The following is a 51,415-nucleotide window of genomic DNA, read 5'->3' as shown; positions in this document are numbered from 1 at the left end:
GCGACGGGCGGTTGGTCAGAACCGCCCGTTCGCACATTCTGGCAGGTTTCGAACACACAAGAGCGCGTATAAGCCGTTCCAACCATTGCGCAGGGAAGGCCGGGATGTCCTCAGCCGAACCTGTGGTTCTGCCGCCTGCATTTTTTCCGCAGGCGGGCCATGGGGGCGGCAGGCTCCCGGCCTTCCCTGCGCCCTCTCGTTTCAAGAGGGCGAATAGCCGCAAAGCTCGGGCCGTGCGGGCCGCGAGAATGCGCCATCATGTCTGCGCGTATGGCCATATCTGTTGTATGACGATGTGAGACGATGCGGTGTCGTCGCCTCGAGCGGCCGTGAAGACGCAACAAATGGGGACCACATCATGCCGACCGAACGTTTCCAGTTTGAAGGCGCCAGCGGCGACAAGCTTTCTGCCGCGCTCGATCTGCCCGGCGGCGCGCCGCGCGCTTACGCGCTGTTCGCGCATTGCTTCTCCTGCGGCAAGGACACCCACGCCGCGCGGCGCATCGCCATGGCGCTGACGGCGCATGGCATCGCCGTGCTGCGGTTCGACTTCACCGGCCTCGGCTCCAGCGAAGGCGACTTCGCCAACACGACGTTCTCCTCCAACGTCGCCGACCTCGTCCGCGCCGCCAATCATCTGCGTGAAACGCGGCAGGCGCCGGCCATCCTGATCGGCCACAGCCTCGGCGGCGCCGCCGTGCTGGCCGCGGCCGGCGACATCCCCGATGCGAAGGCGGTGGTGACGATCGCGGCGCCGTCGGATCCGGCCCATGTGACGGCGCTGTTCAAGGACCGACTCGAGGCGATCCGCCGCGACGGCTCGGCCGAGGTCTCGCTCGCGGGGCGCCCGTTCCGGATCAGCAGCTCCTTCCTCGACGACATCGCCGAGCAGCGCCTGCTCGACAAGATCAAGCATCTGCACAAGGCGCTGCTGGTGATGCACTCGCCCCTCGACGACACCGTCGGCATCGACAACGCAACGAAGATCTTCGTCGCCGCCAGGCATCCCAAGAGCTTCATCTCGCTCGATCACGCCGATCATCTCATCAGCGGGAAGGAGGACGCCGCCTACATCGCCGAGGTGATCGCGAGCTGGGCCGGCCGCTACGTCGCGCCGGAGGCCGCCGAGCCGGCGCCCGCGGATGGCCCGCGCGACGTGGTCGTGCGCGAGACCAGGTCGAGCAAGCTGCAGCAGGCCATCGCGCTCGGCCCGCATCATCTCACCGCTGACGAGCCGCTCTCCGTCGGCGGCCAGGATACCGGCCCGGGCCCCTACGACCTGCTGCTCGCGGCGCTCGGCGCCTGCACCTCGATGACGATGCGGCTCTATGCCGACCGCAAATCCCTGCCGCTCGACCGCATCACGGTCACCCTGCGCCACAGCAAGATCCATGCGGAAGATTGCGCGGAATGCGAGACCAAGGTCGGGCTGATCGATCAGCTCGACCGCGAGATCCACCTCGACGGCGCGCTCGATGAGGAGCAGCGCAGGAAGCTGTTGGAGATCGCCGACAAATGCCCGGTGCACCGGACGCTGACGTCGGAGATCCGCATCGTCACGCGCGCGGCGGAGTGATCAACGCGCCGCCTGCGGCTCGATCTTCAGCGGCCTGACGCGCAACGCTCCGCGCAGGCCGGCCGCCGTGCCGATGAAGATGCCGGCGATGGCGACGAACGAGGGCAGCGCCAGGGTCGACAGTCCCGTGAGCCCCTGCCCGACCGAGCAGCCCAGCGCCATCACGCCGCCGATGCCCATCAGCGCGGCGCCGCCCGCCGAGCGCAGCATATGCTGCGGCGAATGAAAGCCCTCGAGCTTGAAGCGGCGCGTCGCCACGGCGGTAACGAGGCTGCCGGCGAGCACCCCGGCCACGGTGGCGATGCCGAAATTCGCGGTCGAGCCGGTCGACAGCATGATGTATTGCAGGGCATCGGCGATCGGCGCGACGAAGGTCAGGGACGCCACCGGCACGGGGTTGAAATCGTCCGCGCCGAGATAGCCGGTCGCGAACCAGCCGGCTGCGATCAGCAGGCCGACGATGAGGCCCGCGAGCATCTGGCCGGGCGCGCGCCGGAAGGGCGCATGCGCAAAGGCGAAGACGATCAGCGCGCCGCCGAGCGCGAGCGCCGACAGCAGCCGCGCCGCTGCACCATGCAGGCCACCGACCGAGAGCACGGCCGGCAGCGACGTCGCGGTCGCCGTGGTCTGCGAGCCCTGCATCAGCGCGATGCGCAGCGGCGCGATCAGGCCCTTCAAGGTCATCTCGGCGGCGATCGCCAGCACCGTCACGACAACGAAGGAGCGCAGATTGCCGCGGCCGAGCAGCACCAGCGCGCGCGAGCCGCAGCCATTGGCGAGCACCATGCCGTAGCCGAACAGGACACCGCCGGCGAACATCAGCGGCACCGAGAAGGTCGGCTGCAGATAGATCGACTTGCCGAGATCGACGGCGCCGTTGGCCGCGAGCAGCTGTGTGGCGATGATGGCGATGCCCATCGCCAGGGCGTAACTTCGCACCAGGCGGCTGTCGCCGTCGGCCCACCAGCCGCGCAGGCTGCTCATCATGCAGAAGCCGCTGAGCAGCCCCACCACGCCATAGACCAGGCCGATACCGAGACCGGTTACGACGGCGACATCAGCAGCTTCCGGCACGCGCAGGAGTCCTTCTGGTTGCGGAAAAGAGGCGGCGGCACGCGGGCTGCGCAAGCACCGCTTTCGCTTGACGCGCGCGGATTATTCGCCACGATATCGAGCTTAACTAGTTCAGAATGCTTGTTCCAACAAGCATCAACGGGAGAGAATGCCGTGGTGTCACCAGCGCATCCTCATGCGCCGATCTTGGCCTGTTCGCCGCCGGGGGCTCGCCGGTGAGTGGCGCGGCCCCGCTCTCCCCCGACGCGCTCGCCCGCGCTTGCGCCGACGCCATGTGGCAGGACGATCGCGCCAGCCAGGGCCTGGGCATGCAGATCATCGAAATCGGCCCGGGCTGCGCGACGCTGCGCATGACCATCCAGCCGCACATGGTCAACGGCCACGGCATCGCCCATGGCGGCTTCATCTTCACGCTGGCCGATTCCGCGTTCGCGTTCGCCTGCAACTCCCACAATGACCGCACCGTGGCGGCCCAGGGCAGTATCAGCTTCATCCGGCCGGGCAAGCTCGGCGATGTGCTGACCGCCCGCGCCAGCGAGGTGTCGCGCAGCGGCCGCTCCGGCATCTACGACGTTCGCGTCACCGCTGAAGACACCGTGATCGCGGAGTTTCGCGGCCATTCCCGCAGCATCGGCGGCACGCTGGTCCCGTCCGGCGCACCCGAGGCTGCCCGCTGACCCGCTCCTTGCCATCGCCGCTCCGCCGGAGGATCTGACCATGACCAAGCTGCAATCGGCCGGCGCTTACGTGCCCGAGATGGACGCGACCGAGCGCGCCTCGCGCGACGAGATCATGGCGCTGCAGACCAGGCGCCTCGCCTGGTCGCTGACGCACGCCTATGACAACGTCGCCCATTACCGTCGCGCCTTCGACAAGGCTGGCGTGCATCCCTCCGACTTCCGCGAGCTCGCCGACCTCGCCAAGTTTCCGTTCACGGTCAAGACGGACCTGCGCGACAATTACCCGTTCAACATGTTCGCAGTGCCGCGCGAGCAACTGGTGCGGGTGCATGCCTCGTCGGGCACGACGGGCAAGCCGATCGTGGTCGGCTATACCCGCAACGATATCGCGACCTGGTCCACCGTCATGGCGCGCTCGATCCGCGCTGCCGGCGGCCGCAGCGGCATGATCATCCACAATGCCTATGGTTACGGCCTGTTCACCGGCGGTCTCGGCGTCCATTACGGCGCCGAGCAGCTCGGCTGCACGGTGGTGCCGATCTCCGGCGGCATGACCGAGCGGCAGGTGCAGTTGATCAATGATTTCAGGCCCGACATCATCACGGTGACGCCGAGCTACATGCTGGCCATCCTCGACGAGTTCAAGCGCCAGGGGCTCGACCCGCGGCAGAGCTCGCTCAAGATCGGCATCTTCGGCGCCGAGCCATGGACCAATGCGATGCGCGCCGAGATCGAGGATGCGTTCGCGATGGACGCCACCGACATCTACGGCCTGTCCGAGGTGATCGGTCCGGGTGTGGCGCAGGAATGCCTGGAGACCAAGGACGGGCTGCACATCTGGGAGGATCATTTCTATCCGGAGATCGTCGATCCCGACACCGGCAAGGTGCTGCCCGACGGCGAGATCGGCGAGCTGGTGTTCACCTCGTTGACCAAGGAGGCCTTTCCCGTCATCCGCTATCGCACCCGCGATCTGACGCGGCTGCTGCCGGGCACCGCGCGGCCGGGCATGCGCCGCATGGAGAAGGTCACGGGCCGTTCCGACGACATGATCATCCTGCGCGGCGTGAATCTGTTTCCGTCGCAGATCGAGGAGATCCTGCTGTCGACCGAATGGTGCGGCGGCCATTTCATGCTGGAGCTGACCCGCGAAGGCCGCATGGACGAGCTGACGATCTACGCGGAGTCGCGCCCGGAGCACTGGGACGAGACCGGCCTCGGCGCGCACGCCGAGCGGATCTCGATCCACATCAAGAACACCATCGGCCTGACCGCCAAGGTGAAGGTGGTGGCACCAGACACGCTGGAGCGCTCGGCCGGCAAGGCGAAACGGATCAAGGACAAGCGGCCGGTGGGGTAGTTGGGGAGTGCGCCGCGCTGTCACCCCTCATGGTGAGGAGCGCCGAAGGCGCATCTCGAACGACGAGTCCCGCTCCATACATCGCCATCTCACATATGATCGTAATCCACCACCACCCGCTCCGTCACCGGCTTGGCCTGGCACGTCAGCACGAATCCGGCCTTGAGCTCCCACGGCTCCAGCGAGTAGTTCAGCTCCATCTCGGCCTTGCCTTCGACCAGCTTGGCGCGGCAGGTGGAGCACATGCCGCCCTTGCAGGCGAATGGCAGGTCGACGCCGGCGCGGAGTGCGGCGTCGAGGATGGCCTCGCCGTCGGCGACCGGGACCTCGCGGCGCTTGCCGTCGATGATCAGGGCGGCGACCGCCTTGGGCGGCGCCGTATCGGGCACGACAGCTCTCGGCCGCGGCTTGCCGCCCGCACCGGAGACGAAGCGCTCGACGTGGATGCGCTCGTCGGCAATGCCGAGGATGTGGCAGGCAGCCTCGATGTCCTCGCTCATCCCGGTCGGACCGCAGATGAAAACGTGGTCGACCGTCTCCGCCGGCACCAGCGAGCGCAAGAGCATGCGCACCTTTTCGCCGTCGAGACGACCGTGCAGGATCGGAAGATCCTGCTCCTCGCCGGAGATGACGTGGAACACCGAGAAGCGGTCGAGGAAGCGATCCTTCAGCTCCTCCAGTTGCTCGCGGAACAGCATGCCGGCGGTCGTGCGGTTGCCGTAGAACAGGAAGAAGCGGCTGTCCGGTTCGCGCGCCAGCACGGCCTTCACGATCGACAGGATCGGCGTGATGCCCGAGCCAGCGGCAAATCCGACATGGGTGCGCGCCGCCGCAGGATCCAGCGCCACGCCAAAACGTCCGGTCGGCGTCATCACGTCGATCTCGTCGCCGCGCTTCAATTCGTCGGTGACGAAGCTCGAGAACGCGCCGCCATCGACGCGCTTCACGGCGATGCGGATCTCGTTGTCATCGGGGCCGGAGCAGATCGAATAAGAGCGCCGGACTTCCTCGCCGCCGAGCGTCGTCTTCAGCGTGAGATACTGTCCGGGCGCGAAGCGATAGTCGTCCGCGAGTTCGTTTGGAATGGCAAACGTCAGCGACACCGCATCCGGTGCCTCCCGGCGCAGGTCACGGATGGCGAGACGGTGAAAGCGCGGCGTTGTCGACATCGAACCCATCCTCACGTCATTGCGAGGAGCGAAGCGACGAAGCAATCCAGGGCTCCGGGCGTGGCCCTGGATCGCGTCGCTGCGCTCGCGATGACGGCTTTAGCATCAGTGACACTTGAAGTAATCGAACGGCTCGCGGCACGATCTGCAGCGCCACAACGCCTTGCACGAGGTCGAGCCGAACTCGGCGAGTTGCTCGGTGTCATCAGACCCGCATTGCGGACACGCCACCTCGGCCACACCAAACAGCGCGCGCCGGCCACTCGACGGCGGCGGCGGCGCGATGCCGTACTCCCGCAGCTTGCGTCGCCCTTCCTCGCTCATCCAGTCCGTGGTCCAGGCCGGCGACAGCACAATGCGCACGCTGGCCTCGCGGAAGCCGGCGCGCTCCAGCGCCAGCTCGATCTCCAGCGCGATCATGTTCATCGCCGGGCAGCCGGAATAGGTCGGCGTGATCGCGACCTCCACCCGTTCCCCGACCACCTCGACCTCGCGCAGCACGCCGAGATCGTCGATCGTCAGCACCGGGATTTCCGGATCGGCCACCGACGCCGCCGCCTCCCAGGCGCGCTGGCGGAGTTCGGCAGGACTGGTGTCGGCGACTACCACGTCGCACCGGGGAAGCTGCGCTGCATGTATTGCAGCTCGCTGAGGAGATGGCCGAGATGCTCGCTGTGGCGGCCGTCGCGGCCGCCCTGCTGCATCCAGTCGTTCTCAGGCAGCACGATGGTCGCCTCGCGCGCGACATGCGAGACGATCGACAGCCATTCCGGCAGCAGCATCGTCGGGTCGATCGCGATGCCGGCATCGATCAGTCCGCGCTCGGAGTCGTCGACGCTGAACATCTCGCCGGTGTACGCCCAGAGATCGTCGACCGCGGCCTGCGCGCGGCGGTGGCTCTCGTCGGTGCCGTCCCCGAGCCGGATCACCCACTCGCTGGCATGGCGCAGATGATAGGCGGATTCCTTCTCCGACTTGGCCGCGATGGCGGCGAGCGTCGCATCGGTCGAGCCCATCATGCCGCGCCAATACAGATCGGCGAAAGCCGCGTAGAACAGCTGCCGCACCATCGTGTGCGCGAAATCGCCATTCGGACGCTCGACCAGCAGCAGGTTGCGGTACTGCCTGACGTCCCGGAGATAAGCGAGCTTATCCTCGTCATTGTCGCGGCCCTCGACCTTTGCCGCGTAGCCATAGAGCTCGCGCGCCTGGCCGATCAGGTCGAGCGCCATGTTGGACAGCGCCATGTCCTCTTCGAGCATGGGCGCGTGGCCGCACCATTCGGAGAGGCGATGACCGAGGATCAGCGCATCATCGGCGCGGCGCAAGGTGTAGAGCACCAGCGGCGTTTCGGAGACATTGATCGAGGGGGCGGTCATGACGTTTCGCCTCTGAAGCCACGCATTTGACCTCCTCCAGGAGCCCGCCGCAGGCGGGCGTCTCGAGGATGGGCCACAAGCGATATCGGGCCTCATGGTTCGAGACGGCGCTGCGCGCCTCCTCACCATGAGGAGTTGCACCTACATATGTCCGACTTCCTCGGGCACTTCATAAAAGGTCGGGTGCCGATAGATCTTCGTTTCCGCCGGCTCGAACATCATGCCCTTGTCGGTGGGATCGGACGCGGTGATCGCGCTCGACGGCACCACCCAGATCGACAGGCCCTCGCCGCGGCGGGTGTAGAGGTCGCGCGCGGCCTGCAGCGCCATGGTCGCGTCCGGCGCATGCAGCGAGCCGCAATGCTTGTGCGCGAGCCCGTTGCGGCTGCGGATGAAGACCTCCCACAACGGCGTGTTCGGCGTCGCCATCTCGCTCTCCCTTGTCTATTCGGCGGCCTGCGCCATCCGGCGCTGCGCGCGCTTCTCGGCGTAGGCGGCCGCGGCTTCGCGCACCCACGCGCCGTCGGCATGCGCCTTGCGGCGCGCCGCCATACGGTCGCGGTTGCACGGGCCGTTGCCGGCCAGCACCTGCTTGAACTCGTTCCAGTCGATCGGACCGTGCCGCCAGTGGCCCTGCTCGTCCTGCGTCATCGCGGGATCGGGAATCGTCAGGCCGAGATACTGCGCCTGCGGCACGGTGGCATCGATGAACTTCTGGCGCAGCTCGTCATTGGAGAAGCGCTTGATCTTCCACTTCGTCGAGGCGTCGCTGTGCTGGCTGGCCTGATCCGGCGGGCCGAACATCATCAGCACCGGCCACCACCATCTGTTCAACGCATCCTGCGCCATCGCCTTCTGCTCGGGCGTGCCGCGGCAGAGCGTGAGCATGATCTCGTAGCCCTGGCGCTGGTGGAACGATTCCTCCTTGCAGACGCGGATCATCGCGCGCGCATAGGGGCCGTAGGAGCAGCGGCACAGCGGGATCTGGTTCATGATCGCGGCGCCATCGACCAGCCAGCCGATCACGCCGATATCCGCCCAGGTCAAGGTCGGGTAGTTGAAGATCGAGGAGTACTTGGCCTTGCCGGCCAGCATCGCGTCAACCAGTTCCTCGCGCGAGGCGCCAAGCGTCTCGGCCGCGGCGTAGAGATACAGCCCATGGCCGCATTCGTCCTGGACCTTGGCGAGCAACGCCGCCTTGCGGCGCAGGCTCGGCGCGCGCGTGATCCAGTTGCCCTCGGGCAGCATGCCGACGATCTCGGAATGGGCGTGCTGGGAAATCTGCCGGACCAGCGTCTTACGATAGGCCGACGGCATCCAGTCGTTCGGCTCGATGCGCTCCTCGGCATCGATGCGCGCCTGAAAGCGCGAGGCGCGTCCGGCGTCCTCGGCGAAGCTGCCCTCCTCGGGCGAATTGAGCGCCTGCGTGTACATGCGGCGGCGTCCTCCCAGGACTTGGTTGCCGCCAATATATAACGAGATTTTATCCGTGCAATCGAATTCTGTAATATATCAGCCCACCTCATGAGCATCGGCGAACCGCCGCAGCAGCGTCGCGCCGGCCGCAGGCAAAGGCCCCTCTTCATTGGTCGCGTGAGCGTCGAGCCATCGCTCGGAACCCGGCAGCAGCAGCCGGTAGATGTCGCCGCAGAGCACACGCGCTTGTCGTCCCGGCCAATTCCCAGGCAGCAGCTCGGCCGGCAGCAAGGGATCGCGCAGCACGATGCGGCGGTAGTGATGGATCAGCAGGATCCGGGCGGTGAAGGCCTGGCCGTCGGACAGCGGCTCGCCGCGTTCGATGCTGGCCTTGAGCGGCGCAAAGGAGGCGCTGAACTTGCGATAGGCTTCCGCAGTCCGCTCCAGTGCCCAGCTCTCGGCGACCAGCCGCCGCGCCATATCCGAGCCTGCGGAGGCCTGCAGGCGGATCGCCCCCTCCACCGCGTCCGGCACGGCGATGCTCGAGGGCGCCACGAACACGCCCGGCAGCGGGCTGCCGAAGCCGGCGTCGCGCAGCGCGATCCGCGCCTGCTCGCGGTCATCAGCGCTGCCGATGAGCAGCAGTTCGAAGCTGCCATTCCATTCCGCCGGCGGCGAATCGTAGATGTGGCGGGTGGCGCCGGCAAAGGTTTGCTCGCCGCGCCGGGTCAGGCGATAGAAGCTGTTGCGGCCGCTCTTCGTCCGCTCGAACCAGCCTTCCGCCGTCAGCCGCGACATCGCGGTGCGCACCACGCTGCCGTCGATCGCGAGCCCTTCGAAGAAGGCCAGCAGACTGCCGAGCCAGACGCTGCCGCCGCGCGGCACGATGGCGTCGCCGAACACGGTGATGATCAGCGAGCCCGTGCGCGACGGCTCGCTCTTGAGCTCATGGACGATGCGGGACAGCGGCTGCGGCATGGTGCAGGCTTTAGCCGGTTTCGCCCGATCGCAAAAGAAAAGGCCCGCATGGAGCGGGCCTTGCAGATGGATCGACTGACGCGCAAGGCGATCAGGCGGTCTTGTTGTAGGCCTTGGCCATGTTCTCCTGCGCGAGCTTGGCACCATCGGTGACGAGCTTGCCGACATACTCGCTGGTCGACTTGGCGCGGGCGACGAGCGCCTCGCCACGGGCACGGGCCAGCTCACCCTGGATCTGAACGGCTTCGCTGATCGACTTCGCGGACGCCAGCTTGTCCAGGCCGTCGAAGAACGCTTCGGTGTCCTGATACAGCGCCTGCTGGATGTTGCGGCTGATCTTGCCGGCCTCGGTCACGCCGTCGAACACGGCGGTTTCGATCGCCGACGTCACCTTCTCGGAGCCAGCGAAGGCCTCCGCAGCGCGCTCCTTGGCGGTCGACGCGGTCTTCTTGACGAACTCCCGCGCGGACTCCGGCACTTCCATCGTCTGCAGGTTCTTGAACGCGTCGGTCACCGGCGCAAAGGCATCCTTGACGGTGTCGAACACGGTATTGGTCTCGGTGGTCATGGCTGTCTCCATCCTCAATGCTTCTGAGCTATGGCTCGCTCCGTCCCTTATGAAACCGGAGTGACTCAGCTATACCAGCATACATAGTGCATCGCAACAAAAATGTTGCAATGCACCATCCAGGGAGGATGGGGGAAAGGCCGTCCCCGCTCAAGTGCCCGACGGCGCATCATTGCCTTGGCGCGAGCCTCGATCAGGGCCGCCCCCATGCTTCTTGTTGCGAGACTTTCCGGGCCGGACCGGCTCGGCCGTTCCCGGCGCGGTCTCGACCGCCGCGGGTTCTGGTTCCGCCGGCGGCGACGGTTTCATCACCCTGTCGAGCACCTCCCGGATCTCGCGCAGCTGCGCCTCGATGGACGCCATCGGGGCAGGACCGGACGGCTGCGCCGCCTTCAGAATCTGGTCGAGCAGCCCCTTGATCTCGCTCAACTGGGGCGTGACATCGATGGCAGGCTTCGTTCCGGGGGGCGGCGCTTTGGATGTGGCAACAAGCTCGTTGAGCAAGGCCTTGATCTCGTTGAGCTCAGGCGTGACGTCGACCGGAGCCGGCGCAACCGGCTGCGCCTTGGATGCGGCGAGAAGCGCGTCGAGCAAGCTCTTGATCTCATTCAACTGGGGAGCGAGATCCACCGGCGGTTTCGATGCCGGCAGCGGCACCTTCGCGGCGCCCAGCAGCTCCTTCAACAGCGCCCGCGTCTCCGCCAGTTCGCCTTCGATCGACGCCAGCCGCTCGTTGAGCGCAGTCAGTTGACCGCGGCTCGGCACGTTCATGCCGGCGAAGTAGTTTTCCATCAGATCGGCCATGGGCTTCTGTCCGTTTCCAGAACCAGTTGCAGGATCGTCGGAGGATGAGCGGGCCGCGCCCAGCGGGCGCAATCGCGTGAAGGCCGTGAAGCTCTTCTGCATCTCACCGACCATCTGCTGCCAGAATGCGATCGGATCGCCGGACTTGTTCACCATCGGCACGCTCCTTCAGGCCACGCGGAGACTCAACACAACCTATCATAGCACGTCATCGCTGCGATGCGGGAGGATCATGGGGCCGCTTCTCTCTGTCGGCGGAACCATGCCATAGATGGCCTGTTGGCCTTGAACGAGGGATCGTCGTGACTGCAAATGCTCATCAGCCGCCGCAGACCGTGCGCGCCAACGGTATCGACATCTGCTACGAGATCTTCGGCGACCCGGCGGCCCCTCCTCTCGTGCTGATCATGGGCCTCGGCGGGCAGATGATCATCTGGTACGATGAGTTCTGCGAACAGCTCGCAAGCTGCGGCTTTCGCGTGATCCGCTTCGACAACCGCGACATCGGCCAGTCGAGCAAGCTGCATGGCGGACGCCGCCTGACGCCGTTCGAGCTGCTCAAGCTGCGCTTCTTCAACATTCCCGTCGCCGCGCCCTACAAGCTGCTCGACATGGCCAAGGACACGGTCGGCCTGATGGACGCACTCGACATCAAGTCGGCGCATCTGGTCGGCGCGTCGATGGGCGGCATGATCGCGCAGGAGATCGCGATCTCCTTTCCGCATCGCGTGCGCTCACTGACATCGATCATGTCGACGACCGGCAATCCGCGCATCCCGCCGCCGACGCGCGAGGTCGCGATGCTGCTGATGGCGCCGCCACCGAAGACCAAGGACGAGTACATCAGGCGCTTCCAGAGGACCTGGAAGGCGCTGCGCGTCGGCTCCTTCCCCGAGGACGAGGCAAGTGACGTGGCGCTCGCCGAACGCTGCTTCGCGCGCGGCATCAATCCCGCCGGCGTCGGACGTCAGTTGCGCGCGATCCTGGCCTCCGGCAGCCGCAAGCCGCGGCTGCATCTGGTGACCGCGCCGACACTCGTGATCCACGGCAAGGTCGACCCGCTGGTTCATCCCACCGCCGGCAAGGACACCGCGGAGTCGATTCCGAATGCCAAGCTCCTGATGATCGACGGCATGGGTCACGCCACCCCGCGGCCGATGTGGCCGCAGATCATCGACGCCATCGCCGCGCACGCGCACGGCGCGAATGCGCAGGCGGCGTAGAATGGCAGTCGGTGGTCACCGCCGCCGCCCGGAAACGAGCTGTCGTCCCGGCGAACGCCGGGACCCATAACCACCGGCTTTGGTGATGGCGACGGGCTGCGGCTCCAGCCCGCTTCAGCCATCCGGGCCTGTGGTTATGGGTCCCGGATCGGCGCCTGCCGACGCGTTGCGTCGACAGGCTTGTCCGGGACGACACATGTTGCTGAGGGTCGCTATTGCCTCACGCGACGCGAGTCTGTGTCTCAGCCGTTCTTCAAACGAACCGCCGGAAGCCCCTAACCGAACCTTCTTCGCCGCCATTCGATCAGCTTGGCGCTCACCTCCTCCGGCTGCTCCTGCTGCGTCCAGTGGCCGCTGTCGCGGACGAGATATTTCTCCAGGTCCGGGACAAGCTTCTCCATGCCGTCCGTGGCCGAGGGCGGCAGCACGGCGTCGTTCTCCGCCATGATCATCAGCGACGGCACGCGCACCGTATGGTCGAGCCCTTCGGCGCGCTGCCAGTTGCGCGTCATGTTGCGATACCAGTTGATGCCGCCGGTGAAGCCGGTGCGCGTGAAGGTGTCGACGAACACCTGCTTCTCGGCCTCCGACAGGATCGGCTGCCGCGTGTCCTTGGCGGCGTCATAGGCCGCGATCATCTGCGGGAACGCCAGATTGAGCGACGGCGACGCTGCGATCCCGCCGGCCGGCGGCTCCGTCGGCGGCGCATCGCTGCGCGGCAGCGGCTTGCGCATGAACGCATCGAAGGTCTCCCCGACGCGGCTGCCGAAGATGCGGTCCGGCTCGCGTGCGGGATCCTGGAACTGCACGATGTACATCATGTCGCCGAACCGCTTGCGCATGATGGCGATGGGATCGGCAGGCGCGCGCGGCAGATGCGGCGTGTTGATGCCGACCACGCCCGCGACTCGATCGGGGTATCGCAGCGGCATCTGCCAGACGACGAAGCCGCCCCAATCGTGTCCGACGAAGATCGCCTTGTCGATGTTGAGATGATCGAGCAGGCCGACGAGGTCGGCGGTGAGATGCTCGAGGTCATAGGCCTCGACCGGCTCCGGCCGGTCGGTCGCGCCATAGCCGCGCTGGTCGGGTGCGATGACGCGGATGCCGGCCTCGGCCAGCGCCCTGATCTGATGCCGCCACGAGAAGGCCAACTCCGGCCAACCGTGACAGAGGATCATCGGCGGCCTGTCGCTGACGGGCCCCGCTTCGTAATAGCCCATGCGAATGCCGTTGGTGGTCGCGAACTGCAGCGCCGGCATCCAAGACGGATCGGTCATGCATCCTCCCCTGAAGCTGTTCAGCCGGCCTTTTTCGACCGGTCTTCGGCTCCGGCGTGGAGCCTGCTCCATGCCGTGACGTCACGCCGCTTCTCCTCGAAGTTCCGCGCGAGCGAAATCCGAGCAGCCGTTTGCCTCGTCAGGCCGACTTCTTGTCGCTCGAACGGCTGCCGCCGAGGCCTGTCATGGTCAGCATCAGGTCCTGAAACCGTTCGGCCAGGCGAGGATCGAACGTGAACCAGCTCTGCATGATGGCTTCGGGCGTGAGCTTGTCGATGTTGCTCGTCATCTGATTCTGCAGCCGGTCCATGACCGCGGCCTGCATCGGACCGACATCGGGAAGTCCGAAAAACTGCCGCGCTTCGAGCGGTGTGCAATCGATCTCGATATTGACTTTCATGTCCGCTCCGCTGTTCGAACCATCCCGACGCCAGGCCCGGGCCGGGCTCCCTTCACAAGGAACGCCCATCCCGGACCCGCGGCAGGGATGTCCAGTATCGCCGCGCCGGCCCCCCTCTAGCAAGCGGCGCGTTGCTGCAGGTGCGCAATTCCCGGGACATGGTCAATCCGGCGGGCCGTCAGCCCAATCCGGACGCCGCCGCTCGCGTGCGCTGCACAGCGGCCGCGGGGGATAACCATATCGTTTAGGCTTAAACAAACTGCACTTGTGTGCCGCCGCTGAACTCTGGCAACATATTCGGATCGATCTGCCGCGGGTCGTACGGCGCACCGCCAGGCCAGAGCCAACGGGATCAGTTCATTCCGGCGCGGCATCAGACTTGCAAGCATATCGCCCGGCGTCTTGTTGCTTCTTGAAGTTCGTGCAAGAGGCGCTGCAGACAACACGAACTTCGAAGCAAAGCAGGCCGGACACAATCGCGCCTGCCGAAAAACCAAGCGTCAAACGCGGAGAATTTGGACATATGTCGGGACGCAAATCCCTGCTCATCGCGGCAGCGGTCGCATTCGGCCTCGCCGTCATGCCGGCCTCGGCCCAGACCCTGCGCTATGCCAACCAGGGCACCCTGAAATCGCTCGATCCCTACACCTTCAAGGAATCGACCACGATTGCGCACCATGCTCACGTCTATGAGGGGCTGACCGCGCGCGACAAGGATCTGAAGATCATCCCCGCGCTGGCCGAGAGCTGGGAAACGCCCGAGCCGACCCGCTGGCGCTTCCATCTGCGCAAGGGCGTCAAGTTCCACAATGGCGAACCTTTCACCGCCGACGACGTGATCTTCTCCGCCGATCGCGTCCGCGCCACCGGCTCCAACTTCCTCTCCAACGTTCCGCCGGACGCAAAATTCATCAAGGTCGACGACTACACCGTCGACGTGAAGCTCGATGCCCCCAATCCCATCCTGATCTCGCAATGGGATACGTGGTACATCATGAGCAAGAAGTGGTGCGAGGACAACAACTCGGTCGCGCCGACGCCGGTGTCGGCAACCACGCCGAGCTACGCCGCGCTGCATGAGAACGGCACCGGCCCCTTCATCATCGAGAGCCATCAGCCCGGCGTGAAGACCGTGTTCAAGGTCAATCCGAACTGGTGGGGCAAGCCCGAGCACAATTTGAAGGAGATCGTGTTCACCACCATCGCTTCCGACGCCACGCGCGTCGCGGCGCTGCTGTCCGGCGAGGTCGACATCATCGAGCCGGTCCCGGTGCAGGATATCGGCCGCGTCGATTCCAGCCCGAACGCCCATGTCCTGAAGGGACCGGAGCTGCGCACGATCTTCCTCGGCATGGACGAGACGCGCGACGAGCTGTTGTACTCGAACGTCAAGGGCAAGAACCCGTTCAAGGACATCCGCGTGCGCGAGGCCTTCTACAAGGCGATCGACGTCGAGCTGATCAAGACCCGCGTCATGCGCGGCCTGTCGACGCCGTCGGCGCTGATGATCGCGCCGGAGCTGTTCCCGCTGTCGAAGGAGTTCACGCGGCCGAAATACGATCCGGACGCGGCCAAGAAGCTCCTGACCGAGGCCGGCTATCCCGACGGCTTCGAGGTCGGCATGGACTGCCCGAACGACCGCTACGTCAACGACGCCGCGATCTGCCAGGCCGTGGTCGGCATGCTCGCCCGCATCGGGGTCAAGGTGAACCTGAACGCCCAGCCCAAGGCGCAGTACTTCGCCAAGGTACTTAAGCCCGGCGGCTACAACACCTCGTTCTTCCTGCTCGGCTGGACGCCCTCCTCGATGGACGCGCACAACGTGATGCACGACATCATGGGCTGCCGTGACGACGCCAAGGACCCGACCCGGGGCGAGGCCAATCTCGGCAATTACTGCAACAAGGAGTTCGACGCCCTGACCGACAAGGTCCTGGTCGAGACCGACACCGCCAAGCGCAATCAACTGATCAAGCAGGCGTTCGAGATCGGCATCAAGGATTACGGCTACATCCCGCTGCATCAGCAGGCAGTGGCCTGGGGCGTCTCGAAGAAGGTGAAGATTCCGCTGCGCGCCGACAACGCCGTGCTGCTGTTCCTCGCCACCAAGACCGAGTAGTCCACAAGCGACGACGAGTCCCGGAAAGCAGAACTGCTTTTCGGGACTTTTCATTTCCTGCGGCAGGTGCTACGCGCCGCCGCATCTCGAAGGACCTGAAAGGATCAGATGCTCGCCTTCGCGCTTCGCCGAGCAATTCAGGCCATCGGCGTCATGATCGCCGTCGGAATCATCGCGTTCGCCATGTTCCGCTTCGCCGGAGATCCGGTGAGCCAGCTGGTGCCGATCGACGCGTCGGCCGCGGAACGGGCCAGCATCCGCCAGTCGCTCGGGCTCGACGATCCCTTCATCGTGCAGTTCGGTCGCTATCTGTTCGACGCGGCGCAGTTCAAGTTCGGCGTCTCCTATCAGTTCCGGCAGCCGGTCTCCGATCTGCTCAAGGAGCGCATGCCCGCCACCCTGGAGCTCGCGGTCTGCGCGACGATCCTGGCGCTGGTCTTCGGCATCCTGATGGGCGTGTTCTCGGCGCTGCACCGCGACTCCCTGCTCGCCAAGCTGTTCCAGATGCTGTCGCTGATTGGCATCTCCCTGCCGACCTTCCTGATCGGCATCCTGCTGATCTATCTGTTCTCGGTCACGCTCGGCTGGCTGCCGTCGTTCGGCCGCGGCGATACCGTCAGGCTGGGCTGGTGGACATCGGGCCTATTCACCGTCTCCGGCTGGAAGGCATTGATCATGCCCTCGATCACGCTCGGCCTGTTCCAGATGACCCTGATCATGCGGCTGGTCCGCGCCGAGATGCTCGAGGTGCTGCGCACCGACTACATCCGCTTCGCCCGTGCCCGCGGGCTGACCACGCGCGCGATCCATTTCGGCCACGCGCTGCGCAACACGCTGGTGCCGGTGATCACCGTGGTCGGCCTGCAGTTCGGTTCGGTGATCGCGTTCTCGATCATCACCGAGCAGGTGTTCCAATGGCCGGGCATGGGCCTGCTGTTCGTGCAGGCCGTGCAGAACGTCGATATCCCGATCATGGCGGCCTACCTGATGATGGTGTCGCTGATCTTCGTCACCATCAATCTCGTGGTTGATATCCTCTACACCGTGGTCGATCCGCGCCTGCGCGCGACCATCAGCCGTCCGGCCTGATCATGAGCGACGCAGCCCTCCCCCACCCCACGCCGGTCGAGACGCCGCGCGCCGCCGACGGCTGGCTGAAGCGTGCGTTTGCGAGCGACCTGTTCTACTCGTTCCGCCGCTCGAAGCTGACGGTCGCCGCGGCCGTGATCACGCTGCTGTTCTTCCTGCTGGCGATCTTCGCGCCGCTGCTGTCGCCGCAGAACCCGTTCGACCCGGCGCAGTTGCAGCTCCTGAACTCGCGCATCTCGCCGCTGTGGACCGCCGACGGGCAGAGCCCGTTCCTGCTGGGCACCGACGAGCAGGGCCGTGACGTGCTCTCGGCCATCCTCTACGGCCTGCGCATCTCGCTCCTGGTCGGCATTCTCGGCGTCGCCTTTTCCGGTGCGCTCGGCATCGGCCTCGGCCTGATCGCGGGCTATTTCGGCGGCCGGGTCGACACCGTGATCATGCGCATCGCCGACGTCCAGCTGACCTTTCCGCCGATCCTGATTGCGCTCTTGGTCAACGGCATCGCCAAGTCCGTCTCCGGCAACCGGCTGGACTGGCTCAGCATGCTGGTCGTGCTGGTGCTGGCGATCGGCCTCTCCTTCTGGGTGCAGTATGCGCGCACGGTGCGCAGCTCTGTGCTGGTCGAGAAGAACAAGGACTACGTCGCCGCCGCACAACTGATCGGCCTGCCCGCGCCCGTCATCATGCTGCGCCACGTGCTGCCCAACACCACTGGTCCCGTGCTGGTGATCGCCACCATCAACCTCGCGCTGGCGATCATCACCGAGGCGACCCTGTCGTTCCTCGGCTCGGGCATGCCGGAGACGATGCCGTCGCTCGGGACCCTGATCCGGATCGGCAACAACTATCTGTTCGCCGGCGAATGGTGGATCGTCGCCTTCCCCGGCATCGCGCTCGCCGGGCTGATCCTCGCGATCAACCTGCTCGGCGACTGGCTGCGCGACGCCCTCAACCCGAAACTGCGATGACCCGCGTGATTGCGTCCTTCCGAGGCTCGAGCTCATGACCGCCCCCGTTCTGTCCGTGCGCAATCTGCAGGTCGAGTTTGCGACCCGGCGCGGCACCCTGCGCGCGATCGACGGCGTCTCCTACGACATCGCCAAGGGCGAGGTGCTCGGCGTCGTCGGCGAATCCGGCGCCGGCAAATCCGTCACCGGCCTTGCCGTGATCGGCCTGATCGATCCTCCGGGCCGCATCTCCGGCGGCGAGATTCAGCTCTCCGGGCTGCGCATCGACAACCTGCCGCCGGAGGAGATGCGCAAGGTGCGCGGCAAGCGCATCGGCATGATCTTCCAGGATCCGCTGACCTCGCTCAATCCGCTGTATCGTGTCGGCGACCAGATCATCGAGACCATCAGGACCCACACCAACCTCACCGACCAGCAGGCGCGCAAGCGCGCCATCGACCTGCTCGCCGAGGTGGGCATTCCCGCGCCCGAGAAGCGCATCGACGGCTATCCGCACGAATTCTCCGGCGGCATGCGCCAGCGCGTCGTGATCGCACTCGCGCTGTGCGCCGAGCCCGAGCTGATCATCGCCGACGAGCCGACCACCGCGCTCGACGTCTCCGTGCAGGCGCAGATCATCTCGCTGATCAAGCGGCTCGGCCGCGACCACGGCACCGCCGTGATGCTGGTGACCCACGACATGGGCGTCATCGCCGAGACCTGCGACCGCGTCGCGGTGATGTATGCCGGCCGCGTCGCCGAGATCGGCCCGGTGCAGGAGGTGATCCAGAACCCGCTGCACCCCTACGCCAAGGGCCTGATGGGCGCGATCCCCACGCTCGCAGGCGAGGAGAAGCGGCTGGTGCAGATCCCAGGCTCCATGCCGCGGCTGTCGGCCATCCCGCCAGGCTGCTCGTTCAATCCGCGCTGCAGCGCAGCCTTCGACCGCTGCCGCGTCGACCGGCCGGAGCCACTGCGCCAGGGCACGCAGGCGGTCGCCTGCCATCTGTATGATCGCGCGACGGAGACCGCGGCATGAGCGACTTCGTCGAGGTCAGGGATCTGCGCCGGGTGTTCGACGTCTCGAAGCCCTGGCTCAACCGCGTGATCGAGCGCCAGCCGCAGGAATTCCTGAAGGCGGTCGATGGCGTCAGCTTCGGCATCAGGAAGGGCGAGACCTTCGCGCTGGTGGGCGAATCCGGCTCGGGCAAGACCACGGTCGCGCGCATGGTGGTCGGGCTGCTGGCGCCGACGTCGGGCGAGGTTATCATCGACGGCGTGTCGATGAGCGAAGCGCGCCAGGCGCAGGTGCGGCGCAAGCTGCGCCGGCGCATCCAGATGGTGTTCCAGGATCCCTATGCCAGCCTCAACCCGCGCTTCCGGGTCGACAGCATCATCGCCGAGCCGATCCGTGCCTTCGACATCATCGAGGGCGAACGCCAGATCAAGGACCGTGTCGGCGAGCTCCTGACCCTGGTCGGCCTGCATCCCGACGACGGCCAGAAATTCCCGCACGAATTCTCCGGCGGCCAGCGCCAGCGCATCGCGATCGCGCGCGCGCTCGCCTCCGAGGCCGAGTTCATCGTCTGCGACGAGCCGACCTCGGCGCTCGACGTCTCCGTACAGGCGCAGATCCTCAATCTGATGCGCGATCTGCAGGACAAGTTCGGCCTGACCTATCTGTTCATCAGCCACAATCTCGCGGTCGTGCGTCACATGGCGAGCCGCATCGGCGTGATGTATCTCGGCCGCATCGTCGAGATCGCCGACGGCCGCACCCTCTTCAACGATCCGCGCATGCCCTACACCAAGATGCTGCTCGGCGCCGTCCCAGACCTGTCGATGTCCGGCCGCCAGCGCATTCCGGTCAAGGGCGAGATCCCGAACCCGATCAACCCGCCTGCGGGATGCACCTTCAACCCGCGTTGTCCCCTGGCGTTCGATCTGTGCCGGCAGAAGGCACCGGAGCTGATCGGAGGTGTGGCCTGTCATGCGGTGAACCAGCCGGCCGACACGGCCGTTGTGACGGCATCGGTGGCGTGAAGCAGCACGACGGAATTTGAATGAGGTCGTCATTGCGAGGAGCGAAGCGACGAAGCAATCCAGGGGCGTCAACCTGGACCCTGGATTGCTTCGCTTCGCTCGCAATGACGGCGACTAATAAGATAGATCAAAGGGCGCCATGAGCTTCATCAACCCCGATCCCTTCACGACCCGCCCCGAGATCGACGGCACCTTCGGCGTCGTCACCTCCACGCACTGGCTCGCCACCGCGGTGGGCATGGCGATGCTGGAGCGCGGCGGCAACGCCTTCGACGCCGGCGTCGCGGCGGCCTTTACGTTGCAAGTCGTCGAGCCGCATCTCAACGGGCCCGGCGGCGACGTGCCGATCATCCTGCACGACGTCAGGCGCGGCCGCACCGAGGTCATCTGCGGCCAGGGCCCGGCGCCATCGGGCGCCACCATCGCGCACTACAAGCGCGAAGGCTTGGACATGGTGCCCGGCACCGGCCTGCTCGCGGCCTGCGTCCCCGGCACGTTCGAGTCCTGGATGCTGCTGCTGCGCGACTATGGGACGATGCGGCTGCGCGACGTACTGGAGCCGGCGATATGCTATGCGCGCGACGGCTATCCGCTGGTCGAACGCGTCTCGGCGACGATCCAGACCGTCGAGCAGTTGTTCAAGACGCATTGGCCGACCTCGGCCGCGCTCTATCTGCCCAACGGCAACGTGCCGCGGCCGGGCACGCTGTTCACCAATCCCAAGCTCGCCGAAACCTACGCGCGCATTCTGAGCGAAGGCGAAAGCGCGGGTGCTGATCGCGACGCGCAGATCGAGCGAGCCCGCAAGGCCTGGTCGCACGGCTTCGTCGCTGAGGCGATCGACCGCTTCTGCCGGACCCAGGAGGTGATGGACGTCTCGGGCGCGCGTCACAAGGGCGTGCTGACCGCCGACGACATGGCGCGCTGGCAACCGACGATCGAGGCGCCGCTGACCTATGAGTACGGCCGCTACACCGTCTGCAAGGCCGGCGTCTGGAGCCAGGGTCCGGTGCTGCTGCAGCAGCTTGCGCTGCTCAAGGGCTTTGCGCTCGACGGCCTCGATCCGACCGGACCGGACTTCATCCATTGGCAGATCGAAGCCGCCAAGCTGGCGTTCGCCGATCGCGAGGCGTTCTACGGCGATCCGAACTTCGCCGACATTCCGATCCAGACGCTGCTGTCCGATGCCTACAACGACGCGCGGCGCAAGCTGATCACCGACAAGGCCTCGCTCGAGCTGCGGCCCGGCACGCTCGACGGCTACGGCGCCAAGGTGACGCTGCGCGAGGCGCAAGGCCACCGCGAGGCCGTCGGCGCGATGGGCTCGGGCGAGCCGACCGTCGGCCGCTTCGGCGAGGTGCGCGGCGACACCGTGCATTTCGACATCATCGATTCCCAAGGCAACATGATCTCGGCGACGCCGTCCGGCGGCTGGCTGCAATCCTCGCCGGTCATCCCCGAGCTTGGCTTCTGTCTCGGCACACGCGCGCAGATGTTCTGGCTCGAGGAGGATCATCCGGCGGCGCTGGTCCCCGGCAAGCGGCCGCGCACGACGCTGTCGCCGACCATGGCGCTGCGCGACGGCGAGCCCTATGTGGCCTGGGGCTCTCCCGGAGGCGACCAGCAGGACCAGTGGAACACGCAGTTCTTCCTGCGCCACGTCCATGCCGGCATGAACCTGCAGGAAGCGATCGACGCCCCGGCGTGGCACTCCGAGCACTTCCCGATCTCGTTCTGGCCGCGCACCGCACGCCCCGGCGTGCTCGTGGTCGAAAACCGCGTGCCCAAGGCGACCGTCGAGGAGTTGCGCCGCCGCGGCCATGTCGTCGAGGTCGGTCCGGACTGGTCGGAAGGCCGGCTCACGGCCGCATCACGTGTCGGCCGCCGCCGCCGCGCCGCGGCCAATCCACGGGGCATGCAGGGTTACGCCGCCGGACGATAAGAGAGCAACGCGACGATGACCTGGTCGATCATTGCCAAGGACGATTTCACCGGCCGGATCGGCATCGCCGTCGCCACCCGCTTCTTCGCCGTCGGCGCGCGCGTGCCCTTCATCGTCGCCGGCCACGGCGGCATCGCCACACAGGCGCTGGTCAATCCCTACTACGGTATCGACGGCGTCACGCTGCTGCGCGACGGCCGGCATCCGCGCGAGATCGTGCAACTGCTGACATCTGCCGATCCCGGCCGCGAGAGCCGCCAGCTCCACATCCTCGATCGCAACGGCCAGATTGCCGCCCACACCGGCCGCGACTGCATCGACTGGTGCGGCCATCTCGAAGGCCGAGGCTTTTCGATTGCCGGCAACATGCTGGCCGGCCCGCAGGTGCTGCACGAAACCGCGAACGCGTTTCTCGCTCATGGCGCCCTGCCCTTTGCGGAGCGTCTGATCGCGGCCATGAAGGCCGGCGAGGCGGCCGGCGGTGACAAGCGCGGCAAACAGTCCGCCGCCCTCCTGGTCCACGGCAAGGAGGAATGGTCCGAGCTCGATCTGCGGGTCGACGATCACGCCGATCCGCTCGCCGAGCTCGCACGCCTGGAAGGCGTCAGCCGCAGGCATTGGGCGGTGTTCCGGCAGTTCATGCCGACGCGCGACAATCCGGCGGGGATTACGGATCGCGCCACGATCGATGCCGGCATCGCCGCGGCGCTCGCGAGCCAGACATGACCGAGCCGGAAGGACGGCGCGTGACCGGGGTTGGTATGGATAGTGCAAAAACGCAGGCTGCATTTTCGTAGGGGACATCGGATGATGAGGAACTGGTGCTTGGCCGCCGTCGCGGCCGTTGTCGTGGCCTCCTGGGGGCCGGCCGCGCAGGCGCAGACCACCTTGCGCATCGGCCTTGCCGAGGACCCCGACGTTCTCGATCCGACCATGGCCCGCACCTATGTCGGGCGCATCGTGTTCGCCGCCACCTGCGACAAGCTGTTCGACATCGACGAGAAGCTCAACATCGTGCCGCAGCTGGCGCTGTCGCAGGAGACCTCCGCCGACGGCAAGGAGGTCACCATCAAGCTGCGGCCCGGCGTGAAGTTTCACGACGGCGAGCCGTTCGACGCCGAGGCCGCCAAATTCTCGCTCGACCGCCACCTGACCTTTCCCGGCTCGTTCCGCAAGCCTGAGCTGGCCTCGCTCGATCATGTCGACGTCGTCGATCCCCTGACGATCAAGCTGGTGTTGAAAGCGCCGTTCTCGCCGCTGATCGCCCAGTTCACCGACCGCGCCGGCATGATGGTGTCGCCGAAGGCCGCCAGGGAGGCCGGCGACAAGTTCGGCCTGCATCCGGTGTGCGCCGGTCCGTACAAGTTCGTCGAACGTGTCCAGCAGGACAAGATCGTGTTCGAGAAGTTCGCCGACTACTGGAACAAGGACAACGTCTTCATCGACAAGATCGTCTACCAGCCGATCGTCGACGCCACGGTGCGGCTGGCGAACCTGAAGTCGGGTGCCCTCGACCTGATCGAGCGCGTGCTCGCGACCGATATCAAGGATGTCCGCGCCGATTCCAGGCTTGCGCTGTCGACTGCGATCGAGCTCGGTTACCAGGGCATCACGCTCAACATCGGCAAGGACAAGGCCAAGGGCCCACTCAGCCAGTCAGCCAAGGTGCGCCAGGCGCTCGATCTCGCGATCGACCGCGAGGCGCTCAACCAGGTGGTCTTCAACGGCGAATTCATGCCGGGCAACCAATGGGTCAATCCCTCGCATCCGTATTATCAGAAGGCCTTCCCGGTGCGTGCCCGCGATGTCGAGAAGGCAAAGGCGCTGCTGAAAGAGGCCGGCGTGACGACGCCTGTCGCGGTCGACTTCATGGTACCGAAGGGTGCCGAGACCGAGGCGGCCGCCCAGGTGGTACAGTCGATGGCCGCCGAGGCCGGCTTCGACATGAAGATCCGTGTGACGGAGTTCGCGACCTCGCTGAAGCAGGCCGAGGCCGGCGACTATCAGGCGTTCATGCTGTCATGGAGCGGCCGGATCGATCCTGACGGCAACAGCTACGTGTTCTTGCACAGCAACGCGCCGCAGAACTACAGCGTCTGGGCCAATGCCGAGGCCGACAAGGCGCTCAGCGACGCGCGGCTGGTGACCGACATGGCCCAGCGCAAGGCGCTCTACGAGAAGCTGACCAAGCTCGAGATCGAGGACGAGCCGATCCTCTACCTCTATCACCGCCGCATCCTGATCGCGCACACCAAGAAGCTCGAGGGCTACAAGCAGATGCCGGACGGCCTGGTGAGGGTGGTCGGGCTGAAGCTGAAGTGAGCGGTCAGGTGGCACCTGGTCGTTGGGACGCGCAGCCGGCGCCCCGCACTCACTCCGCTCCCTCCCCCCTTGTGGGGGAGGGTTGGGGAGGGGGGTGCCACGCACTCCGATCTCGCTTGGGGCACCCCCCTCCCTGTCCCTCCCCCACAAGGGGGGAGGGAACGCAAGCGGCACGACCGGAGTCTGATTGCAAGCATCAGCGTCGGGAGAGGCACTGATCATGCTGACCTTCCTCGCCCGCCGCATCGCCCAGATCATTCCGACCTTGATCTTCGTCTCGATCCTGATCTTCTCGCTGCAACAGCTCCTGCCCGGCGATCCCGCGCTGGTGATGGCCGGCGAGGAGCGCGATCCCGCCGTGATCGAGCAGATCCGCAAGCAGTATCGCCTCGACCAGCCGCTGCCCGTCCAGTACGGCTACTGGATCAAGGGCGTGCTCTCGGGCGATTTCGGCGAGTCGCTGCGCATCAAGATGCCGGTGCGCGACCTCATCCTGCAGAAGCTGCCCGTGACCCTGCAGCTCGCGGCGATGGCGATCGTGATCGCGTTCCTGATCGGCATTCCCGCCGGCATCGTTTCCGCCGTGAAGCGCGGGACGGCCTGGGACTATGCCGCCAACCTGTTCGCACTGTGGGGCATCTCGACGCCGAACTTCTGGCTCGGCATCATGCTGATCTTCCTGTTCTCGATCCAGCTCGGCTGGCTCCCCGCCTCCGGCTACGTCTCGCCCGCCGAGGACTGGCGCGCCAGCCTCGCCGCCACCATCATGCCGGCCTTCGTGCTCGGCAACGCCATCGCCGCGATCCTGATGCGCCACACCCGCAGCGCGATGCTGCAGGTCCTGGGCAGCGACTACATCCGCACCGCGCGCGCCAAGGGCATCTCCGAGCGCCAGGTCATCCTGCGCCACGCGCTGCGCAATGCCCTGACGCCGGTGATCACGCTCGGCGCGCTCGAGCTCGGGACGCTGTTGTCCGGCGCCGTGCTGACCGAGCAGATCTTCTCGATCCCCGGCTTCGGCAAGCTGATCGTCGACGCCGTGTTCAACCGCGACTACGCCGTCGTGCAGGGCGTCGTGCTGGTCACCGCCACCGTCTACATCATGCTGAACCTGATCGCCGATCTCGCTTATGTCCTCGTCAATCCGCGCTTGAGGAGCTGACATGGCCGAGACGACGCTGTCAGCTCCATCAGGCGCGCGCGCCCTCGCCCCGCTCGAGCGGCCGATGCAGCGCACCTGGCGCCGGCTGGTAAAGCGCAAAGGCGCAATGGTCGGGCTCGGCCTGATCACGGCCTTCATCCTGCTCGCCGTATCAGCGCCGCTGGTGGCGCCCTACGATCCCGTCAAGACGAGCTGGGCGCTCGTGCGCAAGGCGCCGTCCGCGGCGCATTGGTTCGGCACCGACGATCTCGGCCGCGACGTGCTGGCCCGCGTGATCTATGGAGCGCGCGCCTCGCTGCTGGCCGGCGCGATCTCGGTCGCCATCGCGCTGGCGATCGGCGTCCCCATCGGCATGACCGCAGGCTATCGCGGCGGCTTCATCGATGCCCTGATCAGCCGCATCACCGACGCGATGCTGGCCTGCCCGTTCCTGATCCTGGCGATCGCGCTGGCGGCGTTTCTGGGCCCGAGCCTCGGCAATGCGATGATCGCGATTGGCATCTCGGCGACGCCGATCTTCGTCCGGCTGACCCGCGGCGAGGTGCTGAGCGTCAAGGTCGAGGAATATGTCGAGGCCGCCCGCAGCGTCGGCGATACCGACCTGCAGATCGCGGTCAGGCACATCCTGCCCAACATCATGCCGGCGCTGCTGGTGCAGGCGACGCTGTCGGTCGCCGCCGCCATCATCGCCGAAGCCGCGCTGTCATTCTTAGGTCTGGGCCAGCAGCCGCCGGCCCCGTCCTGGGGCAGCATGCTCAACGCCGCCCAGCGCTTCCTCACCAATGCCCCCTGGATGGCGATCTGGCCGGGGCTCGCGATCTTCCTGGTGGTGCTGTCCCTCAACCTCCTCGGCGACGGCCTGCGCGACGCGCTCGATCCGCAGCAGGAGGAGTAGGCCCTCGCTAGCGCAACACCCTCCAGTGTCGTCCCGGCGAACGCCGGGACCCATAGCCACCGTCGGTCGTTGTTGCGCGAGAAGGTCACTCCGCGCCTGCCTCAAACCACTGCCTGGGGTTATGGGTCCCGGCGTTCGCCGGGACGACAGCGAGGGGTATCGAGAGACCGGTCAAAACAAAACGGCGGCTGCCAGGGCAGCCGCCGTCGATGTCGTGAGACCAGGCGCCCTCGTCACGTCGCCTTCAGCGCATGATCGGTCTCGGCGTCGAACTGCGCGATCTGCCGGGCGCGCTGCGACTTGGCGGCGGCCTGGTGGTTGGTGGCGATGACGGTGTAGACGGCCGGCAGCACGAACAGCGTGAACAGCGTGCCGATCGACATGCCGGCGACGACGACGAGGCCGATCGAGAAGCGGCTGGCGGCTCCGGCGCCGGTCGCGGTCAGGAGCGGGATCAGGCCGGTGACCATCGCCGCCGTGGTCATCAGGATCGGCCGCAGGCGGATGCGCGCGGACGTCTCGATGGCGGTGCGGCGGTCCATCCCCTCGTTGAGCTGCAGCTCGTTGGCGAACTCCACCATCAGGATGCCGTGCTTGGTGATCAGGCCGACCAGGGTCAGCAGGCCGACCTGGGTGTAGATGTTCATGGTCGCCAGCCCGAAGAACAGCGGGATCAGGGCGCCGACGATCGCCATGGGCACGCTGATCATGATGACCAGCGGATCCCTGAGGCTCTCGAACTGCGCCGCCAGCACCAGAAAGATGATGATCAGCGCGAAGCCGAAGGTGATGGCGAGCTGATTGCCCTCCTGGACGTATTGACGGGCGTCGGCGAGATAGTCGTGGCTGAAGCCGGACGGCAGGTTCTTGGCCTGCTTCTCCAGGAAGTCGACCGCCTGCCCCACGGTGACGCCCGGCATCGGCACGGCGGAGAAGGTCGCCGAGTTGAGCTGGTTGAAATGCGTCAGCGAGTTCGGGTCGGTCGCGGTCTCGATGCTGACGACGGTCGACAGCGGCACCTGCTGGCCGGCCGAGGTCGCGACATAGTAGCCGGACAGCGATTCCGGCGAGATCCGCTTGTCGCGCGGCACCTGCGGAATCACCTGATAGGAGCGGCCCTCGAGGTTGAAGCGGTTGATGTAGTTGCCGCCGAGCAGCACGGCCAGTGTGTTGCCGATCGACTGCATGTTGATGCCGAGATCGCTCGCCTTGCTGCGATCGATCGAGACCTTGACCACCGGCTGATTGAAATCGAGGTCGCTGTCGGAGACGATGAACATGCCGCTCTTGCGGGCGGCGTCCTTCAGCTTGGCCATCTGCTCATAGACCGCCTGGAAGCCGCTGGTCGAGCTGATCACCATCTGCACCGGCAGGCCGCCGGGGCCGCCCGGCAGCGCCGGCAGGTTGAAGGCGAAGGCGTTGATGCCCTCGATCTTCGACAGCTCCGCCTGCACCAGCGGCTTCAGCTTGATCGAGGAGCGCGTGCGCTCGTCCCACGGCTTGAGCAGCATGCCGGCGAAGCCGCCCTGCGGGCCCTGGATGCCGTTCAGGACGAAGCGCAGATCGGTCTCGGGGAATTTCTGGAACGCCTTGTCGACCTTGTCGGTGTAGAAGTTGATGTAGTCGATATTGGCGTATTTCGGCGCCTTGGTGATCGAGAACACGATGCCCTGATCCTCCTCCGGCGCCAGCTCCTTGGCGGTGTGCATGTAGAGGAAGCCGACGAGGCCGAGGATCGTCAGCGCGAACAGCGCCGTCACCGGCCGGTAGTCGAGTGAGCGGTCGAGCTGGCGGCCGTACCAGCGCGTCATCGCGCCGAACACCCGGTTGACGAGCCGCGCGAAGCGGCCCTCCTCGGCGCTGCGCAGCAGCACCGAGCACATCATCGGCGACAGGGTCAGGGCGATCACGCCGGAGACGATGACCGAGCCGGCGAGCGTGAAGGCGAATTCGCGGAACAGCGAGCCGGTGAGACCGCCGAGGAAGCCGATGGGGGCATACACCGCAGCCAGGGTGATCGTCATCGAGATGACGGGGCCGACGATCTCGCGGGCGCCCTGCAGCGCAGCCTGCACGGGTGCCTTGCCCTCCTCCAGATGGCGGTGGATGTTCTCCACCACGACGATGGCGTCGTCCACGACGAGGCCGATCGCCAGAACCATCGCCAGCAGGGTCAGCAGGTTGATGCTGAAGCCAAGCGCCAGCATCATCGTGCAGACGCCGATCAGCGACAGCGGGATCGTCACGACGGGGATGATGACCGAGCGCAGCGAGGCCAGGAACAGGAAGATGACCACGATGACGATCAGCACGGCCTCGCCGAGCGTGTGCTCGACCTCGTCGATCGACGACTGGATGAACTTGGTGGAATCGTAGGCCACCTTCATCTTCATCGACGGCGGCAGGTTGCGCTCGAGGTCCGGGAACAGCGCGCGCACACCCCTGACGATGTTGAGCGGGTTGCCCTGTGGCGTCGCATCGACGCCGATGAAGATGGCGCGCTCGCCGTTGAAGGCGACGCTGGCGTCGGTGCTCTGCGCCGCGAGCTCGACGGTCGCGATATCCTCCATGCGAACGAAGCCGCCGTCCTTGGCCTTGACGATCATCCGCTTGAACTGGTTGACGTCGGTCAGGCCGGTATTGGTCGTGACGTTGGAGACGATGAAGTAGCCCTTGGCCTGTCCGGCCGCGGACTGGAAGTTGTTGGCCGCGATCGCTGCCGCGACGTCGGTCGGCGACACGTTGCGGCCGGCCATCTTCTCGGGGTTGAGCCAGATCCGCATCGCAAAGGTCTGGCCGCCGAGAATGTTCGCCGCGGCGACGCCGTCGACCGTCGACAGCACCGGCTGGACCACGCGCGTCAGGTAGTCGGATATCGCCGATCCCGACAGCTCCTCGCTGGAGAAGCCGAGATACATCACCGAGGTCGTCTGGCCCGTCGTCTTGGTGACGATCGGGTCGTTGGATTCCTTCGGGATCAGGTAGCGGACCGAATTGACCTTGGCGAGCACCTCGGTGAGCGCCTGGTTCGGATCGAAATTCAGCTTGATGAACACCTGGATCGTGCTGGTGCCCTGCACCGAGGACGAGGTGATGTAGTCGACGCCCTCGGCGGAGGCGACCGCCTGCTCCAGCGGGGTGGTGATGAAGCCCTGCATCAGGTCGGCGGACGCGCCGGGATAGACCGTCGTGACGTTGACGACCGTGTTCGACAGCTTCGGATATTGCCGGATCGGCAGCACGAAGGCGGCGCGCAGGCCGAGCAGCAGAATGAGCAGGCTGACCACGACCGACAGCACCGGGCGCTTGATGAAGATATCGGTGAAACGCATCGCGGCAATCCCGTCAGCAGAGGTCAGATGAGGTCCGGACGGGCCGCCACGATCAGGCGGCCCGGCATTGGCTCAGAGGGCGCTCAGTAGCGCGGCGGCTTCGCCGGGACCGGCGGCAGCGGATCTGTGGAGATCGCGACCGCGGCGCCGGACTGGATCTTGAGCTGGCCGACGGCGACGACGCGATCGCCTTCCTTGAGGCCCTTGAGGATCACCGCGCGGCCGTTGATGCGGTCGCCGGTCTGCACATAGATGCGGTCGGCCGTCAGCGCGGTCTTGCCGTCGTCGGTCTTCTTCTCGTTGATGACGAACACCGAGTCGCCATAGAGCGTGTAGTCGACAGCGGTCTCCGGCACCGTCAGCACCGGCGGCTTGTCCGGCAGCACGACCGTGGTGGTCGCGAACATGCCGGGCCTGAGGATGCGCTCCGGATTGGCGATCGTCGCCTGCACCCGGATGTTGCGTGTGTCGGTCGCGATCTGCGGCTCGATCGTGGTGATCTTGCCCTCGAACGTCTTGCCCGGATAGGCATCGACGCCGACGCGCACGGTCTGTCCGACCTTGAGCTGACCGCTGTCCTTTTCGGTCACGGTGAAGTTGACCCAGAGCTGCGACAGATCGGTCAGCGACACGATCTGCGATCCGGCGGACAGATACTGGCCGACTTCGACCTTGCGGACGCCGAGGTCGCCGTCGAACGGCGCGCGCACGAGCTTCTGCGCGATCAGCGCTTCGGTCTTGGCGACGCCGGCCTGGGCCTGGTCGTAGGCGGCCTGGGCCTGGTCGACGGTCGCCTGCGGGCCGAACTGGCGCGAGGCCAATTGCTTGGCTCGGTCGAGCGACAATTGCGCCACGGTGACCTGGGCCTTGTAGTTGGCGAGGTCGCCCTGCTCCGGCGCATCATAGAGCTGCACCAGCGGCGTGCCCTGCTTCACCGTCGTGCCCGGCGTGAACATGATGTCGGTGATGCGGCCCGAGGCGTCGGAGGTGACGTTGACCTGATGAACGGCGGCGAGATCGCCGACTGCGGTCAACAGGTTCGGCACCGTCTCCGAACTCGCCGTCGCGACGCTGACATTGAGCGGCGGTGGCTTCATGTTGGCGAAGAACTGCGCGATCATCTTGTCGCGGAACATGTTGAACCACACGAAGCCGCCGACCAGCGCCGCGAGCAGCGCGCCCACGACGATGAACCACAGCACCGGGCGGGTGCGCTTGCGCGGCTTGTCGTCGACCGGCTTTCCGGAGAGCTTGGGTTCCGTCGCAATGTTCATGTCATGCACTTTCTGCCGTCGCCGGCCGGGCCGGAGGTTGCGACAATTCGTGATCGAGGTGGCACGCAATGGCGGCATCGGTCAGGCCGATGCCGCGGAGAATGAATTCGCTGAGCTGGCGCTCCAGGCTCGCAGCAGTTCCATACGGCACACACGGAACGGATGGAAGCCGCGTCAAGGCCGCCATCAATACGGTGTGGTGCGCGAACCAGAACAGGTCACGGGGCGCAGCCACGAGACGCACGGCATCACCACACGCAACGGCGCTTTCCAAGGAGTTAACGAACTTGGCGCCGATCAGATCATCGATCTTCGTATACAGCAGCCTTGCGAATTCGCCATCGTCGAGATGGCTCGACGCCATCAGCCGCAGCCGCTGCTCTTCTTCCTCATTGGGGCCGTCGGCGATCCCGAGGAAATGCCGGACCATCCCGGCCATCATCATGACCAGCGTCGCGGTCGAAGGTTCCTGACTGAGCAGCACCTCGAAATCCGGATCGGTCTCGCACTCCTCGGTGAGGATCTCCGCATAGAGCGCCGCCTTGGAGGGGAAATGTTTGAACAGCAGCGCTTCGGAGATCGCCGCCGCCGCGGCCACGCTCTTGGTCGTGGTGCCGGCATAGCCATGACGCGCGAAGCAGCGCTTGGCTGCACCGAGGATCAGCTGCCTCCGGAGATCGCTTGTCATGCGCAAAGTGGACATCGGCCGTGAGTAAATACTCACTTGATCTATGTCAAGAAAGATGCCGCGGCGCAGCAGGGTCGGCGGCCAAGTCCCTGAAATTACAGGTGGGATTTCACGGGCGCCAAAGGCAATTCTATACCTCTCAAAGCGGCGGATCTGCGGCACCGCTCCATCGATGGGTGCAATACCGCGCGGGACCACCGCCGCGGGCGCATTTTCTTCCGCCGCGCGCCATGCGACGGTCACCGCGACAACAACAAGAATCGGCCGGGAGGACCAGACATGACCGACGACGCAGCGCTCGCCAGCCAGTTCGATCTCGAGAGCCTGACGCCGGAGTTCTACGCCGATCCCTACCCGACCTATCGCGCGCTGCGCCGGCACGCCCCGGTCAAGCGCATGCGCAACGGCTCCTATTTCCTCACCCGCTACGACGATCTGGTCACCGCCTACAAGGCAACCAGGACGTTCTCGTCGGACAAGAAGCGCGAGTTCGCGCCGAAATACGGCAACTCGCTGCTGTACGAGCATCACACGACGAGCCTCGTCTTCAACGATCCTCCGGCGCACACGCGGGTGCGCCGCCTGATCATGGGCGCGCTGTCGCCGCGCGCGATCGCCGAGATGGAGCCTGCGCTGATCGCGCTGGTCGACGGGCTGCTCGACCGGATCGCGACCAAGGACAGATTCGAGCTGATCGAGGATTTCGCCGCCGCGATTCCGATCGAGGTGATCGGCAACCTGCTCGGCGTGCCGCATGACGAGCGCGCGCCGCTGCGCGACTGGTCTCTCGCCATCCTCGGCGCGCTGGAGCCGGTGCTGACGCCGGAGCAGTTGTCACGCGGCAACCAGGCCGTCGGAGAGTTCTTGGCCTATCTCGAAACCCTGGTCGCGCGCCGGCGCGCCGCCCCCGGCAATCCCGAGCGCGACGTGCTGACGCGGCTGATCCAGGGCGAGGCCGACGGCGAGCGGCTGAGCGAGACGGAGCTGCTGCACAACTGCATCTTCCTGCTCAATGCCGGCCACGAGACCACGACCAATCTGATCGGCAACGGCCTCGTGCTGCTGTGCCAGCATCCGGCCGAGCGGCAGCGGCTGATCGAGGCGCCCGGCCTGATCCGCACCGCGGTCGAAGAAATCCTGCGCTACGAGAGCTCCAACCAGCTCGGCAACCGGATGACCACGGAGCCCGTCGAGCTCGGCGGCGTCAGGCTCGAGGCTGGCACCTCCGTCACGCTGTGCATCGGCGCCGCGAACCGCGACCCCGCCCAGTTCGACGACCCCGAACGCTTCGACATCGCCCGCCCCGCCAACCGCCACCTCGCCTTCGGCACCGGCGCCCACCAATGCGCCGGCATGGCGCTGGCAAGGCTGGAGGGCGCGGTGGCGATCTCGCGGTTTCTGGCGCGGTTTCCGAACTATCAGCTGGACGGCGAGGCGGTGCGTGGGGGGCGGGTCAGATTTCGCGGGTTTGCGAGCGTGCCGTGTGTGGTTGGGGGGCTGACGCGATCGTCGCTCTCGCGATAGCCCCTCGGTCTTGACTTCAGACGGCCCAGCCATGACGGCCTGGGCGGCAGTTCGTAGGGCGGATTAGCGAAGCGTAATCCGCCGCTGACACGGTCAACTGCTGTTGAAGGACACGCTCTGCTGCTGGCGCGGCGGATTACGCTTCGCTAATCCGCCCTACCGACTTTACGTAGCGCTCCTCGCTTTGTTTTCGAATTGCAAGATTTTTGTTTCGCTTCATCAGAAATCATGTTATACGCGCGCCGTCCCGTCTCACAAGAGGGGCGCTTCGCGGTCGTCACGAACGTTGAGGCGGGATGCGGTGGGCGTGTTGGTGTCGCAGCGTGGTTTTCCGCGCCGACGAACGGCATCGATGCGCACGGTCAAGTCGCGTGGTCCTGACACCCCGACGCTGGTGTCACGCTTGCGTTGGCGCTCACGCGCCGCGCGGGCAACGGTGGCCAGAAAGCCCGGAGCACCGGGGAGAACGCGAAGCAGCCGTCAAAACCATCGCGCGGGGAATGCCGGGATGTCTCGGCTGAACCTGTGGTTCCTGCCGCCTGCATTTTTTTCCGCAGGCGGGCCATGGGTGCGGCCAGCGCCCGGCATTCCCCGTGCCCTCTTTTCGGAGAGGGCAGGACGAAGCGCAAAGCTCGGACGCGAACCGCGCCGCGAGGGGGTGACCGCATGTCTCACCGCCTTCAGCACAAGTCTCATCGGCCCAAACACAGCTCTCACCATCGTCATTGCGAGCGAGGCGACGTGTCCGCCAAAGCCCGAAGGGCGACGGCGGAAGCAATCCAGGGCCGCGCGGGCGACTCTGGATTGCTTCGTCGCTTGCGCTCCTCGCAATGACGCCGCGCATAAGGAGACCGCCGAGGGGCAAGCTATTGAGTTACTCGTCATGCCCGGCCATGACGATGGAGAGGGTGGAATGCTCAACAGCGCGCTGGCGATTTCAGAACACCGCGTGGTCGCCGCGCTCGGCCGTGGCCTCGCCGCGGATCAGCCTGGCGTAGTAGTCGAACAGCGTCTCCGAACCCGTCGACGGCGTGGCGTCGGCGTCGTAGCGGCCGGTGGCGGGGTCGAGCACCAGCATGGATTCGGTGGCGTAGTAGCGGCCGATGCGGGCGAGCTCCGCCTTGTCGGCGAGCGACGGCACGACCCGACCGGCAAGATCGAGCCCGCGGATGACGACGTCGAGCAGCGCCACCGGGACGTGGCGGATGTGCGGCTTGCGTCCGAGCAGCGCGAACAGATGCTCGCCCTGCTCCAGCGGCGTGATGGCCGGTCCGGGGCCGCCGATTGGCAGCACGCGATTCCAGCAGCTCTCGTCATCGAGGCAGCCGGCCAAGTAGTCGCCGAGATCGGCGTCGCTGATCGGCTTGCACGCGGTGAGACGGCCATCGCCGAACACGAGATATGGCCGGCCCTGTCTGACACGCTCGACCTGCCCGGACAGCGACTTGAAGAACGCGGTGGGACGAACGATCGAATGGATCAGGCCCTGCTCCATCAGATGCGCTTCGAACGCCAGCTTGGCCTGCTGAAACGCCAGCAGCGGCTTCTGCACGCAGATGGCAGACAGCATCACGAAGTGCGTCACGCCTGCTTCGCGGGCCGCTTCCAGCACGTTCACATGCGCCTGGTGGTCGACCGCCCAGGCATCGCGCGGCACACCGGTCCGCGATGCCATGCAGGACACCACGGCGTCGAAATGCTCGCCGCGAAAGCCGTCCCGCGCCAGCGAGACGGGATCGGTGACGTCGCCCGTTCTGACGGTGGCGCCCTGGACCCGCACGGCGTCCTGGCGCGGACGGACGAAGCAGACCACCTCATGCCCCCGCGCGACCAGCGCACGCACGGTGGCGCGGCCGATCGTTCCCGTCGCGCCGAGCATGAAGACACGGCGCGGACCAGACGAAGGGACGACGATAGGAGAGGTCATCGGCTGAGGCGAAACTCTGGAAACCGTCCCAATCTATATCACCGCCTGCCCTTGCGCGGCGTCGAGACTGCCACGGGAATTCTCGTCATGCCCGGGCCCGTCCCGGCCATCCACGTCGTTCGGCGTGTGCGGTGCTACGTGGATGGCCGGGACGAGCCCGGCCATGACGGGTCGAAAGAGCTGAGCGCATCCCGACGCCCTAGCGTTGCTCGCGACCTGCCGTGCCGTTGTCCGAACGCCTCTCCACGCTCCGCGAATCCCTCACTCCGCCACGCGCGGGGTCTTCTCCAGGATCAGCGTGTGGATGCCGCAGGTGCCGCTGTAGAGGCTCATCACCCGGGTGCCCGGCTTGCGGCCGGCCCGTGGCTCGGAGACCTGCAGGCCGGCGGCGAGCAGCCGCGCGCGCGTGGCATCGATGTCGGCGACGCGCCAGCTCAGGCCCCAGAGCTTGTCATGGGCCTTGTCGTTGCCGGCGACCGGCCGCTTCACCACCTCGACGATCAGGTCGCCGCAGCGGAAGAACATCAACTGCCCCCATTCCTGATGGCTGCGGTCGAGCGCCATGTCGAGGCCGAGCCGGGCGCCGTAGAGCGCGGCGGCGCGTTCGGGATCCTCGGTCGAGATCACGATATGGTCGAGGCCGAGCACGGCCGTATCGGCGGTCTTGGCGGACGGCGGACGTGGCTCGGCAAGCTCGAGGAAGAACATGCGCACGCCGCGCGTCAGATCGGTCATCGCGCGGGTGCGCTTCCAATGCAGCGTCTGGCCGGAGACGCGATCGGTGTTGTCGACCTCGGCAATCGGATCCGGCTTCAGCGCGACCCGCTCGAGCCGCCGATGCATCTTGCCGATATCGCCGGTGGCAAAGCAGATGCTGGCGAGCCCCTCTCCCCAGATCTTGATGACGTTGCGGATGCGGTCGGCGGCGGGGCTCTCCCCCGCCGGCGCCATCAGCTCCAGGCTCATGTTGTCGAGCGTGAACAGGACGCGGTCGGCGCCCTCGCCCGAATTCTGCCAGGACGGCTTGCGCGCCAGCAGCGTCTCGAACGCGGCGCTGCCGGCCTGGATGTCCTGCAGCAGGACGACGACGTGGTCGAGCCCGGTGATCACGGAAACAGCCCTCGCGAGTTCTTGGCGTTGCGCACCTTCTCTACCCCGATCGCCATCGCCGCGGTCCGGTGCGAGATGTCGTCGGCCTTGGCGCGCGCCAGCATGCGCTCGAAGGCGCGGTCGAGGATCTGGTACTCCCTGCGCATCACCTCCTCTTCCTCCCAGAACAGCTGCTGCAGATCCTGCACCCATTCGAAGTAGCTGACGATGACGCCGCCGGAATTGCAGAGGATGTCGGGAATGAGGAAGATCTCCTTGCGGCGCTGCTCCAGCACGAGATCGGCATCCGGCGTGGTCGGACCGTTGGCGGCTTCCGCGATCACCCGGCATTTCAGATGCGCCGCCACCTTGGCGTCGATCACGCGCTCGACGGCCGCCGGCACGAGGATGTCGCAGGCCAGGGTCAGTATCTGGTGTGGATCGAAGGCGAGTTCGGTGGAGAAGCCCGCAATGCTGCCGTGCCTGGTCGCATGCTCCATCAGCGCCGGGATGTCGAGGCCACGCGGATCATGGAGGGCGCCAGTGTGATCGCTGACCGCAATCACCTTCATGCCCATCTGGTGGAAGCCGAGCGCGGCGTAGGAGCCGACATTGCCGAAGCCCTGCACCACGGCCGTGGACGTGGTCGGGTCGATGCCCAGCTCATCCATCACCCGCCGCGACACATGGGCGACGCCGCGGCCGGTGGCCTCGCGGCGGCCGAGCGTGCCGCCGGAGAACACCGGCTTGCCGGTGACGATCTCGGTCACGGTCTGGCCCTGGTACATCGAATACGTGTCCATGAACCAGGCCATCACCTGCTCATTGGTGCCCATGTCGGGCGCCATCACGTCGGTATGCGGGCCGACGAACGGGATCATCTCCTGCATGTAGCGGCGCGACAGCGATTCGAGCTCGCGCTTCGACAGCTTGGAGAGATCGACGTTGATGCCGCCCTTGGCGCCGCCATAGGGCAAGCCGACCAGCGCGCATTTCCAGCTCATCCAGATCGCGAGCGCGGCGACCTCGCCAATGTCGACCGTCGGGGCGAACCGCGTGCCGCCCTTGGTCGGCCCCATCGTCAGCAGATGCTGGACCCGGTAGCCTTCGTAGACCGAGATCGTGCCATCATCCTTGTGGATCGGACACGAGACGGTGATCGCCCGCTTCGGCAACAGCAGCCGGTCCCGCTCGTCGGCTGGGATGCCAAGATGGTCGGCGATCACGTTGAACTGATTGGTGGCCATCTCGAACACCGGACCCGCATAGACAGTCATATTCCACTCCCGAATCTGCGTTTCTGCAGGCCGGCAACCATAGCGCGACCCGCGCGCCGGCGGCAGGGGGCCACCGGTAGCAGACGGCCGATCTCAACCACCAAGGTGACGATTTGACGAAGAATTTCAGCGTTGATCCGCTTTGACCGCTTGCTAATCTGCGGCGCCGGGGCCGCGATCACCCCTTAGTGAGACAGAAATGGCAATGCAGGCCCTCTTCATCGGACAGACCTACATCGACGTGACATTCATCACCGACCACATGCCGACGGGGGACGAGAAGCACGTGGCGTCCGACTATGCCGTCTCGTTCGGCGGCAATGCCGTGACTGCGGCATTTTGCTGCGCCAAGCTCGGCATTGTGCCCGACCTGATCGCGACCGTCGCGAATGACTGGCTCGGGCGGATGTTCCAGGACATGACCGCGAAATACGGCATCTCGGTCCACCCCCGGAAGGTCAATGCCTCCTCGCTGTCCTTCATCATGCCGAAGGACGGCAAGCGCGCCATCGTGCGCTGCCGCGACGACGCGCATATCCACCCGTTCCCGCTGCTCAATCTCGGCAATTGCAGGGCGCTGCATGTCGACGGCCACCAGCCCGACGCCGCGTTGCATTATGCCAAGCTGTGCCGCGAGGCCGGCATCCTGACCTCGCTCGACGGCGGCGGCCTGCGCACCAACACCCATGAGCTGCTCGAATATATCGACGTCGCGATCGTCGCCGAGCGGCTGTGCGAGCAGATGGATCTCACGCCGGAAAAGATGCTCGACTACCTGAAGAGCCGCGGCTGCCGCATCGGCGGCGTCACCCAGGGCGAGAAGGGCCTGCTCTGGTATGACGAGGTCGGCGCCGTGCATACGCTGCCGGCCTATCCGATCCCGCGCGAGCGCGTGATCGACACCAATGGCGCCGGCGACGTCTTCCACGGCGCGTATGTGTATTCGTACCTCGCCGATCCCGCCAAGGGCTGGAAGGAGCATTTCGAGTTCGCGCGCGCGGCCTCGACCTTCAAGATCCAGAAGCTCGGCAACGAGGCCGGCCTGCCGACGCTCGCCGATATCGAGCTGGTCCGGCAGGAATTCGAGGCGCGCGTCTAGCGGTTGTGGGGAGCAAGCGGATGGGGCGGGTCGTCGTCGCCGGCAGCATCAACATGGATGTGGTGGCGGCGGCCGAGCGCCATCCGCGCATCGGCGAGACCGTCGCGGGCCGGTCGGTGATGTACTTTCCCGGCGGCAAGGGCGCGAACCAGGCGGTCTCAGCCGCCAAGCTCGGCGCGCCGACGGCGCTGATCGGCCGCCTCGGCCGCGACGCCTTCGGCGAGCAGCTGCGCGCCTTCCTCGCCGGCCAGGGCATCGACCTCGCCGCGGTCAAGGACAGCGCGGACGCGTCGACCGGCACCGCGATCATCACGCTGGCCAACGCCGACAACACGATCGTGGTGATCCCGGGCGCCAATGCCGAGGTCAGCGCTGACGATGTGGCGCAGATTGCGTTGACAACGGGCGACGTGGCGGTGAGCCAGTTCGAGATCCCGCAGGCGACCATCGCCGCCTTCTTCCAGCGTGCGAAGGCCGCCGGCGCCACCACGATCCTCAACCCCGCCCCCGCCAGCGCCTTTGGCCGCGAGCTGTTCGCGCTGGTCGACGTCCTCGTGCTCAACGAAACCGAGCTCGGCTTCCTGGCCGGCATCGAGCTTGGCGACGCGCCGACGCCGCAGCAGGTAATCACGGCGGTGCTTGCGCTCAAGCCTCGCGACGATCAGACGGTCTGCGTCACGCTCGGCGCGCGCGGCGCGATCGCGGTCTCTGGTGCCGAGGCAAGGCTGGTCGAAGGCCGCGCGGTCAAGGCTGTCGACACCACGGGCGCCGGCGACTGCTTCGTCGGCGCGCTCGCGGCGCGGCTGTCGCAAGGCGCGGCGATCGCGGATGCGATCGCCTACGCCAACGTTGCGGCGTCGATCTCGGTGCAGCGGATGGGCGCCGGCCCGTCGATGCCCACTGCCGAGGAGGTGCGCGCGCTGCTCTAGGCGAGAGCGCTCTTCAGGTCGAAGCTGGGATCAGCGGCCTTGGCTGCATCCAAGGTGCCGCCCGCAGCAAGCAACTTGCGGCCGAACATATGGTCGCCGGCGCGGTTGACCGACTCGATGCCGACCAGCCGGCCCTCTTTGTAACAGAATGCGGAGAATGCCTTTTGCGCCGGATCCCCGCGCAGCACGACCTGGTCATAGCCCGTGGTGAGCCCCGCGATCTGGAGCTTGTCGTTGGCCTGGTCGCTCCAGAACCACGGCTGCCCGTCATAGGGCTTGACGTCGCCCGTCAGCCGCGCCGCGACGCAGCGGGCATGATCGGTGGCGTTCTGCACCGACTCCAGCCGCAATGTGCCGCCAAAGCGCTGGCTGGCGAACAGGGCGCAATCGCCGATCGCCGAGATGTGCGGATCGCTGGTGAGCAGATACTCGTCGACCACGATGCCGGAGGCGACCTGCAATCCAGCCTCGGCGGCGAGCTCGACATTCGGCAGCACGCCGACGCCGACCACGACGAGATCGGCGGGGATGTGCCGACCATCGCTGAGGCTGACGCCGGTGACCTTGTTGCCGTCGGCCTCGATGCTGGTGGACTGCACTCCGAGATGAATCTGCACGCCGGCATCGGCATGCTGCTTCTGGAAGTAGTCGGAGATTTCCGCCGTCACGGCCCGCGCCATCACCCGCGCGCCGAGCTCGAGCACGTCGACCTCGAGGCCCTTGATCCGGGCGGTCGCCGCGAATTCGAGACCGATGAAGCCGGCGCCGATCACCACGGCCCGCTTGGCATCGGCGAGCAAGCCTCGCAGCGCTTCGCTGTCGTCGAGAATGCGCAGATACCGCACGGCAGGGAGATTGGCATTGGGAATGTCGAGCAGCCGATTGCGCGCACCGGTCGCGAACACGAGGTGCCCATAGTCGAGCGTCCGACCGGAGGCGAGCAGCACCTTGCGCTGATCGCGCTGAACAGCGACGGCACGATCATAGACGAGATCGATGGTCTGGTCCGCGTAGAACTTCTGCGGCCGAAACATCAGGGTCTCGGGACCGCCGGTGCCCTTGAGATAGGCCTTCGACAGCGGCGGACGCTGATACGGCAGATGCGGTTCGTCGTTGATCAGGTGAATCGGATCGGCAAAGCCTGCCTGACGCAGCGAGGTCGCGAGCTGGAATCCCGCATGCCCCGCACCCACGATCACCACCGGTCCCTTCGTCACTGCGCCCTGCCCCATTCTGTCATTGTCCATGCCGACGGAACCGGGTTTTGGCAGACTTGCCCGGCATTGTCACCGGTCCCGCCGTGCGGTTTAAATGCGGCAACAAGAACCACGCCCGGGAGGTATGAATGTCGGACGCCGTAGCGGAACCTGCCCGCCTGAGCATCGAGGGTCCGATCGCGGCCATCACGCTCGACCGCCCGGCGGCGTTCAACGCCATCAACCTTGCGATTGCGAAGCGCTTGGAGCTGCTTGCGGCCCAAGTAGAGGCCGACAAGACCATCCGCGTGCTGATCCTGAAAGGCGAAGGCCGCGCCTTCTGCGCCGGCGGCGACCTGCAGACGATCGGCGCTGCCGCTGAGGCCAACACCATCACGCCTGTCGTCAGCGAACTGCTGCATCACTACCATGCTTTCATCGCGAGCCTGCGGCGCATGCCCAAGATCGTGCTGGCGAGCGTGCACGGCTCCGCCGCCGGCGCAGGGATGTCGCTCGCCTTCGCCGCCGACCTCTGCATCGCCGCCGAGGACGCGCGCTTCACGCCGGCCTATGCCAAGCTCGGCGTGTCGCCCGACGGCGGCGGTACAGTTGGCATGGTCGCCACTGTGGGCATCAGGCGGGCGTTGCAGATCTTCCTGGCGGAGGACAGCTTCACGGCCGCGCAGGCCCATGAATGGGGCTTGGTCGCGAAAGTCGTCCCCGCCCCCGGGCTCGCTGCAGCCACCGAAGCGCTGGCGCAGCGACTGGCGCAGAACATGCCGGCGGGGATCGCTGCGACCAAGGCGCTGATCCATCGCGCACTGACCAGCTCGGTCGAAGACCAGCTGGCGGCCGAGCGGGATGCGATCATCAATTGCATGCACACCGACGAATTCCGCGCCGCCGTGAAGCGGTTCACCAGCAAGGGAAAGTAGGACTGCGCTCAACTCTTCCCTTTCCGGCGCATGAAATCGAAATCGCAGCCGTCGTCGGCCTGCAGGATCGTTGCATGGAAGAGATGCGCATAGCCGCGCTCGGCCCATTCGGGCGTTGCGGCTTGCTTCAGCGCAGCGCGACGCCGGTCCAACTCGGCGTCGTCGACCAGCAGGTCGATGCTGCGCTTTTCGACATCGAGCCGGATCATGTCGCCGCTCCGCACCAGCGCCAGCGGACCGCCGACGGCGGACTCCGGCGTGATGTGAAGGACGATGGTGCCGAACGCGGTGCCGCTCATGCGCGCATCGGAGATGCGCACCATGTCCTTGGTGCCGCCGCGCGCGAGCTTCTTCGGAATCGGCAGGTACCCCGCCTCCGGCATGCCTGGCGCGCCCTTGGGTCCGGCATTGCGCAACACCAGGACGTCGTCGGCCGAAACATCGAGAGCGGGATCATCGATCCGCAGGGTCATGTCCTCCACCGACTCGAACACGACGGCGCGCCCGGTATGTTGCAGCAGCTTCGGGCTCGCCGCCGAATGCTTGATGACTGCGCCGCGCGGCGCCAGATTGCCGCGCAGCACGGCAAGGCCGCCTTCCGGCTTGATCGCGTCATCGCGCGCGCGGATCACGTCCTGCCCAGGAACATCCTCCGCCGCAGCGACGATGTCGCGCAGCGACTGGCCGGTGATCGAGCGGCAATCGAGGTCGATGAGATCGCCGAGCTGCTTCATCAGCTTCGGCACGCCACCGGCGTGGTGGAAATGCTCCATGTAGTGATCGCCGGACGGCTTGAGGTCGACCAGCACTGGCACCTCGCGCCCGATGCAGTCGAACGCATCGAGGTCGATCCTGTGCGGCGTCCGGCCGGCGATGGCGGTGAGATGCACGAGCCCGTTGGTCGAGCCGCCGATCGCCTGCAGCACCACCTGCGCATTCCGGAACGCCGGAGGGGTCAGCAGTTCGCTCGGCTTCGGTCCCTTCACCTTGGCCATCTCAGCCGCGACCCGGCCGCTGGCCTCGGCCGAGCGGAAGCGCTCGGCGTGGGGCGCCGGGATGGTCGCGCTCATCGGCAGGGACAGGCCGAGCGCCTCGGTGATGCAGGCCATGGTCGAGGCCGTGCCCATCACCATGCAGGTGCCGACCGAAGGCGCGAGCCGGCCGTTGACCGCATCGATCTCGCTGCCGTCCATCTCACCGGCGCGATACTTCGCCCAGAGACGTCGGCAATCGGTGCAGGCGCCGAGCACCTCGCCCTTATGATGCCCGACCACCATCGGTCCGACCGGAATGACCACGGTCGGCAGATCGGCGGACACCGCGGCCATGATCTGCGCCGGCAAGGTCTTGTCGCAACCGCCGATGACGACAACGGCGTCCATCGGCTGCGCGCGGATCATCTCCTCGGTTTCCATCGCCATCAGGTTGCGCAGATACATCGAGGTCGGATGCGCAAAACTCTCGGCGATCGAGATGGTCGGAAACACGAACGGCATCGCGCCGGACAGCATGACGCCGCGCTTCACCGCTTCCAAAATCTGCGGCACGTTGCCATGGCAGGGATTGTAGTCGCTGTAGGTGTTGGTGATGCCGACGATCGGACGATCGAGCGCGTCATCGGAATAGCCGGCCGCCTTGATGAAGGCCTTGCGCAGGAACAGCGAGAATCCGGCATCGCCGTAAGCGGTCAGTCCCTTGCGCAGGCCGTCGGTCATGGTCTTCTTTTCTTTCGTTGCTCTGTCTCGTTATTCCGGGGCGCGCGAAGCGCGAACCCGGAATCCAGAAGTGGTTTAAACTCTCATGTCGAGATTCCGGGTTCGCGTCCTGCGGACGCGCCCCGGAATGCCGACCTTGGATCACCCCCAATCGATGATCCGGCTGGTGTCGCCATCGAACTCCGTGGTGCAGAACGCGCCGCCCTGGAAATAGTCCCCAATCGGATCGGCCGGCAGCTTGGCCTGCTCGGCCATGGCGTGCTCGCGGAAATCCTCGGCGCGGCCGGTCGGGCGGTAGCCGAGATCATAGGCGCGCTGGTTGTCCCACCAGGCGCGTTCATTGAGCGAGGCGCCGTACAGCACCTCGAAGTGGATGTCCGGATGCTCCAGGCCGATGCGGCAGAGCTGCACGAGATCCTCCGGCTTCAGCCAGATCGACAGACGGCGCTTGTCGAGCGGCTTGTCGCCGAAATTGCCGATGCGGAGGCACGTGACCTTCAGCCCGTGCTTGTCGGCATACAGAGACCCGAGCGCCTCGCCGAACACCTTGCTGACGCCGTAGCGGCCGTCGGGGCGCGGCTGCACGTCGTTGTCGATCTTGCGATGGCGCGGATAGAAGCCGACCGCGTGGTTCGACGACGCGAACACCACGCGCTTCACACCCTTGCGGCGGGCGGCCTCGAACAGGTTGTAGCCGCCGATGATGTTGGCCTGCAGGATGTCGCTCCACGGTCCTTCGACCGAGTAGCCGCCGAAATGGATGATGCCGTCGACGCCCTCGCACAGCGCCTCGACCTGGGACAGGTCGGCAAGATCGGCCGCCTTGAACGTCTCCTGGCTGGACAGATCCGCCGGCGGTCTGAGGTCACTGAGCAGAAGGTCCGGATAGATCGGCGGCAGCAGCTTCCGCAAGGAAGTGCCGATTCCACCGCTCGCTCCGGTCATCAAGATACGTGGCATTTCATCCCTCTTGTTCGGCCCGCAGGTTTGCGGTCATTGCTCGGCGATGATAGCAGAGATCGTAACGGCGCAATAACAGGACCGGCCAAATGTCCGACGGAAACGCTCACGCGCAGGGCTTTCGCCCTGCCACCTTCTATCCCGATCCAGCGATCCAGGCGCTGGATCCGCGCTTCGAGAAATACTGGCTCAAGCTCTCCGCGGTCGAGCGGCTCGCCACCGGGCTGCGCTGGGCAGAGGGGCCGGTGTGGTTTGGCGACGGGCGCTATCTCCTCTGCAGCGATATTCCCAACCAGCGCATCCTCAAATGGGAGGAGGAGACCGGCGCGGTCTCGATCTTCCGCAAGCCCTCCAATTTCGCCAACGGCAACACCCGTGACCGGCAGGGACGGCTCGTCACCTGCGAGCATGGCGGCCGCCGCGTCACGCGCACCGAATACGACGGCTCGATCACCGTGCTGATGGATTCCTTCAACGGCAAGCGGCTGAACTCGCCGAACGACGTCGTGGTGAAGTCCGACGGCTCGATCTGGTTCACCGATCCGACCTTCGGCCTGCTCGGCAATTACGAGGGCTACAAGGCCGAGCCGGAGATCGACACCCACGTGTACCGGATCGACGCTGGCACCGGCCAAGCGACCATCGTCGCCGAAGGCGTGCTGGGGCCGAACGGGCTGTGCTTCTCGCCCGACGAATCCATCCTCTACATCGTCGAATCCCGCGGCGTGCCGACGCGCAAGATCCTCGCCTATGACGTCTCCGCCGACGGCACGACGCTCACCAACAAGCGCGTCCACATCGATGCCGGCCCAGGCACGCCGGACGGCATGCGCTGCGACGTCGACGGCAATCTCTGGTGCGGCTGGGGCATGGGCTCGCCCGAGCTCGATGGCGTCATGGTGTTCGCGCCGGATGGCGCGCCGATCGGCCGCATCGCTTTGCCCGAGCGCTGCGCCAACGTCTGCTTCGGCGGCCTCAAGCGCAACCGCCTGTTCATGGCTGCCAGCCAGTCGATCTACGCACTCTACGTGAACACGCAGGGCGCGCTGGGGGGCTGACATCCGGTCCCGTAGGGTGGGCAAAGGCGCGGAGCGCCGTGCCCACCTGCTTCGTTGTCGGCGCGAACGGTGGGCACGCTGCGCTTTGCCCACCCTACGCATCCTCACCGATCAGGCCGCGTTGTAGCCCGCGACCGCCTTGACCTCGAGATACTCCTCGAGACCGAACTTGCCCCATTCGCGGCCGTTGCCGGACTGCTTGTAGCCGCCGAACGGCGCGGTGCGGTCGTTCGGCACGCCCTGCAAATTGACGTTGCCGGCGCGGATCTTGCGACCGACCTCGCGGGCCTTCTCGATCGTCGGCGCGGTGACGTAGCCGGCCAGACCATAGGGCGTGTCGTTGGCGATCTTGACCGCCTCGGACTCGTCCTGCGCGCCGATGATCACCAGCACCGGCCCGAAAATCTCCTCGCGCGAGATGGTCATCTCGGGCTTGACGTCGGCGAAGATGGTCGGCCGCACATAGAAGCCCTTGTTGACGCCCTCGGGCAGGCCCGGACCGCCGGCGACGAGGGTCGCGCCCTCCTCGATGCCCTTGTTGATGAGGGCCTGGATCTTGTCCCACTGGCCGCGATTGACGACAGGGCCGATCGTGGTGCCTTCGCCGCGGGGATCACCGGCCTTGGTCTTGTCGGCGACGCCCTTGGCGATCGCGGCGACTTCCTTCATCCGGGCGGCCGGCACGATCATGCGCGACGGCGCGTTGCAGGACTGGCCGGAATTGTTGAACATGTGCATGACGCCGCCGGTCACCGCCTTCACCAGGTCGGAGCCTTCCAGGATCACGTTCGGCGACTTGCCGCCGAGCTCCTGGCTGACGCGCTTCACGGTCGGCGCCGCGCGCTTGGCGACGTCGATGCCGGCGCGGGTCGAGCCGGTGAACGAGATCATGTCGATGTCCGGATGCTCGCTCATGGCGGCGCCGACCTCCGGCCCCAAACCGTTGATCAGGTTGAACACGCCCTTCGGCACGCCGGCCTCATGCAGGATTTCCGCGAAGATCAGCGCCGAGGTCGGGGTGAACTCCGACGGCTTCAGGATCATGGTGCAGCCGGCAGCCAGCGCCGGCGCCACCTTGCAGGCGATCTGGTTGAGCGGCCAATTCCAGGGCGTGATCATTCCGACCACGCCGACCGGCTCGCGCACCACCACGGACGACGGCAGCGTCTCCTCGAACTCGTACTTCTTCAGCACGTCGAGCGTCGACATCAGATGTCCGAGGCCGGCACCGGCCTGCAGCTTCTCGGCCATCGGCAGCGGCGCGCCCATCTCGTCGGAAACGGCGGCACCGATCTCCTTCATGCGGCCCTTGTAGATCGCGATGATCTTCTCGAGCAGCGCGACGCGCTCCTCACGCGAGGTCTGCGAGAAGGTCTCGAAGGCGCGCTTGGCGGCGGCGACGGCCTTGTCGACATCGGCCTTGGAGCCCAACGCAACCTCGTACATCGCCTCTTCGGTCGCGGGATTGACGACCGGGGTGGACTTCTTGACGACCGGATCGACCCAGGCGCCGTCGATGTAGAATTGCAGGCGATTGACCATCGGAAAACCTCTTCACATGGAAGCATATGGGGGGCGGCAGCGTGCGGGCCGGCATCCTGGCACGCGCGATCCGCGGGATGAACCCGCCACATGCGGGGACCGGGGTTGCGTCCCGCGGATATAGGAGCAAGGCCGCGACCGGCGCAAGCCGACGGGCCTGCGTTTCGTCGCCGCTCCATTTTGCGTCGCAACAAGCGCGGCTCGCCTGTTTTCGCCCCCAGCGGGCCATCATTCCGGATGGCAGAATTCCCACCGCGAAGATTCATTTCCAAGATGTGAACTGCTTCACATCGCGGCTCGATCGCCCTGGCTAATCTCCTCGCCATAGACATGACGGCATCTCGAAAGGACGCCGGACACGATTTCAGAACCGAAAATTTCGCCAGTTCTTATTGCGTAGCCTTTCAGCACGTAGACATTTTGATCCAAGTTGCGACGCCGTCTCCTTCACCCCAGGTGAGGGGGGCGGCGTCCTCGTTTTGGGCCTTCCCTCACACCGCCATCTTGCGATGCCGCACCGGCGCGCCGGTGAGGCTCTCGGCCGCATCGATGATCGCGTTGGCATCCATCCCATTGTGGCGATAAAGATCGTTGATCGTCCCGGTCTGGCCGAACTTTTCGACACCCAGCGCCTCGACGCGATGGCCGCGCACCGAGCCGAGCCAGCCGAGCGTCGCCGGATGGCCGTCGATCACGGTGACGATGCCGCAATCGCGCGGCAGCGGCGCCAGCAACTGCTCGATGTGGCTGAGATGCTGCCCGCCGCGGCGATGCCGGCGCAGGCTGCGCGCCGCCGTCCATCCGGCATGCAGCCGGTCCGCCGAGGTGATGGCGAGCAGGCCGACGTCGCGGCGGGACTCGCCGATCAGGCCGGTGGCCTCGATCGCCTCCGGCGCGACCGCGCCGGTGTAGGCGACGATCACCTCCGCATTCGGGCCCGGCTTGCGCAGCCAATAGGCGCCCGCGGCGATGTCGGACTCCAGCTCGGGCGTCATGATCCGCTGCGGCTGGTCGATGGTGCGCGTCGACAGCCGCAGATAGACCGAGCCGCCCTCGCCCGGCGCGGCTTGCATGTGGGTAAAGCCCCACTTCATGATCGCGGCGAGCTCGTCGACGAAGGCCGGCTCGAACGAGGACAGCCCATCCTGCGCCATGCCGATCAAGGGCGTCGCGATCGACTGATGCGCGCCGCCTTCCGGCGCCAGGGTGACGCCCGACGGCGTCGCGACGACCATGAAACGCGCATCCTGATAGCAGGCGTAGTTCAGCGCATCGAGGCCGCGCTCGATGAAGGGATCGTACAAGGTGACCACCGGCAGCAGCCGCGCGCCGTTGATGGCGTGCGACAGCCCGAGCGCGGAGGCCATGATGAACAGGTTCATCTCGGCGATGCCGAGCTCGATATGCTGGCCCTTCGGCGAGGCCGCCCAATTGAAGGTCGAGGGGATCTTCTCGCTGCGGAACAAATCGGCCTTCTCGGCACGCGCGAACAGGCCACGGCGGTTGACCCAGGCACCGAGATTGGTCGAGACGGTGACATCGGGCGACGACGTCACGATGCGCGAGGCCATTGCGGTGTCGCCGCGGGCGAGATCGTTGAGGATCAGGCCAAAGCCCTGCTGCGTCGACATCTGGGCCGCGGCGGTGAAGGTCAGCCTGGGCACGTCGAACACGGCGTCATCGAGCCGGCGGCCATCGCGGTTGAACGGCACGGACGCAAGGAACGCCTCGAGCGTGGCGGTGTCCTGCTTCAAGCCTTCGAACTTGTCCCATTCATGGCCCGGGCGGATGTTCTGCTGCGCGCGCCATTTCTCCATCTGCGCGACTGTCATCAGCCCGGCGTGGTTGTCCTTGTGGCCCTGGAACGGCAGGCCGACGCCCTTGATGGTGTAGGCGATGAAGCAGACGGGGCGATCGTGGTCGATGGACTCGAACGCCTCCAGCATGCTCGCCATGTCGTGGCCGCCGAGGTTCGACATCAACGCCAGCAGTTCGTCGTCGCTGCGCTTGTCGAGCAGCCGCGTCACGTCGCCCTGGTCACCGATCTCGTCCTGGATGTGCTTGCGGAAGGCAGCCCCACCCTGGAAGCACAGCGCCGCGTAGAGCGCGTTCGGGCAATTGTCGATCCAGCGCCTGAGCGCCTCGCCGCCGGGCTCGGCGAAGGCCTCGCGCATCAGCCGGCCGTATTTCACGATCACCACATCCCAGCCGAAATTGCGGAACATGGTCTCGAACTTCTCCCACAGGCCCTCGCGCACGACAGCGTCCAGGCTCTGGCGGTTGTAGTCGACGATCCACCAGGTGTTGCGCAGGCCGTGCTTCCAGCCCTCGGCCAGCGCCTCGAAGATGTTGCCCTCGTCCATCTCGGCGTCGCCGACCAGCGCGATCATGCGGCCTTCGCGGCGATCCTTCATCCAGCCATGCGCCTGCACGTAGTCCTGCACCAGCGACGAGAACAGCGTCTGCGCGACGCCGAGCCCGACCGAGCCGGTCGAGAAGTCGACGTCGTCGACATCCTTGGTGCGCGACGGATAGGATTGCGCGCCCTTGAAGCCGCGGAAATTCTCCAGCTTCTCGCGCGTCTGCCGGCCGAACAGATATTGGATCGCGTGGAACACCGGGCTCGCATGCGGCTTCACCGCAACGCGATCCTCCGGGCGCAGCACCGAGAAATACAGCGCCGACAGGATGGTCGCGAGCGAGGCGGACGAGGCCTGGTGGCCGCCGACTTTCAGGCCATCGCTGTTCGGCCGGATGTGGTTGGCGTGATGGATGGTCCAGGACGACAGCCACAACGCCTTGCGGGTCAGCGCGTTCAGGATATCTAGACGGTCTGACGATGCGGATGGCGTGGCCATGGCGCTGCTCCCCGGGTATTGCTGGATTCGTGGACTTTAATCCTCTTGCCACGGCCAGAATTCTCAATTTTTCGCGCACAGAGCGGATCTATTGGGATATTTTATCAACCTGAACTCATTTTCAGCGACTTGATTCCAATGCCAGAACTCGACGCCATCGACCGCAAGATTCTCGGCCACCTCCAGGCCGACGGCCGCATCACCATGCAGGAGCTGGCCGACAAGGTGGGCCTCTCGGTCTCGCCCTGCCATCGCCGCGTGAAATTGCTGGAGGAGCGCGGCGTCATCACCCGCTACATCGCCACCGTCGACCAGAAGGCGCTCGGGCTGCACGTCTCGGTGTTCATCTCGATCAAGCTGGCTCGGCAGAAGGAGGAGGACCTGAAACGGTTCGAGAAGGCGATCTCGGCCTGGCCCGAGGTGCTGGAGTGCTATCTGATGACAGGCAATCGGGACTACATGCTGCGGGTGGTAGCGGCCGACCTGTCGTCGTATGAGGCGTTCCTGAAGACCAAGCTGACAAGGCTCGACGGCATCGCCTCGATCGAGAGCAGCTTTGCCCTGAGTCAGGTCAAGTACTCGATTGCACTGCCGGTGTGAGCCAAGCAATCGCCACGACCTCCGCTGTCGTCCCGGCGAACGCCGGCACCCATACTCCGCGGCGGCCGTGGTGAAACAAGCCTGGTCCAACATCTCGCGCAACAACATCTTCCTGGGGTTATGGGTCCCGGCGTTCGCCGGGACGACACCGTGTTTGTTGAAACGAGACGCCCACAAAGATTTCCGTCATTGCGAGGAGCGCAGCGACGAAGCAATCCAGAGCGCATCCGCGGCAAGATCCTGGATTGCTTCGCTGCGCTCGCAATGACGCCCGTACTGTCTGCCGTGCTCACGTTGTCCGACAGCACTTTCTGATGCATGAGAATATAGTTTCGCGACCTCGCGACACGTTTTGCGCCCGAGCTTTGATTTTTCGCCCTCTCATCAAAGAGGGCGCAGGGAAGGCCGGGCGCTGGCCGCGCCCGTGGCCCGCCTGCTCAAAAAATGCAGGCGGCAGGTACCACAGGTCTGGCCGAATACGCCCGGCCCTCCCTGCGCGATGGTTTTGACGGCTGCTTCGCGTTCTCCCCGGCGCACCGGCTTTTGGCCACCGTTGCCTGCGCGGCGCGTGAGCGCCGGCGCAAGCGTGACACCAGCATCGGGGTGTCAGGACCGCGCGACTTGACCGTGCGTGCATCGCCGTTCGTCCGCGCGAATGATCACGCTGCAACGACACACGCCCATCGCATTCCGCTGCCGACGTCCATGACGACCGCGATACGTCCCCTCCGACGCAACGGACGGGCCGGACTCTAATGCTGATTTTGCGAAATCGGCAAGTGGATTATTTTTCAGCGGAGGGCTGGACACGATTTTCACGCGCGATCTGATTTGCCCGTCGGGCAGCCATAGCGCCGTCGCACTCCGCGACGCCGACCGGCCGGGTGCCGCGCCGGTTTCGGAGCTTAACCCCATTGGCGCTAACTTACCATTTTGCTGCCGGAAATGGATGATTCCTCGGTCGAGTGACTGACGAATCGCTTTCG

The 51,415-nt window shown here is 66.0% G+C and carries 42 protein-coding genes; 20 read left to right on the top strand and 22 right to left on the bottom strand.

Annotated elements, in window-relative coordinates:
* Positions 1-358 precede the first annotated feature (358 nt).
* Complete coding sequence (locus tag ACQR1F_RS30975) at positions 359-1,576, top strand: bifunctional alpha/beta hydrolase/OsmC family protein (protein WP_434914472.1); 1,218 nt, start codon at positions 359-361, stop codon at positions 1,574-1,576.
* Here the strand turns inward: ACQR1F_RS30975 and ACQR1F_RS30970 are convergent, their stop codons facing one another.
* Complete coding sequence (locus ACQR1F_RS30970) at positions 1,577-2,650, bottom strand: YeeE/YedE family protein (RefSeq protein WP_434914471.1); 1,074 nt, start codon at positions 2,648-2,650, stop codon at positions 1,577-1,579.
* Between the two features lie 215 nt (positions 2,651-2,865).
* Here ACQR1F_RS30970 and paaI point away from each other — a divergent pair, with 215 nt between their 5' ends.
* Complete coding sequence (gene paaI / locus ACQR1F_RS30965) at positions 2,866-3,327, top strand: hydroxyphenylacetyl-CoA thioesterase PaaI (protein ID WP_434914470.1); 462 nt, start codon at positions 2,866-2,868, stop codon at positions 3,325-3,327.
* A gap of 40 nt (positions 3,328-3,367) precedes the next feature.
* Entirely contained in the window at positions 3,368-4,690 is a 1,323-nt protein-coding gene (gene paaK, locus ACQR1F_RS30960) for a phenylacetate--CoA ligase PaaK (RefSeq protein WP_434914469.1), read from the top strand.
* An 89-nt stretch (positions 4,691-4,779) separates the two neighbouring features.
* Here the strand turns inward: paaK and paaE are convergent, their stop codons facing one another.
* The 8 genes from paaE to ACQR1F_RS30920 form a co-directional block, all read right to left on the bottom strand.
* A complete protein-coding gene (paaE, locus tag ACQR1F_RS30955) occupies positions 4,780-5,859 on the bottom strand; it encodes a 1,2-phenylacetyl-CoA epoxidase subunit PaaE (RefSeq protein ID WP_316183429.1) in 1,080 nt (359 codons plus the stop codon).
* Positions 5,860-5,964: 105 nt separating this feature from the next.
* Entirely contained in the window at positions 5,965-6,468 is a 504-nt protein-coding gene (paaD, locus tag ACQR1F_RS30950) for a 1,2-phenylacetyl-CoA epoxidase subunit PaaD (RefSeq protein ID WP_315801351.1), read from the bottom strand.
* Positions 6,462-7,238: a 1,2-phenylacetyl-CoA epoxidase subunit PaaC gene (paaC, locus tag ACQR1F_RS30945; RefSeq protein WP_434914468.1), complete on the bottom strand. Its 777-nt coding sequence runs from the start codon at positions 7,236-7,238 to the stop codon at positions 6,462-6,464. Before paaC ends, paaD begins: the two co-directional genes overlap by 7 nt.
* A 141-nt stretch (positions 7,239-7,379) precedes the next feature.
* On the bottom strand, positions 7,380-7,667 hold the full coding sequence (gene paaB / locus ACQR1F_RS30940; protein ID WP_434914467.1) for a 1,2-phenylacetyl-CoA epoxidase subunit PaaB: 288 nt from the start codon (positions 7,665-7,667) through the stop codon (positions 7,380-7,382).
* 15 nt (positions 7,668-7,682) lie between these two features.
* Entirely contained in the window at positions 7,683-8,672 is a 990-nt protein-coding gene (gene paaA, locus ACQR1F_RS30935; RefSeq protein WP_434840532.1) for a 1,2-phenylacetyl-CoA epoxidase subunit PaaA, read from the bottom strand.
* Positions 8,673-8,750: 78 nt separating this feature from the next.
* Positions 8,751-9,632, bottom strand: coding sequence for a phenylacetic acid degradation operon negative regulatory protein PaaX (gene paaX, locus ACQR1F_RS30930; protein ID WP_434914466.1), 882 nt, complete (start codon positions 9,630-9,632; stop codon positions 8,751-8,753).
* A 91-nt stretch (positions 9,633-9,723) separates the two neighbouring features.
* Positions 9,724-10,200: a phasin gene (locus ACQR1F_RS30925; RefSeq protein ID WP_434873705.1), complete on the bottom strand. Its 477-nt coding sequence runs from the start codon at positions 10,198-10,200 to the stop codon at positions 9,724-9,726.
* 150 nt (positions 10,201-10,350) lie between these two features.
* Positions 10,351-11,160: a hypothetical protein gene (locus ACQR1F_RS30920; RefSeq protein ID WP_434914465.1), complete on the bottom strand. Its 810-nt coding sequence runs from the start codon at positions 11,158-11,160 to the stop codon at positions 10,351-10,353.
* 146 nt (positions 11,161-11,306) lie between these two features.
* On the opposite strand from ACQR1F_RS30920, the gene ACQR1F_RS30915 reads away from it, so the two are divergent.
* Positions 11,307-12,227 carry an alpha/beta fold hydrolase gene (locus ACQR1F_RS30915; RefSeq protein WP_434891263.1) on the top strand — a complete coding sequence of 307 codons (921 nt, stop codon included), beginning with the start codon at positions 11,307-11,309 and terminating at the stop codon, positions 12,225-12,227.
* A gap of 275 nt (positions 12,228-12,502) precedes the next feature.
* On the opposite strand, the gene ACQR1F_RS30910 is transcribed toward ACQR1F_RS30915, so the two are convergent.
* Together ACQR1F_RS30910 and ACQR1F_RS30905 are read right to left on the bottom strand one after the other, a co-directional pair.
* Positions 12,503-13,507, bottom strand: a complete 1,005-nt coding sequence (locus ACQR1F_RS30910) for an alpha/beta fold hydrolase (RefSeq protein ID WP_434914464.1) — start codon at positions 13,505-13,507, stop codon at positions 12,503-12,505.
* A 139-nt stretch (positions 13,508-13,646) separates the two neighbouring features.
* Entirely contained in the window at positions 13,647-13,907 is a 261-nt protein-coding gene (locus ACQR1F_RS30905) for a DUF6489 family protein (RefSeq protein ID WP_315801359.1), read from the bottom strand.
* A 523-nt stretch (positions 13,908-14,430) separates the two neighbouring features.
* Here ACQR1F_RS30905 and ACQR1F_RS30900 point away from each other — a divergent pair.
* The 10 genes from ACQR1F_RS30900 to ACQR1F_RS30855 all read left to right on the top strand — a co-directional run bounded on the left by ACQR1F_RS30900 (position 14,431) and on the right by ACQR1F_RS30855 (position 26,426).
* Positions 14,431-16,026, top strand: a complete 1,596-nt coding sequence (locus ACQR1F_RS30900; RefSeq protein WP_315801360.1) for an ABC transporter substrate-binding protein — start codon at positions 14,431-14,433, stop codon at positions 16,024-16,026.
* 108 nt (positions 16,027-16,134) lie between these two features.
* Positions 16,135-17,115 (top strand): ABC transporter permease, encoded by a 981-nt coding sequence (locus ACQR1F_RS30895; RefSeq protein WP_434882875.1) that lies wholly within the window; start codon positions 16,135-16,137, stop codon positions 17,113-17,115.
* 2 nt (positions 17,116-17,117) lie between these two features.
* Positions 17,118-18,083 (top strand): ABC transporter permease, encoded by a 966-nt coding sequence (locus ACQR1F_RS30890; protein WP_316183420.1) that lies wholly within the window; start codon positions 17,118-17,120, stop codon positions 18,081-18,083.
* A gap of 34 nt (positions 18,084-18,117) precedes the next feature.
* Entirely contained in the window at positions 18,118-19,101 is a 984-nt protein-coding gene (locus ACQR1F_RS30885) for an ABC transporter ATP-binding protein (RefSeq protein ID WP_434914463.1), read from the top strand.
* A complete protein-coding gene (locus ACQR1F_RS30880) occupies positions 19,098-20,105 on the top strand; it encodes an ABC transporter ATP-binding protein (RefSeq protein ID WP_434914462.1) in 1,008 nt (335 codons plus the stop codon). Before ACQR1F_RS30885 ends, ACQR1F_RS30880 begins: the two co-directional genes overlap by 4 nt.
* A gap of 139 nt (positions 20,106-20,244) precedes the next feature.
* Positions 20,245-22,047 (top strand): gamma-glutamyltransferase family protein, encoded by a 1,803-nt coding sequence (locus ACQR1F_RS30875; RefSeq protein ID WP_434914461.1) that lies wholly within the window; start codon positions 20,245-20,247, stop codon positions 22,045-22,047.
* Between the two features lie 15 nt (positions 22,048-22,062).
* Positions 22,063-22,773: a DUF1028 domain-containing protein gene (locus ACQR1F_RS30870; RefSeq protein ID WP_434914460.1), complete on the top strand. Its 711-nt coding sequence runs from the start codon at positions 22,063-22,065 to the stop codon at positions 22,771-22,773.
* Between the two features lie 84 nt (positions 22,774-22,857).
* Positions 22,858-24,369: an ABC transporter substrate-binding protein gene (locus ACQR1F_RS30865; RefSeq protein ID WP_434914459.1), complete on the top strand. Its 1,512-nt coding sequence runs from the start codon at positions 22,858-22,860 to the stop codon at positions 24,367-24,369.
* A 220-nt stretch (positions 24,370-24,589) separates the two neighbouring features.
* The gene (locus ACQR1F_RS30860; RefSeq protein ID WP_316218879.1) at positions 24,590-25,531 is read left to right on the top strand and encodes an ABC transporter permease; all 942 of its coding nucleotides are present in this window, start codon (positions 24,590-24,592) and stop codon (positions 25,529-25,531) included.
* 64 nt (positions 25,532-25,595) lie between these two features.
* A complete protein-coding gene (locus ACQR1F_RS30855) occupies positions 25,596-26,426 on the top strand; it encodes an ABC transporter permease (protein ID WP_316239533.1) in 831 nt (276 codons plus the stop codon).
* A gap of 233 nt (positions 26,427-26,659) precedes the next feature.
* Here the strand turns inward: ACQR1F_RS30855 and ACQR1F_RS30850 are convergent, their stop codons facing one another.
* The 3 genes from ACQR1F_RS30850 to ACQR1F_RS30840 all read right to left on the bottom strand — a co-directional run bounded on the left by ACQR1F_RS30850 (position 26,660) and on the right by ACQR1F_RS30840 (position 31,720).
* On the bottom strand, positions 26,660-29,758 hold the full coding sequence (locus tag ACQR1F_RS30850; RefSeq protein WP_434840497.1) for a MexW/MexI family multidrug efflux RND transporter permease subunit: 3,099 nt from the start codon (positions 29,756-29,758) through the stop codon (positions 26,660-26,662).
* Positions 29,759-29,841: 83 nt separating this feature from the next.
* Complete coding sequence (locus ACQR1F_RS30845; protein ID WP_315801367.1) at positions 29,842-31,032, bottom strand: efflux RND transporter periplasmic adaptor subunit; 1,191 nt, start codon at positions 31,030-31,032, stop codon at positions 29,842-29,844.
* Position 31,033: 1 nt separating this feature from the next.
* Positions 31,034-31,720 carry a TetR/AcrR family transcriptional regulator gene (locus tag ACQR1F_RS30840; RefSeq protein WP_315801391.1) on the bottom strand — a complete coding sequence of 229 codons (687 nt, stop codon included), beginning with the start codon at positions 31,718-31,720 and terminating at the stop codon, positions 31,034-31,036.
* Between the two features lie 279 nt (positions 31,721-31,999).
* Here ACQR1F_RS30840 and ACQR1F_RS30835 point away from each other — a divergent pair, with 279 nt between their 5' ends.
* The gene (locus tag ACQR1F_RS30835) at positions 32,000-33,244 is read left to right on the top strand and encodes a cytochrome P450 (protein WP_434847545.1); all 1,245 of its coding nucleotides are present in this window, start codon (positions 32,000-32,002) and stop codon (positions 33,242-33,244) included.
* A 937-nt stretch (positions 33,245-34,181) separates the two neighbouring features.
* On the opposite strand, the gene ACQR1F_RS30830 is transcribed toward ACQR1F_RS30835, so the two are convergent.
* From ACQR1F_RS30830 to ACQR1F_RS30820, 3 genes are all read right to left on the bottom strand, one after another.
* Positions 34,182-35,123 (bottom strand): NAD(P)H-binding protein, encoded by a 942-nt coding sequence (locus tag ACQR1F_RS30830; RefSeq protein ID WP_315801392.1) that lies wholly within the window; start codon positions 35,121-35,123, stop codon positions 34,182-34,184.
* Positions 35,124-35,432: 309 nt separating this feature from the next.
* Positions 35,433-36,281 carry a VOC family protein gene (locus ACQR1F_RS30825; protein ID WP_434914458.1) on the bottom strand — a complete coding sequence of 283 codons (849 nt, stop codon included), beginning with the start codon at positions 36,279-36,281 and terminating at the stop codon, positions 35,433-35,435.
* On the bottom strand, positions 36,278-37,537 hold the full coding sequence (locus tag ACQR1F_RS30820; protein WP_315805861.1) for a Glu/Leu/Phe/Val family dehydrogenase: 1,260 nt from the start codon (positions 37,535-37,537) through the stop codon (positions 36,278-36,280). The genes ACQR1F_RS30825 and ACQR1F_RS30820 overlap by 4 nt, the downstream gene beginning before the upstream one ends.
* A 205-nt stretch (positions 37,538-37,742) precedes the next feature.
* Between ACQR1F_RS30820 and ACQR1F_RS30815 the strand changes: the two genes are divergently transcribed.
* The gene (locus ACQR1F_RS30815; protein WP_315805870.1) at positions 37,743-38,636 is read left to right on the top strand and encodes a sugar kinase; all 894 of its coding nucleotides are present in this window, start codon (positions 37,743-37,745) and stop codon (positions 38,634-38,636) included.
* 20 nt (positions 38,637-38,656) lie between these two features.
* Positions 38,657-39,565: a ribokinase gene (locus ACQR1F_RS30810; protein WP_434914457.1), complete on the top strand. Its 909-nt coding sequence runs from the start codon at positions 38,657-38,659 to the stop codon at positions 39,563-39,565.
* On the opposite strand, the gene ACQR1F_RS30805 is transcribed toward ACQR1F_RS30810, so the two are convergent.
* Positions 39,562-40,797, bottom strand: coding sequence for an NAD(P)/FAD-dependent oxidoreductase (locus ACQR1F_RS30805; RefSeq protein ID WP_434840504.1), 1,236 nt, complete (start codon positions 40,795-40,797; stop codon positions 39,562-39,564). The genes ACQR1F_RS30810 and ACQR1F_RS30805 overlap by 4 nt on opposite strands.
* A gap of 113 nt (positions 40,798-40,910) precedes the next feature.
* Between ACQR1F_RS30805 and ACQR1F_RS30800 the strand changes: the two genes are divergently transcribed.
* Positions 40,911-41,696 carry an enoyl-CoA hydratase/isomerase family protein gene (locus ACQR1F_RS30800; protein ID WP_316239642.1) on the top strand — a complete coding sequence of 262 codons (786 nt, stop codon included), beginning with the start codon at positions 40,911-40,913 and terminating at the stop codon, positions 41,694-41,696.
* An 8-nt stretch (positions 41,697-41,704) separates the two neighbouring features.
* Here ACQR1F_RS30800 and ACQR1F_RS30795 read toward each other — a convergent pair whose 3' ends face one another.
* Both ACQR1F_RS30795 and ACQR1F_RS30790 read right to left on the bottom strand, forming a co-directional pair.
* Positions 41,705-43,411, bottom strand: a complete 1,707-nt coding sequence (locus ACQR1F_RS30795) for an IlvD/Edd family dehydratase (RefSeq protein WP_434914456.1) — start codon at positions 43,409-43,411, stop codon at positions 41,705-41,707.
* A 141-nt stretch (positions 43,412-43,552) separates the two neighbouring features.
* Positions 43,553-44,371 (bottom strand): NAD-dependent epimerase/dehydratase family protein, encoded by an 819-nt coding sequence (locus ACQR1F_RS30790; RefSeq protein ID WP_315805865.1) that lies wholly within the window; start codon positions 44,369-44,371, stop codon positions 43,553-43,555.
* Between the two features lie 89 nt (positions 44,372-44,460).
* Between ACQR1F_RS30790 and ACQR1F_RS30785 the strand changes: the two genes are divergently transcribed.
* Positions 44,461-45,429, top strand: coding sequence for an SMP-30/gluconolactonase/LRE family protein (locus ACQR1F_RS30785; RefSeq protein WP_316218911.1), 969 nt, complete (start codon positions 44,461-44,463; stop codon positions 45,427-45,429).
* A gap of 111 nt (positions 45,430-45,540) precedes the next feature.
* On the opposite strand, the gene ACQR1F_RS30780 is transcribed toward ACQR1F_RS30785, so the two are convergent.
* Both ACQR1F_RS30780 and ACQR1F_RS30775 read right to left on the bottom strand, forming a co-directional pair.
* Entirely contained in the window at positions 45,541-46,971 is a 1,431-nt protein-coding gene (locus ACQR1F_RS30780; RefSeq protein ID WP_434914455.1) for an aldehyde dehydrogenase family protein, read from the bottom strand.
* A 491-nt stretch (positions 46,972-47,462) separates the two neighbouring features.
* Positions 47,463-49,829: a transketolase gene (locus tag ACQR1F_RS30775; protein ID WP_434914454.1), complete on the bottom strand. Its 2,367-nt coding sequence runs from the start codon at positions 49,827-49,829 to the stop codon at positions 47,463-47,465.
* A gap of 138 nt (positions 49,830-49,967) precedes the next feature.
* Here ACQR1F_RS30775 and ACQR1F_RS30770 point away from each other — a divergent pair, with 138 nt between their 5' ends.
* Positions 49,968-50,429 (top strand): Lrp/AsnC family transcriptional regulator, encoded by a 462-nt coding sequence (locus ACQR1F_RS30770; RefSeq protein ID WP_316183402.1) that lies wholly within the window; start codon positions 49,968-49,970, stop codon positions 50,427-50,429.
* The last annotated feature ends 986 nt before the right edge of the window (positions 50,430-51,415 follow it).

Origin of the sequence: Bradyrhizobium sp. HKCCYLS3013, assembly GCF_051167615.1 — a bacterium.
Taxonomy (GTDB): Bacteria; Pseudomonadota; Alphaproteobacteria; order Rhizobiales; family Xanthobacteraceae; genus Bradyrhizobium.
This window is presented reverse-complemented; position numbering and strand designations above follow the sequence as displayed.

What these genes read in the sequence shown, in the direction of transcription:
- paaX (WP_434914466.1), bottom strand. Translation starts at nt 9,632, where the DNA reads ATGCCGCAGCCGCTGTCCCGCATCGTCCATGAGCTCAAGAGCGAGCCG.
- ACQR1F_RS30810 (WP_434914457.1), top strand. Translation starts at nt 38,657, where the DNA reads ATGGGGCGGGTCGTCGTCGCCGGCAGCATCAACATGGATGTGGTGGCG.
- ACQR1F_RS30830 (WP_315801392.1), bottom strand. Translation starts at nt 35,123, where the DNA reads ATGCTCGGCGCGACGGGAACGATCGGCCGCGCCACCGTGCGTGCGCTG.
- paaK (WP_434914469.1), top strand. Translation starts at nt 3,368, where the DNA reads ATGACCAAGCTGCAATCGGCCGGCGCTTACGTGCCCGAGATGGACGCG.
- ACQR1F_RS30780 (WP_434914455.1), bottom strand. Translation starts at nt 46,971, where the DNA reads ATGGTCAATCGCCTGCAATTCTACATCGACGGCGCCTGGGTCGATCCG.
- ACQR1F_RS30850 (WP_434840497.1), bottom strand. Translation starts at nt 29,758, where the DNA reads ATGCGTTTCACCGATATCTTCATCAAGCGCCCGGTGCTGTCGGTCGTG.
- ACQR1F_RS30820 (WP_315805861.1), bottom strand. Translation starts at nt 37,537, where the DNA reads ATGACTGTCTATGCGGGTCCGGTGTTCGAGATGGCCACCAATCAGTTC.
- ACQR1F_RS30815 (WP_315805870.1), top strand. Translation starts at nt 37,743, where the DNA reads ATGCAGGCCCTCTTCATCGGACAGACCTACATCGACGTGACATTCATC.
- ACQR1F_RS30805 (WP_434840504.1), bottom strand. Translation starts at nt 40,797, where the DNA reads ATGGGGCAGGGCGCAGTGACGAAGGGACCGGTGGTGATCGTGGGTGCG.
- ACQR1F_RS30885 (WP_434914463.1), top strand. Translation starts at nt 18,118, where the DNA reads ATGACCGCCCCCGTTCTGTCCGTGCGCAATCTGCAGGTCGAGTTTGCG.
- ACQR1F_RS30900 (WP_315801360.1), top strand. Translation starts at nt 14,431, where the DNA reads ATGTCGGGACGCAAATCCCTGCTCATCGCGGCAGCGGTCGCATTCGGC.
- ACQR1F_RS30835 (WP_434847545.1), top strand. Translation starts at nt 32,000, where the DNA reads ATGACCGACGACGCAGCGCTCGCCAGCCAGTTCGATCTCGAGAGCCTG.
- paaA (WP_434840532.1), bottom strand. Translation starts at nt 8,672, where the DNA reads ATGTACACGCAGGCGCTCAATTCGCCCGAGGAGGGCAGCTTCGCCGAG.
- ACQR1F_RS30790 (WP_315805865.1), bottom strand. Translation starts at nt 44,371, where the DNA reads ATGCCACGTATCTTGATGACCGGAGCGAGCGGTGGAATCGGCACTTCC.
- ACQR1F_RS30865 (WP_434914459.1), top strand. Translation starts at nt 22,858, where the DNA reads ATGAGGAACTGGTGCTTGGCCGCCGTCGCGGCCGTTGTCGTGGCCTCC.
- ACQR1F_RS30855 (WP_316239533.1), top strand. Translation starts at nt 25,596, where the DNA reads ATGCAGCGCACCTGGCGCCGGCTGGTAAAGCGCAAAGGCGCAATGGTC.
- ACQR1F_RS30880 (WP_434914462.1), top strand. Translation starts at nt 19,098, where the DNA reads ATGAGCGACTTCGTCGAGGTCAGGGATCTGCGCCGGGTGTTCGACGTC.
- ACQR1F_RS30800 (WP_316239642.1), top strand. Translation starts at nt 40,911, where the DNA reads ATGTCGGACGCCGTAGCGGAACCTGCCCGCCTGAGCATCGAGGGTCCG.
- ACQR1F_RS30785 (WP_316218911.1), top strand. Translation starts at nt 44,461, where the DNA reads ATGTCCGACGGAAACGCTCACGCGCAGGGCTTTCGCCCTGCCACCTTC.
- ACQR1F_RS30870 (WP_434914460.1), top strand. Translation starts at nt 22,063, where the DNA reads ATGACCTGGTCGATCATTGCCAAGGACGATTTCACCGGCCGGATCGGC.
- ACQR1F_RS30840 (WP_315801391.1), bottom strand. Translation starts at nt 31,720, where the DNA reads ATGACAAGCGATCTCCGGAGGCAGCTGATCCTCGGTGCAGCCAAGCGC.
- ACQR1F_RS30910 (WP_434914464.1), bottom strand. Translation starts at nt 13,507, where the DNA reads ATGACCGATCCGTCTTGGATGCCGGCGCTGCAGTTCGCGACCACCAAC.
- ACQR1F_RS30860 (WP_316218879.1), top strand. Translation starts at nt 24,590, where the DNA reads ATGCTGACCTTCCTCGCCCGCCGCATCGCCCAGATCATTCCGACCTTG.
- ACQR1F_RS30920 (WP_434914465.1), bottom strand. Translation starts at nt 11,160, where the DNA reads ATGGTGAACAAGTCCGGCGATCCGATCGCATTCTGGCAGCAGATGGTC.
- ACQR1F_RS30775 (WP_434914454.1), bottom strand. Translation starts at nt 49,829, where the DNA reads ATGGCCACGCCATCCGCATCGTCAGACCGTCTAGATATCCTGAACGCG.
- ACQR1F_RS30845 (WP_315801367.1), bottom strand. Translation starts at nt 31,032, where the DNA reads ATGAACATTGCGACGGAACCCAAGCTCTCCGGAAAGCCGGTCGACGAC.
- ACQR1F_RS30795 (WP_434914456.1), bottom strand. Translation starts at nt 43,411, where the DNA reads ATGACCGACGGCCTGCGCAAGGGACTGACCGCTTACGGCGATGCCGGA.
- ACQR1F_RS30905 (WP_315801359.1), bottom strand. Translation starts at nt 13,907, where the DNA reads ATGAAAGTCAATATCGAGATCGATTGCACACCGCTCGAAGCGCGGCAG.
- paaE (WP_316183429.1), bottom strand. Translation starts at nt 5,859, where the DNA reads ATGTCGACAACGCCGCGCTTTCACCGTCTCGCCATCCGTGACCTGCGC.
- ACQR1F_RS30895 (WP_434882875.1), top strand. Translation starts at nt 16,135, where the DNA reads ATGCTCGCCTTCGCGCTTCGCCGAGCAATTCAGGCCATCGGCGTCATG.
- paaC (WP_434914468.1), bottom strand. Translation starts at nt 7,238, where the DNA reads ATGACCGCCCCCTCGATCAATGTCTCCGAAACGCCGCTGGTGCTCTAC.
- ACQR1F_RS30975 (WP_434914472.1), top strand. Translation starts at nt 359, where the DNA reads ATGCCGACCGAACGTTTCCAGTTTGAAGGCGCCAGCGGCGACAAGCTT.
- ACQR1F_RS30890 (WP_316183420.1), top strand. Translation starts at nt 17,118, where the DNA reads ATGAGCGACGCAGCCCTCCCCCACCCCACGCCGGTCGAGACGCCGCGC.
- ACQR1F_RS30925 (WP_434873705.1), bottom strand. Translation starts at nt 10,200, where the DNA reads ATGACCACCGAGACCAATACCGTGTTCGACACCGTCAAGGATGCCTTT.
- paaB (WP_434914467.1), bottom strand. Translation starts at nt 7,667, where the DNA reads ATGGCGACGCCGAACACGCCGTTGTGGGAGGTCTTCATCCGCAGCCGC.
- ACQR1F_RS30875 (WP_434914461.1), top strand. Translation starts at nt 20,245, where the DNA reads ATGAGCTTCATCAACCCCGATCCCTTCACGACCCGCCCCGAGATCGAC.
- ACQR1F_RS30770 (WP_316183402.1), top strand. Translation starts at nt 49,968, where the DNA reads ATGCCAGAACTCGACGCCATCGACCGCAAGATTCTCGGCCACCTCCAG.